This window comes from Amycolatopsis sp. NPDC102522, from assembly GCF_055584485.1.
Map to the genome: position 1 here is coordinate 57672 of NZ_JBVJLY010000030.1, position 56968 is coordinate 114639.

50 protein-coding genes and 1 pseudogene (2 of these 51 only partly in view) are annotated in these 56968 nt (G+C 69.9%); 16 read left to right on the plus strand and 35 right to left on the minus strand.

Annotated elements, in window-relative coordinates; all coding sequences use genetic code 11:
* The 3 genes and pseudogenes from ACZ6YV_RS40260 to ACZ6YV_RS40270 all read left to right on the plus strand — a co-directional run.
* Positions 1–194: the end of a low molecular weight protein-tyrosine-phosphatase gene (locus ACZ6YV_RS40260; RefSeq protein ID WP_465514646.1), read on the plus strand. Its footprint begins 268 nt before the window's first position; 194 of the gene's 462 nt are visible here — the last part of the coding sequence; its start codon lies beyond the left edge, outside the window; it ends in the stop codon at positions 192–194.
* A gap of 23 nt (positions 195–217) precedes the next feature.
* On the plus strand, positions 218–1039 hold the full coding sequence (locus ACZ6YV_RS40265) for an SURF1 family cytochrome oxidase biogenesis protein (protein WP_465514647.1): 822 nt from the start codon (positions 218–220) through the stop codon (positions 1037–1039).
* Between the two features lie 55 nt (positions 1040–1094).
* Positions 1095–1706, plus strand: a pseudogene (locus tag ACZ6YV_RS40270) (FMN-binding negative transcriptional regulator); the annotation flags it as partial.
* Between the two features lie 304 nt (positions 1707–2010).
* Here ACZ6YV_RS40270 and ACZ6YV_RS40275 read toward each other — a convergent pair.
* Positions 2011–2967 (minus strand): cobalamin biosynthesis protein CobD/CbiB, encoded by a 957-nt coding sequence (locus ACZ6YV_RS40275; RefSeq protein WP_465514648.1) that lies wholly within the window; start codon positions 2965–2967, stop codon positions 2011–2013.
* 38 nt (positions 2968–3005) lie between these two features.
* Positions 3006–3677, minus strand: a complete 672-nt coding sequence (locus ACZ6YV_RS40280; RefSeq protein ID WP_465514694.1) for a FadR/GntR family transcriptional regulator — start codon at positions 3675–3677, stop codon at positions 3006–3008.
* A 126-nt stretch (positions 3678–3803) separates the two neighbouring features.
* On the opposite strand from ACZ6YV_RS40280, the gene ACZ6YV_RS40285 reads away from it, so the two are divergent.
* The 4 genes from ACZ6YV_RS40285 to ACZ6YV_RS40300 all read left to right on the plus strand — a co-directional run bounded on the left by ACZ6YV_RS40285 (position 3804) and on the right by ACZ6YV_RS40300 (position 6567).
* Positions 3804–4295 (plus strand): gluconokinase, encoded by a 492-nt coding sequence (locus ACZ6YV_RS40285; protein WP_465514649.1) that lies wholly within the window; start codon positions 3804–3806, stop codon positions 4293–4295.
* The gene (locus ACZ6YV_RS40290) at positions 4295–5662 is read left to right on the plus strand and encodes a GntT/GntP/DsdX family permease (protein WP_465514650.1); all 1368 of its coding nucleotides are present in this window, start codon (positions 4295–4297) and stop codon (positions 5660–5662) included. Before ACZ6YV_RS40285 ends, ACZ6YV_RS40290 begins: the two co-directional genes overlap by 1 nt.
* A gap of 63 nt (positions 5663–5725) precedes the next feature.
* A complete protein-coding gene (locus ACZ6YV_RS40295; protein WP_465514651.1) occupies positions 5726–6061 on the plus strand; it encodes an ArsR/SmtB family transcription factor in 336 nt (111 codons plus the stop codon).
* Positions 6058–6567, plus strand: coding sequence for an SRPBCC family protein (locus ACZ6YV_RS40300; protein WP_465514652.1), 510 nt, complete (start codon positions 6058–6060; stop codon positions 6565–6567). The genes ACZ6YV_RS40295 and ACZ6YV_RS40300 overlap by 4 nt, the downstream gene beginning before the upstream one ends.
* An 86-nt stretch (positions 6568–6653) precedes the next feature.
* Here ACZ6YV_RS40300 and ACZ6YV_RS40305 read toward each other — a convergent pair whose 3' ends face one another.
* The 12 genes from ACZ6YV_RS40305 to ACZ6YV_RS40360 form a co-directional block, all read right to left on the minus strand.
* Complete coding sequence (locus tag ACZ6YV_RS40305; protein ID WP_465514653.1) at positions 6654–7658, minus strand: N-acetylglucosamine kinase; 1005 nt, start codon at positions 7656–7658, stop codon at positions 6654–6656.
* Positions 7643–8908, minus strand: a complete 1266-nt coding sequence (locus ACZ6YV_RS40310) for a 6-phospho-beta-glucosidase (RefSeq protein ID WP_465514654.1) — start codon at positions 8906–8908, stop codon at positions 7643–7645. The genes ACZ6YV_RS40305 and ACZ6YV_RS40310 overlap by 16 nt, the downstream gene beginning before the upstream one ends.
* Entirely contained in the window at positions 8905–9798 is an 894-nt protein-coding gene (locus tag ACZ6YV_RS40315) for a carbohydrate ABC transporter permease (RefSeq protein WP_465514655.1), read from the minus strand. Before ACZ6YV_RS40315 ends, ACZ6YV_RS40310 begins: the two co-directional genes overlap by 4 nt.
* Positions 9795–10784, minus strand: a complete 990-nt coding sequence (locus ACZ6YV_RS40320; RefSeq protein WP_465514656.1) for a carbohydrate ABC transporter permease — start codon at positions 10782–10784, stop codon at positions 9795–9797. The genes ACZ6YV_RS40315 and ACZ6YV_RS40320 overlap by 4 nt, the downstream gene beginning before the upstream one ends.
* A gap of 4 nt (positions 10785–10788) precedes the next feature.
* Complete coding sequence (locus ACZ6YV_RS40325; protein WP_465514657.1) at positions 10789–12171, minus strand: extracellular solute-binding protein; 1383 nt, start codon at positions 12169–12171, stop codon at positions 10789–10791.
* Between the two features lie 10 nt (positions 12172–12181).
* On the minus strand, positions 12182–13432 hold the full coding sequence (locus ACZ6YV_RS40330; protein ID WP_465514695.1) for an ROK family transcriptional regulator: 1251 nt from the start codon (positions 13430–13432) through the stop codon (positions 12182–12184).
* Between the two features lie 233 nt (positions 13433–13665).
* A complete protein-coding gene (locus tag ACZ6YV_RS40335) occupies positions 13666–13911 on the minus strand; it encodes a hypothetical protein (RefSeq protein WP_465514658.1) in 246 nt (81 codons plus the stop codon).
* A gap of 263 nt (positions 13912–14174) precedes the next feature.
* Complete coding sequence (nudC, locus tag ACZ6YV_RS40340) at positions 14175–15188, minus strand: NAD(+) diphosphatase (RefSeq protein ID WP_465514659.1); 1014 nt, start codon at positions 15186–15188, stop codon at positions 14175–14177.
* On the minus strand, positions 15188–16564 hold the full coding sequence (locus ACZ6YV_RS40345; RefSeq protein WP_465514660.1) for a M16 family metallopeptidase: 1377 nt from the start codon (positions 16562–16564) through the stop codon (positions 15188–15190). Before ACZ6YV_RS40345 ends, nudC begins: the two co-directional genes overlap by 1 nt.
* Positions 16561–17865 carry a M16 family metallopeptidase gene (locus tag ACZ6YV_RS40350; protein ID WP_465514661.1) on the minus strand — a complete coding sequence of 435 codons (1305 nt, stop codon included), beginning with the start codon at positions 17863–17865 and terminating at the stop codon, positions 16561–16563. Before ACZ6YV_RS40350 ends, ACZ6YV_RS40345 begins: the two co-directional genes overlap by 4 nt.
* A 21-nt stretch (positions 17866–17886) precedes the next feature.
* Positions 17887–19494 (minus strand): DUF2207 family protein, encoded by a 1608-nt coding sequence (locus ACZ6YV_RS40355; protein WP_465514662.1) that lies wholly within the window; start codon positions 19492–19494, stop codon positions 17887–17889.
* 1 nt (position 19495) lies between these two features.
* Entirely contained in the window at positions 19496–21265 is a 1770-nt protein-coding gene (locus tag ACZ6YV_RS40360; protein WP_465514696.1) for a DUF2207 family protein, read from the minus strand.
* Positions 21266–21536: 271 nt separating this feature from the next.
* Between ACZ6YV_RS40360 and ACZ6YV_RS40365 the strand changes: the two genes are divergently transcribed.
* Positions 21537–22847 (plus strand): neutral zinc metallopeptidase, encoded by a 1311-nt coding sequence (locus ACZ6YV_RS40365; RefSeq protein ID WP_465514663.1) that lies wholly within the window; start codon positions 21537–21539, stop codon positions 22845–22847.
* 188 nt (positions 22848–23035) lie between these two features.
* On the opposite strand, the gene ACZ6YV_RS40370 is transcribed toward ACZ6YV_RS40365, so the two are convergent.
* The gene (locus tag ACZ6YV_RS40370) at positions 23036–23986 is read right to left on the minus strand and encodes an RDD family protein (protein ID WP_465514664.1); all 951 of its coding nucleotides are present in this window, start codon (positions 23984–23986) and stop codon (positions 23036–23038) included.
* 61 nt (positions 23987–24047) lie between these two features.
* Here ACZ6YV_RS40370 and ACZ6YV_RS40375 point away from each other — a divergent pair, with 61 nt between their 5' ends.
* Both ACZ6YV_RS40375 and ACZ6YV_RS40380 read left to right on the plus strand, forming a co-directional pair.
* Positions 24048–25055: a stage II sporulation protein M gene (locus ACZ6YV_RS40375; protein WP_465514665.1), complete on the plus strand. Its 1008-nt coding sequence runs from the start codon at positions 24048–24050 to the stop codon at positions 25053–25055.
* A gap of 17 nt (positions 25056–25072) precedes the next feature.
* Positions 25073–26146, plus strand: a complete 1074-nt coding sequence (locus ACZ6YV_RS40380; protein WP_465514666.1) for a hypothetical protein — start codon at positions 25073–25075, stop codon at positions 26144–26146.
* 266 nt (positions 26147–26412) lie between these two features.
* Here the strand turns inward: ACZ6YV_RS40380 and ACZ6YV_RS40385 are convergent, their stop codons facing one another.
* The 7 genes from ACZ6YV_RS40385 to ACZ6YV_RS40415 all read right to left on the minus strand — a co-directional run bounded on the left by ACZ6YV_RS40385 (position 26413) and on the right by ACZ6YV_RS40415 (position 33141).
* Positions 26413–27195 (minus strand): hypothetical protein, encoded by a 783-nt coding sequence (locus tag ACZ6YV_RS40385; protein ID WP_465514667.1) that lies wholly within the window; start codon positions 27193–27195, stop codon positions 26413–26415.
* Between the two features lie 87 nt (positions 27196–27282).
* Positions 27283–27924: a maleylpyruvate isomerase family mycothiol-dependent enzyme gene (locus ACZ6YV_RS40390; protein WP_465514668.1), complete on the minus strand. Its 642-nt coding sequence runs from the start codon at positions 27922–27924 to the stop codon at positions 27283–27285.
* 58 nt (positions 27925–27982) lie between these two features.
* Positions 27983–29269, minus strand: a complete 1287-nt coding sequence (locus ACZ6YV_RS40395; RefSeq protein WP_465514669.1) for a DUF58 domain-containing protein — start codon at positions 29267–29269, stop codon at positions 27983–27985.
* Positions 29269–30228 (minus strand): AAA family ATPase, encoded by a 960-nt coding sequence (locus ACZ6YV_RS40400; protein ID WP_449224189.1) that lies wholly within the window; start codon positions 30226–30228, stop codon positions 29269–29271. Before ACZ6YV_RS40400 ends, ACZ6YV_RS40395 begins: the two co-directional genes overlap by 1 nt.
* Positions 30229–30263: 35 nt before the next feature.
* Entirely contained in the window at positions 30264–31388 is a 1125-nt protein-coding gene (locus ACZ6YV_RS40405) for a DUF4350 domain-containing protein (protein WP_465514670.1), read from the minus strand.
* A complete protein-coding gene (locus ACZ6YV_RS40410; RefSeq protein WP_465514671.1) occupies positions 31385–32026 on the minus strand; it encodes a DUF4129 domain-containing protein in 642 nt (213 codons plus the stop codon). Before ACZ6YV_RS40410 ends, ACZ6YV_RS40405 begins: the two co-directional genes overlap by 4 nt.
* Complete coding sequence (locus ACZ6YV_RS40415; RefSeq protein WP_465514672.1) at positions 32020–33141, minus strand: DUF7847 domain-containing protein; 1122 nt, start codon at positions 33139–33141, stop codon at positions 32020–32022. Before ACZ6YV_RS40415 ends, ACZ6YV_RS40410 begins: the two co-directional genes overlap by 7 nt.
* A gap of 216 nt (positions 33142–33357) precedes the next feature.
* Here ACZ6YV_RS40415 and ACZ6YV_RS40420 point away from each other — a divergent pair, with 216 nt between their 5' ends.
* Positions 33358–34440 (plus strand): neutral zinc metallopeptidase, encoded by a 1083-nt coding sequence (locus ACZ6YV_RS40420; RefSeq protein WP_465514673.1) that lies wholly within the window; start codon positions 33358–33360, stop codon positions 34438–34440.
* 115 nt (positions 34441–34555) lie between these two features.
* On the opposite strand, the gene ACZ6YV_RS40425 is transcribed toward ACZ6YV_RS40420, so the two are convergent.
* Positions 34556–34963, minus strand: a complete 408-nt coding sequence (locus ACZ6YV_RS40425; RefSeq protein WP_465514697.1) for a hypothetical protein — start codon at positions 34961–34963, stop codon at positions 34556–34558.
* A gap of 135 nt (positions 34964–35098) precedes the next feature.
* Positions 35099–36175 carry a potassium channel family protein gene (locus ACZ6YV_RS40430; RefSeq protein WP_465514674.1) on the minus strand — a complete coding sequence of 359 codons (1077 nt, stop codon included), beginning with the start codon at positions 36173–36175 and terminating at the stop codon, positions 35099–35101.
* 89 nt (positions 36176–36264) lie between these two features.
* Here ACZ6YV_RS40430 and ACZ6YV_RS40435 point away from each other — a divergent pair, with 89 nt between their 5' ends.
* Positions 36265–36651: a DoxX family protein gene (locus tag ACZ6YV_RS40435; RefSeq protein ID WP_465514675.1), complete on the plus strand. Its 387-nt coding sequence runs from the start codon at positions 36265–36267 to the stop codon at positions 36649–36651.
* On the opposite strand, the gene ACZ6YV_RS40440 is transcribed toward ACZ6YV_RS40435, so the two are convergent.
* Positions 36648–39908: an ATP-dependent helicase gene (locus ACZ6YV_RS40440; protein ID WP_465514676.1), complete on the minus strand. Its 3261-nt coding sequence runs from the start codon at positions 39906–39908 to the stop codon at positions 36648–36650. The genes ACZ6YV_RS40435 and ACZ6YV_RS40440 overlap by 4 nt on opposite strands.
* The gene (locus ACZ6YV_RS40445) at positions 39905–43120 is read right to left on the minus strand and encodes an ATP-dependent helicase (protein WP_465514677.1); all 3216 of its coding nucleotides are present in this window, start codon (positions 43118–43120) and stop codon (positions 39905–39907) included. Before ACZ6YV_RS40445 ends, ACZ6YV_RS40440 begins: the two co-directional genes overlap by 4 nt.
* A 54-nt stretch (positions 43121–43174) precedes the next feature.
* On the opposite strand from ACZ6YV_RS40445, the gene ACZ6YV_RS40450 reads away from it, so the two are divergent.
* Positions 43175–43498, plus strand: coding sequence for an MGMT family protein (locus ACZ6YV_RS40450; RefSeq protein ID WP_465514678.1), 324 nt, complete (start codon positions 43175–43177; stop codon positions 43496–43498).
* A gap of 14 nt (positions 43499–43512) precedes the next feature.
* Positions 43513–44346 (plus strand): siderophore-interacting protein, encoded by an 834-nt coding sequence (locus ACZ6YV_RS40455; protein WP_465514679.1) that lies wholly within the window; start codon positions 43513–43515, stop codon positions 44344–44346.
* A 393-nt stretch (positions 44347–44739) separates the two neighbouring features.
* Here ACZ6YV_RS40455 and ACZ6YV_RS40460 read toward each other — a convergent pair whose 3' ends face one another.
* From ACZ6YV_RS40460 to ACZ6YV_RS40470, 3 genes are read right to left on the minus strand one after another with little or no spacing between them, the layout of a single operon-like run.
* Positions 44740–46029: a sensor histidine kinase gene (locus ACZ6YV_RS40460; RefSeq protein ID WP_465514680.1), complete on the minus strand. Its 1290-nt coding sequence runs from the start codon at positions 46027–46029 to the stop codon at positions 44740–44742.
* A 55-nt stretch (positions 46030–46084) separates the two neighbouring features.
* Complete coding sequence (locus ACZ6YV_RS40465; protein ID WP_465514681.1) at positions 46085–46894, minus strand: uroporphyrinogen-III synthase; 810 nt, start codon at positions 46892–46894, stop codon at positions 46085–46087.
* Positions 46887–47855 carry a helix-turn-helix transcriptional regulator gene (locus tag ACZ6YV_RS40470; protein WP_465514682.1) on the minus strand — a complete coding sequence of 323 codons (969 nt, stop codon included), beginning with the start codon at positions 47853–47855 and terminating at the stop codon, positions 46887–46889. The genes ACZ6YV_RS40465 and ACZ6YV_RS40470 overlap by 8 nt, the downstream gene beginning before the upstream one ends.
* 60 nt (positions 47856–47915) lie before the next feature.
* Between ACZ6YV_RS40470 and ACZ6YV_RS40475 the strand changes: the two genes are divergently transcribed.
* Together ACZ6YV_RS40475 and ACZ6YV_RS40480 are read left to right on the plus strand one after the other, a co-directional pair.
* Complete coding sequence (locus ACZ6YV_RS40475; protein WP_465514683.1) at positions 47916–48311, plus strand: DUF3224 domain-containing protein; 396 nt, start codon at positions 47916–47918, stop codon at positions 48309–48311.
* A gap of 9 nt (positions 48312–48320) precedes the next feature.
* Positions 48321–49439 carry a DNA glycosylase AlkZ-like family protein gene (locus tag ACZ6YV_RS40480; RefSeq protein WP_465514684.1) on the plus strand — a complete coding sequence of 373 codons (1119 nt, stop codon included), beginning with the start codon at positions 48321–48323 and terminating at the stop codon, positions 49437–49439.
* 70 nt (positions 49440–49509) lie between these two features.
* Here ACZ6YV_RS40480 and ACZ6YV_RS40485 read toward each other — a convergent pair whose 3' ends face one another.
* The 6 genes in view from ACZ6YV_RS40485 to ACZ6YV_RS40510 are tightly spaced (at most 32 nt apart) and all read right to left on the minus strand, a layout consistent with a single transcriptional unit that may run on beyond the window.
* On the minus strand, positions 49510–50613 hold the full coding sequence (locus tag ACZ6YV_RS40485; protein ID WP_465514685.1) for a uroporphyrinogen-III synthase: 1104 nt from the start codon (positions 50611–50613) through the stop codon (positions 49510–49512).
* Positions 50610–50957 carry a nitrite reductase small subunit NirD gene (gene nirD, locus ACZ6YV_RS40490; RefSeq protein ID WP_465514686.1) on the minus strand — a complete coding sequence of 116 codons (348 nt, stop codon included), beginning with the start codon at positions 50955–50957 and terminating at the stop codon, positions 50610–50612. Before nirD ends, ACZ6YV_RS40485 begins: the two co-directional genes overlap by 4 nt.
* Positions 50954–53458, minus strand: coding sequence for a nitrite reductase large subunit NirB (nirB, locus tag ACZ6YV_RS40495; protein ID WP_465514687.1), 2505 nt, complete (start codon positions 53456–53458; stop codon positions 50954–50956). The genes nirD and nirB overlap by 4 nt, the downstream gene beginning before the upstream one ends.
* The gene (locus tag ACZ6YV_RS40500) at positions 53458–54816 is read right to left on the minus strand and encodes a nitrate/nitrite transporter (protein WP_465514688.1); all 1359 of its coding nucleotides are present in this window, start codon (positions 54814–54816) and stop codon (positions 53458–53460) included. The genes nirB and ACZ6YV_RS40500 overlap by 1 nt, the downstream gene beginning before the upstream one ends.
* Before the next feature lie 32 nt (positions 54817–54848).
* The gene (locus tag ACZ6YV_RS40505) at positions 54849–56276 is read right to left on the minus strand and encodes an FAD-dependent oxidoreductase (RefSeq protein ID WP_465514689.1); all 1428 of its coding nucleotides are present in this window, start codon (positions 56274–56276) and stop codon (positions 54849–54851) included.
* A protein-coding gene (locus ACZ6YV_RS40510) for a molybdopterin oxidoreductase family protein (RefSeq protein ID WP_465514690.1) crosses the window boundary here: on the minus strand, positions 56273–56968 show its 3' end. 1377 nt of this gene lie beyond the right edge of the window; the window shows 696 of its 2073 coding nt (coding positions 1378–2073); its start codon lies beyond the right edge, outside the window; it ends in the stop codon at positions 56273–56275. The genes ACZ6YV_RS40505 and ACZ6YV_RS40510 overlap by 4 nt, the downstream gene beginning before the upstream one ends.

A 56968-nucleotide genomic window follows, 5' to 3' on the forward strand; every position in this document is an offset into this window, starting at 1 on the left:
ACCTGTCGTTCCTCCGGCGCAAGGTTTCGGACCCGGCGAAGGTCCGCCTGCTGCGCGAGTTCGATCCGTCCGCGCCCGAAGGCGCCGAGGTCCCGGACCCGTACTACGGCGAGGACGACGGTTTCGAGGACGTCCTCGGCATGGTCGAGCGGGCCGTTCCGGGTCTGCTCGGCTGGGTGCGCGCACACGCCTGAGGCGGACCGCTTACCGTGGTGGGGTGCGGTTGAAGTTCCTGCTGAAGCCCGGGTGGCTGGCTTTGACGTTGGTGGTGTTCACCTTCGCCGTGTGCTGCTTCACCTTGCTGGCGCCGTGGCAGTTCTCCCGCGACAACGAGCGTGAACACCAGAACGCGGCGCTGCGGGAGTCGTTCTCCGGGCAGCCGCGGTCGCTGGACCAGTTGCTTCCCGGTGGAGCCGCTCCTGACCAGCGCACCGAATGGCACCTGGTCGCGATGAAGGGCACGTACCTGCCCGAGGGCGAGGTCGTGGCCCGTCTTCGCTCCGTACAGGGCGAAGCGGCCTTCGAGGTGCTGACGCCGTTCCGGACCGTCGAAGGCACGGTCGTGCTGGTGGACCGCGGGTACGTCCGCCTCGACGACAAATCGCGCGCGCTCCCCTACGCCGCGCCTCCTGCCGGGATCGTCGACGTCGTCACGCGGGCACGTCACGACGAGCGGGACGGCAAGAACCGCGACGCCTTCGCCGACGAGTCGACAGGCGGGAAGCTGCAGAGCTACGTCGTCGATTCCCAGGTCGTCGCGCGGGCCGCGAAGCTGGACATCCGGCCGGGCTACTTCCAGCTCGACGTGGAACAGCCCGGCGTGCTCGGCGCGCTGCCGCTGCCGCAGACCGACGCGGGGCCGTTCTTCTCCTACGCGCTCCAGTGGATCGCGTTCGGGGCGATGGCGTTGATGGGCTGGCTGTACTTCACCGTCCGGGAGCTGAAGCCGGGCGGCGCGCTGACCACGACACGGCCGCAGCGGCGCAAGAGTGTCGCGGAGATGCTGGCCGAGGACGAACGCTCCGAAGTGGCCACGTGATCTGACCCGAAAATGGCCCTTTCATAGGTCCATTTCGCGGGCTCATACTTCGCCCATGCTGATTCATCCGTGGGATGCCGCCCACGACGACGCCGAATGGCGGGCCTGGCTCTCGGCGCACGACTTCGGTCAGCTGATCGCCGGCGGCGCGGGCCGCGACCTGCCTGTCGTCAACCCGGTGCACTTCGTCTACGACGGCGACCGGACGGTCCTGCTGCACCTCGCGCGCCCCAACCCGGTCTGGCCGCTGCTGGAGGAACACCCGCGCGCGCTGCTCGCGGTGACCGACGACCACACCTACATCCGATCCGACTGGAACACCCCTGCCGACCCTCCGCGCGGCGTCCCGACGTCGTACTACGCCTCCGTCCAGCTCGAATGCGACGTGCGGCTGGTCGACGACGCCGTGGAGAAGGCCGCGCTCCTGGACCGGCAGCTCGCGCACTTCGAACCGGCCGGCGACCGGGTCGCGGTGAGCTCCACCGAGGCGCCGGACAAGCGGCTGTTCCCCGGCATCCGCGGCGTCGAGCTGACCGTGACCGGGGTGCGGGCGAAGTTCAAGTACGGCGGGAACAAGCAGCCCGCCGACCGCTCGCGGATCGACGCCGAGCTGGAGCGGCGCGGTGGCCCGGGAGACGACTCGGCGCGGGCGCAGCTGGCGCGCCGGGAGCGATACCAAAGGTCCCTTGCTCTCTTTTCGCAGGTCAGGGGGTCAGGCGATACCAAAGGTCCCTTGCTCCCTGACCCACATCGAGGCGCGGCCCCGACGGCAGGCCTGTCCGTGAAGGCCCCCTTCGCCCCTTCCCCAAGTACGTGAAGGACTCCTTCATTGCGCTAGGCGCAATGAAGGAGTCCTTCACGTACTCCAGGCACCCAGAGTGCCGAACCGTGCTGGGCCGAAAAGCCTCGTGAGCGGCAAAGAAGGTTAGAACCGTCCTAGCCACTCACGAGAGCGGAAGCGAAAAGGAAGGTCAGCGCCGTCGTCGCCAAAGGCCGACGAGACCCGCCAGCACCACCGAGCTGATCGCGCCCAGCCACCCGACCACCCGCGAAAGCTCCACGGCCCGCGTCACGTGCCCGGCGTCCGGGTTGCGGCCGATGCCGAGCACCGGCAGTTCCTCGACCCCGTGCGGGTACACCGTCCGCCCGCCGACCCGGATCTCCAGCGCCCCGGCGAAAGCGGCCTCGACGCGGCCCGCGTTCGGGCTCGGGTGCGCGACCGTGTCCCGCCGCCACGCCCGCCACGCGCCGCCCGCCGAGCCGCCGACGACCGGTGCCGCGAGCACGGTCAGCCCGGCCGCGACCCGCGTGGGCACGAGATGGACGATTTCGTCCACCCTGGCGACGAACCAGCGGTACCGCTCGGGGCGTCCCCTGCCGAGGCCGCGCAGCAGGCTGATCGCGCGCGAGCCGAGCAGGCCGGGCACCCCGGCCAGCGCTCCCCACACCAAGGGCGCGATGACGACGTCCGCGGTGTTCTCGGCGAGCGTCTCCACCGAAGCGCGCGAAAGGCCGATGACGCCGAGGCCGTCGGCGACGCGGGGGTCCAGTGTGGACAGTGTGCCGCGCGCGGTCTCGAGTTCGCCTTCTTCGAGATCCCGCGCCAGCGAGGTGCCGTGCGCGGCCAGTCCGGCGGCGCCGAGGACGGCCCAGGTGGTCACCGCGGTCGTGGTCGCCTGCAAGACGGGGCTGCGCCGTCCGGCGCGCTCGGCGAGCACGCCCGCCAGCACGGCGGAGCCCGCGAGGCCACCGGTCCACAGCACTCCGGCCGCCGGATGCTTCGAGCGGACCTTCGCGTCCACCGTCGAAGCCGCCCTGGCGAACGCCGTCACCGGACGCCGTGACCGGGGATCCCCGATCGCCCCGTCCGCGGCCACCCCCAACACCAAGCCGATCGCGCGCGCCGCGCTCACCGTCGCCCCCTGCATGCAGTATCCCTCGAAGACCTGCAGAGATTACTCGAAGATCATCCGTCCAGAAGGACGGCCATCTCGTCACGCGCCTGGATGACGATGTCCCGCATCGCGCGTTCGGCCCGGTCAGCGTCACCGGCGTCGATGGCGGCCGCGACCTCGACGTGCAGCGCGACGGCCTCGGGCTGGGGTTCCTCCGGCATCAGCCCGTGCCCGGTGCGCCCGGCGAGCACCTCGGCGACGACAGCCGAAAGCTGCGCGAACATCGGATTCCGCGACGCGGTCAGCAGCAGTTCGTGGAAAGCGACGTCGTGCTCCAGGAAGGTCACGAGGTCCCGCCGGTGCGCCGTCTCCTCCAGTCGCTTCGCCACAGCCCGGAGACGCCCGCCTTCTTCCGGCGTCGCCCGCAGCGCCGCGAACCGGGCCGCGCACGGTTCGACGCCGGAGCGCAACTCGGTCAGCGTGCGCAGCGCGGTCTTCCGCTCGGATCCGTCGAGTTGCCAGCGGAGCAGTCTCGGGTCGTAATGGTTCCAGTCACGCGGCTCGCGCACGGTCATCCCGACGCGGCGTTTGCTGCTGGTCAGGCACATCGTCTCCAGTACGCGCACGACCTCGCGCGCCACCGTGCGCGACGCGCCGAACCGCTCCTGGAGCTCGTCGGAGCGCAGCACCGCACCCGGCGGAATCTCCCCGTTCGCGATCGCGGAGCCGAGCGCGTCGAGCATTTCGGCATGCCTGTCGTTGCCCACCAGGCGACCTTAACGTTCTGACTCGATTAAGTAGTACTTGATGTTGCTTAAGTAGTACTTTTGAGCTGTACTCGTCGGGCTACAGCGACGTGGGAGGTACGGATGACCGTCATCGTGGTGATGGGTGTTTCCGGCTCGGGCAAGACGACCGTCGGTACGGAACTGGCCGAACGTCTCGGCGTCGAATACGCCGAAGCGGACACGTTCCATCCGAAGGCCAACATCGACAAGATGAGCTCCGGCCATCCGTTGAACGACGACGACCGGCAGCCGTGGCTCGAAGCCATCGCCGGCTGGATCCGCGACCACCAGGACTCGGGCGGCGTCGTCACCTCCTCCGCGCTCAAGTACCGGTACCGCGACGTCCTGCGCGGCGGCGGCGACGTCTGGTTCCTGCACCTGCACGGCGACCGCGACCTGCTCGCGAGCCGGATGAAGACGCGCTCCGGACACTTCATGCCGGTGTCCCTTTTGGACTCCCAACTCGCCGACCTCGAACCGTTGCGACCGGACGAATTCGGCCTCGTCGCCGACATCTCCAAGACACCGGACGAGATCGTCGAAACCACCCTTTCCGCCTTCAAGGACCGCTGATGACCACCACTCTCGCCGCCGCCTGGACCGGACACGACACCCGCCTCATCGGCGCGACGGTGCTCGCCATCGCCGTGATCGTCGTGCTGATCACCAAGGCGAAGCAGCATCCGTTCCTGGCCCTCATCCTCGGCTCCGGCGTGCTCGGGCTCGTCGGCGGCATGCCGGTGGACAAGCTGATCAAGAGCTTCAGTTCCGGTGTCGGCTCCACCGTCGCCTCGGTCGGCGTGCTGATCGCGCTCGGCGCGATGCTCGGCAAACTGCTCGCCGATTCCGGCGGCGCGGACCAGATCGTCGACACCATCCTGCGCCGCGCGGGCAACCGCACGCTCCCGTGGGCGATGGCGCTGGTCGCCGCGCTGATCGGGCTGCCGATGTTCTTCGAGATCGGCCTGGTCATGCTGATCCCGGTGATCCTGCTGGTCGCCAAGCGCACCGGGAAACCGTTGCTGATGCTGGGAATCCCCGCGCTCGCCGGGCTTTCGGTACTGCACGGCCTCGTCCCGCCGCACCCCGGCCCGCTCGCCGCCGCGGGCGCGCTGAACGCGAACATCGGCCTCACCCTGGCCTTCGGCCTGCTCGTCGCGATCCCGACGGTGATCATCGCCGGACCGCTGTTCGGCAGGCTGGCCGCGAAGATGGTCCCCGACGCCGTCGCGCCGGAACGGCTCGTCCCCGAGTCCTCGTCCGAAGAAGGTCGCCGCCCCGGCTTCCTCGCGACACTCTCGACGGTCTTGCTGCCTGTCGTGCTGATGATGGGCAAGGCGCTCGCGGACATCCTGCTGGACAAGGAAAACCACGTCCGCCGGGTGCTCGACTTCATCGGCGACCCGCTGGTGGCGCTGCTCGCCGCTGTCCTGCTCGGCATGGTCACCCTGGGCAGGTCCGCGGGCTTCACCCGGGACAAGCTTTCGTCCACCGTGGCCGATTCGCTCCCGCCGATCGCCGGCATCCTGCTCATCGTCGGCGCGGGCGGTGGATTCAAGCAGACCCTCGTCGACGCCGGGGTCGGCAACGTCATCACCGGCCTGGCCACCGGCGCGAACCTCTCGCCGCTGCTGCTCGGCTGGCTGGTCGCGGTCGCGATCCGGCTCGCCACCGGCTCCGCGACTGTCGCGACCGTGTCCGCCGCGGGCATCGTGGCACCGCTCGCGGCGACCATGGACCCGTCGCACAGCGCGCTGCTGGTACTGGCGATCGGCGCCGGTTCGCTGTTCTTCTCGCACGTCAACGACGCCGGCTTCTGGCTGGTCAAGGAGTACTTCGGGCTTTCGGTCGGACAGACGCTGAAGAGCTGGTCGGTCATGGAGACGATCATCTCCGTGACCGCGATCGCGCTGATCCTGCCGCTGGGCGCCCTCCTGTAGCGCTCTCCGAGCGCGTGAAGTCACCGGTTGACATGTGACCTTTTGGTCACCTATTCTTCCTTCGTGCCCGACGACGACCTGGTTTTCAAGGCCCTGGCGGATCCGACCCGCCGGTTCCTGCTCGACCAGCTGTTCGCGCGTGACGGCCGCACGCTGACCGAACTCGAGTCCGAAGTGGACATGAGCCGGTTCGGCGTGATGAAGCACTTGAAACTGCTGGAAGAAGCCGGACTTGTCGTCACGCGCAAGGAGGGCCGGGAAAAGCGGCATTTCCTCAACCCGGTTCCGATCCGGCAGATCCACGACCGGTGGATCGACAAGTTCACCGAGCGCAAAGTGACCGCTTTGCTCGACCTCAAAGCCGAACTCGAAACCCCCGAACACGAGGAGCCGTCATGACCGACACCCAGGTCTACCGCGTCTACATCAAGGCCACCCCGGAGAAGATCTGGGACGCGATCACGAAGCCCGAGTGGTCGCGGAAATACGGCTACACCGGCCTCGTCGACTACGACCTGCGGGTGGGCGGCAAGCACGCCACCCACCCGACGAAGGACTTCATCGACGCCGGTTTCACGACCGACCTCGTCGACGGCGAGGTCCTGGAGGTCGATCCGCCGCGCAAGCTGGTCATGACCTGGAAGCTGCTGATGGACCCGTCCTTCGACAAGGAGCCGTACACCAAGCTCACGTACGAGATCGAAGAGACGAAGTCCGCGGGCACCCGGCTGACCGTCACCCACGACGTCACCGACGCGCCGACGACGGCCGCGCTGGTCAACGGCTCGCAGGAGGACATCAACGCCGGACCGGGCCAGAACGCCGGTGGCGGCTGGAACTGGATCCTCTCGGACCTCAAGTCGCTGCTGGAGACGGACACGCCGCTCGTCCCGGCCGCTTCCTGAGCCGACAGGTCCCGGAAGTGTCATGAAAGGGTCGTTCAGGACGTTTTTTGTCCTGAACGACCCTTTCATGACACACGCCGCGCCGTTCAGACCCGCTTGGTCGCGGCCTTGAGAGAGACCTTCGCGGTGTCAGCCGCACCGATCGTGTCCAGCGCGAACAACGCCGCGCCGACCACAGGGGCGACGTCGACGACCTGCACCGAAGCACGCGGAGCCACCTTCAGGCACCGCCGCTCGATCTCCGCGATCACCGGCGCGCCGACCCCGGTCAGCACTCCCCCGCCGAGGATGACTTCGGGCGCTTCCCCGGTCAGTTCGAGCCGCCGCAGGATGACCGCGACCAGTACGGCGACCTCGTCGACGAACCGGTCGACCACGTCCTGCGCCACCTCGTCACCGCCCGCCGCGACGGCGAACAGCAGCGGGCACAGGCCGTGGATCACATCGGTGTGCAGCTCCTCGAAGTGCAGTCGCTGCACCACTTCCAGCACCGAAGACGCCTTGAAGTGCGCGGCGACCGCCGCCTGTAGGGCCGTGCCGGGGCCCCGGCCGTCCTCGGCGCGGACGGCCCACCACAGCGCCTCCTCGCCCAGCCGGTAGCCGCCGCCCCAGTCGCCGGAGATCTTGCCCAGCGCCGGAAACCGCTGCTCACGACCGTCGGCGCTGACGCCGGCACCGTTGATCCCGGCGCCGCACACCACCGCCACCCCCGTCCCGTCGGAACTGCCCGCGCGCAGCAGCGCGAGCGTGTCGTTGCCGACGATCAGCGAGTCGCTCCAGCCGCGGGCGGCCAGCGCCGCGTGCAGGATCGCTTCCTCCTGCGGGAAATCCAGTCCCGCGAGGTAGGCCGACGTATGTGCCGCGAACGGCCGTTCGTCGGGAAGCCCTGCCCCGCGAAGGGCTTCCAAGACCAGTTCTTCCAGCAGGCGGACGCTGGCTTCGACCCCGATGTTCTGCGGGGACGCGCCCGGCCCCCGCGACTGCCCGAGCACCCGTCCGTCCCGGGAGACGATCAGGACGTCGGTCTTGCTGTTGCCGCCGTCGATAGCGACGACGACGTCTGGTGAGCCGGCCGTCATGCCCCCGCCCACGGCAGGAACTCACGGTTGATCTGCACGAGGGTGTCGGCGAGCTGATCGGCCTTGGTGTACTGCCCGACCAGCGGATGCGCGAGCAGCGCGTCGGCCACCCGGTCCCGGCCGCCCTTGATCGCCGCCTCCAGCGCGAGGTGCTCGTATGCGGTCACCCCGGCGATGAGCCCGGCGAACCGCTGCTCGACCGGCGCCTGCGGGATCGGACGGGGACCATTACCGTCCACAAGGGACGGAACCTCGATGACGGCGTCGTCCGGCAGGAAGTCGAAAGTTCCTTCGTTGCGGACGTTGACGACGTGCTCCTCCGCGGGCCCGCCCGAGGTGAGCGCGTGCACGAGCTGCACAGCGGCCTCGGAATAGTAGGCACCGCCCCGCTTTTCCAGCTGCTCCGGTTTGGTCACCACCTCCGGGTCGAGGTACACCTTGAGCAGTTCCTCCTCGACGTCGCTGACGACGTCCGCGCGCGGCCGCTCGGTGCGCTGCTTGGTGACCTGCTCGTCGTGCCCGTAGTAGTACTTCAGGTAGTACGACGGCACGACGTTCATCCGCCGCATCCACTCGACCGGCGCGGTGACGTGCTCGCCGATGAACTCCGCGTGCTCCCCGAGCAGTTCCGGCAGCCGGTCCACGCCGTTGACGAGCACCTGCCGCTCCCAGCTCAGGTGGTTCAGTCCGGTGTGGACGAGTTTGACGTCGTCGATGCCGGCCCCGAGCAGATGCGCGAACGTGCGCTGGAGGTGGATCGCGACGTTGCACAGCCCGACGGCGCGGTGGCCCTCGTTCAGCAGTGCGCGGGTGACGATGCCGACCGGGTTGGTGAAGTTGACGATCCAGGTGTCGTCACCGGCGGCTTTCCGGACCCTGTCGGCGATGTCGAGCACCACCGGCACGGTGCGCAGCGCCTTCGCGAGGCCGCCCGCGCCCGTGGTCTCCTGTCCGACACAGCCGCAGGCGTGCGGGAACGTCTCGTCCCCGCGCCGCGCGCGCTGCCCGCCGACCCGCAACTGGATCAGCACCGCCGCCGCGCCCTCGACACCCTCTTCGAGGTTGGCGGTGGTGCGGACCCGCGCCGGATGCCCGGCATGGTTCAGCAACCGGTTGCTGAAGTCCCCGACCGCCTCCACCCGGTAGGCGTCCGGATCGATCAGCACGATCTCGTCGACGTCCAAAGTGGACCGCCGCCCGGCGATCCCGTCGATCAGCTCGGGTGTGTAAGTGGAACCGCCACCGACGACTGCCAGTTTCATCCCTTGACCCCTGTGAATGTGACGCCCTTGACGAAGGACTTCTGCGCGAACACGAACAGCACGATCACCGGCAGCATGATCAGCGCGGTGGCCGCCATGGTGAGGTTCCATTCCACGTGGTGCATGCCGCGGAACGACGCGATAGCCAGCGAAAGCGGCCAGCTGTCGCGGGTCTCACCGGTGTAGAGCAGCGGACCGAAATAGTCGTTCCAGGTGAACAGGAAACAGAACATCGCGGTGGCCGCGATCCCCGGCTTCGCCATCGGGATCAGCACCTTGACCATCGCCTGGAACTCGTTGCAGCCGTCGATCTTCGCCGCTTCGAGGTAGTCCTTCGGAATGGTGAGGAAGAACTGCCGCAGCAGGAAGATCGAGAACGCGTCGAAGAAGAAGTACGGCACGATCAGCGGGATCAGCGTCCCGGTGAACCCGAGCCGCACCCACAGGTCGTACAGCGGCACGACGGTGACCTGTGGCGGCAGCATCATCGCGGCCACGGTCAGCATGAAGAACAAGTTCTGCCCGCGGAACTTCAGCTTCGAAAGCGCGTACGCCGCCGGGATCGCCGAAACGAGCGCCCCGAACGTGGCCAGCGTCGAATACAGCATGCTGTTGCCGAAGTACTGCAACAGCGGCGCCTTTTCGAACACCTCGATGAAGTTCTCGAAGTGCCATTCCTTCGGCCAGAAATTGGACGAAAGCGCCTGGTCGCTGGACATCACCGCGGTGAGGAACACGAACAGGATGGGCAGCATGAAGATCACGCCCATCGCGATGCCCAGGCTGTGCGTCGCGATCCAGTACAGCTTCTTGTCCCATTGGCGGCGCATCCGCACCTTCGGCGGTTCGGACGCCGGGGCGGTGTGCCGGGGCTCGGCCAGTGTGGTCATCCGCCCTCCTCCTGATGCTGGGACTTGCGAAGCTGCCGAACGAGAATCCACGTGAACCCGGCCGAAACGATGAACAGCAGGACGGCCATCGCCGCCGCGTAACCCATGTTGAAGTACCGGAAACCCTGGACGTACAGCCAAACCGGGTAGGTCAGCGTCGAGTTCTGTGGTGCGCCGATGAATCTCGTGTTACCCGCGACGTCGGCCGCGCCCGCGGCCGCCGACCCCGCGACGATCGCCTGCGTGAAGAACTGCAACGCGAAGATCATCGAGTTGACGACACCGAACAGCAGCACCGGCGAGATCGACGGGAGTGTGACGTGCCAGAACCGGCGGACCGGGCCCGCGCCGTCGAGCTGAGCGGCTTCGTACTGTTCCTGCGGCACGTCGAGCAGCGCCGCCAGGATGATGATCATCAGCTCGCCCGAACCCCACATCACCAGCAGGGTCAGCGCGGGCTTCGACATCGCCGGGTCGTTGAACCACAGCCCGCCGTCGATGCCGACCGACCGCAGGAACGCGTTGACCGGGCCGTATTCCGGGTTGAACAGGAACACGAACGCCAGCGTCGCCGCGGCGGGCGGGGCCAGCGAAGGCAGGTAGCAGAGCGTCCGGACCAGGCCGACGCCCGACTTGAGCCGGGAGATGATCGACGCCGTGCCGAGGGCGAACACCACGCGGCAGAACGTCAGGACGATCACCAGCCACAGCGTGTTGTACGCGGCGGTGCCGACCAGCGGCTCGCTGGTGAACATCCGGATGTAGTTGTCGAAGCCGACGAACTCCGGCGCGTTGATCAGGTCGTAGCGGGTGAACGAGTAGTACAGCGTGGCGATCAGCGGGTAGCCGAAGAAGATCAGGAACCCGAGCATCGCCGGTGCGATGAAGTAGAAGACGGTGCGACGGCGGCGCGCTGCGTTCCCCTTCCGCGTCCGGGTGGACGCGGAAGGGGAAGCGACCGCCCTGGAATCCAGGGTCGATGTCATGCGATCAGCCGCCGGCGCGTTTCTGGGCCAGCTCGTCGTTGACCTGAGCGTCGACCTGCTTGAGACCCGCGACCATGTCCGGGATGTTGCCCGCCTGCCACTTCTCCGCGAAGTCGTTGACGGCCTTGAGGTGCGCGTCGCCGATCGGGGTCGAGGGGTTCGGCAGCAGCTTCCCGCCGTTGTACAGATCGAGGAACGTCTTGAACTCCGGCGTGACCTCGAGCTTCGGGTCGGTCAGCGCGGCCTTGGTGCTCGGCACGTTCTTGAGCCCGTTCGACAGGCCGACCAAGGTGTCGGTGTCGAGGGTGACCTGCTTGATCAGTTCCCAAGCGGCACCGGGGTTCTTGGCACCCTTGGGGATCGCGATGATCGTGCCCGTGGTGAACGCGCCGCCGTAGCGGTCCGGCTTGCTGTCGAGCACCGGCGGGGCCGCGGTGGCGAACTTCAGTTCCGGCGCCTGGTCCTTGATGAACGCGGTGCGGTATTCGCCGTCGATCATCATCGCGAGCTTGCCGCGCTGGAAACCGTGGTCCGCCGAGTACTCCTCGCCGAGACCGGCCTTGAACTGCTCGACCTTGGCGTGGCCGCCGTAGAAGTCGACAAGCTGCTTCTGGAAGTCGAACATCGCCTTCCACTCGGGGCTGTCGGCCAGGTGCGACTGCCCGTCCGGGCCGAGGTAGGTGGCGCCGAAGTTCGGGGCCCAGTACTGCGCGTAGTTGGCGTAGAACGGCATCGACGGCAGGAAGCCGGCGACCTTGATCGAGCCGTCCGGGTTGAACTCGGTCAGCTTCTTGGTGGCCTCGAACAGTTCCGAGGTCGTCTTCGGCGGCGAGGTGATGCCCTTCGCCGCGAACATGTCCTTGTTGTAGTAGAAGCCGTAGACGTCGGCGAGCAGCGGCATCGCGCAACGCTTGCCCTGGTATTCGGTATAGCTGCGGACAGCGTCCGGGATCTGGCCGAGGTCGATCTTGTCGCGCTCGATGTAGGGCTTGAGATCCTGGAAACTGCCCGTGGAACACCAGGCGCCGAGGTTGTCGGTGAAGAACGAGATCGCCACGTCCGGCGGGTTGCCACCGCGGATGGACTGGGTGATCTTGTCGTCGTCCTGCTGGCCTTCGTGCTTGATCTCGATGTTCGGGAACTTCGCCTTGAGCTTGTTCAGCCCGGCGGTGACCACGTTGTACTCGCGGTCGGTGAACTTGCTGTAGACGGTCAGCGTGAGCTTCGCGTCCGCGGCGGGGGCCGCCGCCGCGTCACCCGCCCCATCCTTCGGGCCGCTTGCGGCACCCGAACAAGCGGACACCAGCGCGGCGACGGTGACCGCGCCGAGCACTATCGAGCCGCGCCAACGGCGGCCACTTCTCCGAACCTGGGTCGTGGAACTCATGACCCTCCTCCTAGTTGGTTGGGGCGGGAGACGGTGGTTCTGTTCGTGAATCCGGGATCGCCACGATCGGATGGGGCTCTCCCGCCCCGGACCGCCCGGGCCCGAGGAGCGAAGGGGTGTTGACGCCGAAGACGTCTCTGCGGACGGTGGCGAGGGCGGACTGAAGCGCTCCCTCGCGCACCGCGTTGCCCTGCACCGACGCGACCCCGACCGGGGTGCGGGGCAGGACCAGCTCGTGCAGCCTTTTCGCGACCAGGGCGGCGAATTCGTCGCCACCGGCCCGGCTGGTGTCACCGGAAAGAAGCACGAGTTCGGGGTCGACGACCGCGATCAGGTTGGCCGCTCCACCCGCGACGCGGCGGGCGAGGTCGTCGAGGAAGGGGCCGTTCCCGGTTTCGCGGGCCTTGGCGACGGCGTCCGCGCCGGTCTCGGCCTCGATGCCGTGCGCGGCGGCCAGTCCGACGACGGCGGGCGACGCGACGAGGTCACCGAAGCGGTCTCCCTCGCGCGGCTTTTCTCTTTGACCGGCGACCGAAGCCGGGTCCGGCACGCGCATCCAGTCGATCTCGCCGCCACCGCCGGTCGCGCCGCGCAGCAACCTGCGGCCGACCACCACCGCGCCGCCGACGCCGTCGCTGAGCCAGATCATCACGAAGTCGTCGAGCCCGACGGCCTGGCCGACGGTCATTTCGACGATCGCGACGAGGTTGACGTCGTTCTCGATGGTGACCTCGACGCCGAGTTCGAGGCTGAGCCTGCGCGGCACGTCGAAGCCGAGCCAGCCGGGGATGTGCGGCGCCGAGGAGAGCAGCCCGGTGCGCGGGTCGAAGGCGCCCTGCGCGCCGATGACGACGTGGCGGAGATCGGTGGCGGCGAGCCCGGCTTCGTTCGCGACGTGGGTGAGGGCCGCGCCGAAAGTGCCGACGACGTCCGCGCCCTCGTGGACCGGCAGCGGGACCTGGTACTCGGCGAGCACCGCGCCGGTGACGTCGGAGACGACGAAGTCGGCCAGGTGCGGCGTCAGATCCACGGCCGCGACGTAGGCGACGCCGCCGTTGACCTCCCAGAGCTGCGCCCTCGGGCCGCGGCCCCCGCCGCGGACGCCCGCCTTGGTGACGACGTCGTCCTGTTCGAGGCGGGTGAGCAGCTGCGCCGTCGCGGGCTTCGACAGGCCGATCGCGACTTCGAGCTCGGAACGCGTCATCGGCCCCTCCTGGAGGAGGACCTCGATGGCCGCGCGATCGTTGATCTCGCGCAGCATTCGCGGACTGCCGGCTCGCACTTGGACTCGCTCCCGACTTCGTTAGGAAACTTTACAGACGGTTTCCGGGGACTGTAGTGAGCCGAACCACAGCCGTCAACGGCGCTGGGAAACAGGGAGGTAACGCTTGGGTGTTCCGCACAGCGGGTATGCGTACCGGTGCGGAGGGTGTATCTGACGACAAAGGGCCGCTCAGGAGTTCCTGAGCGGCCCTTCGGCTATGCGTCGATGGATCAGAAGTTGGGCTGCACGTACAGGTCGTACACCCAGGGGATCGAGGGCGAGGGGTAGCACATCCACCCGTCCCAGTCCCCGGCGATCTGGCCATGGTGGCCGGTGATTCCGCAGTCCTCTTCGGTGTACGAACCGAAGTACTCGTAGTCCGAGGCCTGCGCCGCTCCCGCGGTCGCGGCGCTGATCGAAACGAAGGCCGCGACAGCGACTCCGGCGACGGCGAACCGCCGCAAGGTGTTCTTCATGTTTTCCCCAGTTTTTCGATGCGAAAGTCCCGAAATCGGACGACCGGAGAATATCGGACAGGCCACGGCTTCGCGGGCAAATCACCAACCTTGTGGCGATCTCGCGTGATCAGACGCCGCACACGCGTGATCAGGGGCGGAACTCGCGTGATCAGACACCGCACACGCGAGTTCCGCCTCTGATCACGCGAGATCGGCGTTCAAGCACGCGAGTTCCGCCTCTGATCACGCGAGTCACGCCTTCGGTCTGCGCAATTAGTCGACTAAACGCCGGCCCAGGCCGCCAGCATCACGCGCGCGATGGACGAGTTCCCCGGCAGCACCAGCTGCCGGGTGCCACCGGCGATCGGGGTCGGCACGGCGCCCGCGTTCCGCAGCTGGCTGTTCGCGAACGCCGCCCGCACCTCCGCGCGCGAAACCCAGAACGCCTCTTCGATCTCGCCCTCCGCGGGCACGAGCGTGGCGGAGATGTCGGCCCGCGCGGTGAAGCCGAGCATGATCGACCGCGGGAACGGCCACGGCTGGCTGCCGAGGTAGCGCACGTCGCGCACGTCGACACCGACCTCTTCGCGGATCTCCCGCTCGACACAGCCTTCGAGCGACTCCCCCGCCTCGACGAAACCGGCGAGGATCGAGTACCGGTCCGGCGGCCAGATCGGCTGCCGCGCCAGCAGGACGTGCTCGCCGTTGACACCGGCGTCGTCGTGCACGAGGCAGATCACCGCCGGGTCGGTGCGCGGGTACTCCTCCCGGCCGCAGCCGGTGCACTTGCTCGCCCAGCCCAGCTGGACCAGCTCGGTCGGGCTCCCGCAGCGCGTGCAGAACGTCGCCTGCAGCCGCCAGTTCCGCAGCGCCTGCGCGGTGGTGAACAGCCCTGCCGACGCGTCGTCGAGCAGGTCACCGTAGCCGCGCAGGTCGACCCAGATCTCGCCTTCGTGCCGCGGGACCTCTTCGACGACGCCCCAGCTGCCCGCCATTGCGACGGTCTCGGTCTCCCCGGCGGGGCGGCCGGGCAGCGACCAGTAGTCGGTGCCCCGCCACTCCCCGAGGAAGACCGCGTCGGCGGGCGGCTCGGTGCCGAAGTCCTGCGTCTTGCGGGTCGCGAGCGTGCCGGAACCCTCCACCACGGGGGTGCGCGCGTGCTCGTCGAGCAGCACGACCCGGGCGTCGGGCCAGCGCGTGGCGAGCCTGTCCGGGTTGGTGCGCAAGGATTCCTGACGGTCCGCCATGGAGCGCGAAAGCGTCGGGAGCGCCCCCAACCCGAACGGCGTCTCCATCAAGCAGGCTCCCCGACGGTCACGTCGCCCAGCGCCTTCAGCTTCGGCGCGAGGACGTCGGCGTCGCCGACGACGACCCCGGTGAACCGCTTGGGCGCGAAGAACTCCAGCGCGGCGTTCGCCACGTCCTCGTCAGTGACAGCGGCGAGCCGGGCCGGGTGCTCGGCGAGCCATTCGGCGCCCAGGCCGGTCGCGGCGAGCGCGGCCAGCTGCGCGGCGAGGCCACCCTGCGACGACGCCGACGTGACCAGCGAACCGATCGCGTACTGCCGCACCGACTCGACCTCGTCGGCGGTCGGCGGCACGAGACCGAGCCTGGCCAGCTCGTAGCGCGTCTCCATCAGCGCGGCCGCGGTCGCGTCGGTCGCGGTGTCCGCGTCGACGTTCACCACGGCGGTCTGGTCGGTGAACTCGAACCCGGAGTGCGCGCTGTAGGTGTAACCCTTGTCCTCACGGATGTTCTCGACGAGCCGCGACGAGAAGTACCCGCCGTACGCGAGGTTCGCCAGCTGCAGCGCGGCGTACCTCGGGTCCGTGCGCGACACGGTCTGCGCGGACAGCCGGATCTGCGACTGCACGGCACCGGCCCGCGGCACCAGCAGGATGTTGCCGCCGGTGAGGTCGGGCAGCGCGGGCAGCCGGACGGCGGAGCGGTCCGAAGCCCAGCCGCCGAGCGCCTTCTCCAGGTCGCCGATGACGGTCTGCGGGTCGATGTCGCCGACGAGCACCAGCACGGATCCCCGCGGCAGCACCGAAGCCTGGTGCAGCGCGCGCACCTGCTCCGGCGTCACGACGGCGACGTCCTCGGCCTGCGGGACCTCGCGGACCGCGGGGTGGTCGCCGTAACGGTGCTTCTGCAGTGCCTCGCGGGCGATCGTCCGCGGCTGCGTGCGGGAGACGGCGATCCGCTCGATGAGCCGCTCGCGTTCCCGCTCCACCTCGGCGTCCGCGTAGGACGCGCCCGTGAGCGCGTCGGCGAGGACGTCGAGCATCGTCGGCAGGCCGTCGGCGAGCGAAGTACCGGAGATGGACAGCCGCTCCGGGTCGACGCCGGACCCCAGGTCACCACCGATCAGGGCCAGATCCGCGTCGATCTCGATGCGGTCGCGGCGGGCCGTGCCTGTCAGCAGGGTCTCGGCCAGCACTTCGGCCGTCGCCGGGTGCAGCTTGTCGTCACCGGCGAACGGGATCCACATCCGCAGCTCGACCAGCGGCACGGTGGCCTTGCGGACGGCGAGCACGCGCAGCCCGTTGCTCAGCGTGGTGTCCACATGGGACAGCTCGGCGGCGGCGCGCTGCGTCCCCAGCGACGGGACCGGACGCGGCCCGGCGGCCGTGCGGCCGATCTCTTCAGCGGTGCGGTGCGGTGCGCTCACTGCTCGGTACCTTCCTGCTCGGATTCGGCGCTGCCGGGGCGGACGACGAGCACGGCGCGCGAGTCCGGCCGCAGCGCCTTCGCCGCCGCCGAGACAGCTTCCCCGGTGACCGCCGACATCTTCTCGGCGAGCCGGTACACCAGCGACGCGTCGCCGTACAGCAGCTCGAACGAGCCGAGGGCCAGCGTGCGGGACACCAGCTTGTCGTGCTCGGAGTGCAGGCTCGCGGCCCAGCGCGCGGTGACCTTCTTGAGTTCCTGGTCCTCCGGCGGCGTGGCCGCCAGCTTCTCCAGTTCCTCGTCCAGCGCGGCGAGGACCTGGTCGGTGCTCACCTCGTGCGGGTGGATCGCGGTGATGGTGAACGTGTCCGGGTCGCGCGCCTCGAACGGGCCGAACAGCCCGGCGCCCGCGCCGATGTCGACGACCAGCGGCTCGCGGTGCACCATGCGCTGCTGCAGCCGGGAGCCGTCGCCGTCGGTCAGCACGCCGGCGAGCACGAGGTTCGCCAGGTAGCCGTCGAGGTCGTTGACCGGATCCGGCATGCGGTAGCCGACGCCGATCGCGGGCAGCGGGGCGTGCGGGTCGATCTGCTCGCCGCGCAGCTCCCCCTCCGGGGCCGGCTCGGCGAACGAGGGACGCTCGGGCGCGGGCCGGTGCGGCACGTCGCCGAAGTGCTTCTCGATCAGCTCGCGGGCTTCCTCGACGGTGAAGTCACCGGCGACGGTCAGCACCGCGTTCGCGGGCGCGTAGTAGGTGTCGAAGAAGGCCGCGCAGTCGTCGAGGGTGGCCTGTTCGAGGTCCTCGAAACCGCCGTATCCGTTGTGCGCGTTGGGGAACGTGGAATACAGCACCGGCGGGAGGGTGATCCACGGGAATCCGCCGTACGGCCGGTTCAGCACGTTGAGGCGGATCTCCTCCTTGACCACGTCGATCTGGTTGGCCAGGTTCTCCTGCGTCAGCTTCGGCGCCCGCATCCTGTCCGCTTCGAGGAACAGGGCGCGCTCGAGAGCCGCGGCGGGGAGGACCTCGAAGTAGTCCGTGTAGTCCGGATGAGTGGACCCGTTGAAGCTGCCGCCACTCGACTGGACGTACCGGAAGTGCGCGAGCTTTTCCAGGCTCTCGCTCCCCTGGAACATCAAATGCTCGAAGAGGTGCGCGAAACCGGTGCGCCCTTCGGGCTCGGAACGGAAGCCCACGTCATAGTGGACGCTGACACCCACCACCGGAGCGGTCGCGTCGGGCGCGAGCACCACGCGCAGACCGTTGTCGAGGGTGAATCGGACAAGCTCGGGATCGGCCATGCGCACCACCCTACGGGCTAGTCAGGCCTCCAGGCGACGGCCCTGGCGGGTCGCGGCGAAGGTTCCCACTAGTGCGGCGGTGAAGTCGCTCACCCGCGCGAACTCCACCTCTTCGGCGGTTTCCTTGCCGTACCAGTAGATCTTGGGTCTGCCCTTGAGCGCGGCGAATCCGGCGAGCCACTGTTCTTGTTCGCCGAGAGCGAGCGCGTAGGGCAGCGCCCGCGAAAGAAGCACCTCGCGTTCGAGCTTCGGGACGGCCGAGGCCTTGGTCGCCAGCAGCGCGTCACGGACGCCGAGCAGCCGCCGGTGCAGCGTGACCCCGGCACCTGTGCGCACCGGCAGCCACCGGGCGGCGACGGCGAGTACGGCACCGGCGGCGATGACGATCAGGCCGAGCTGGGCAAAGCCGACCGTCAACGCGAGCAAGACGGTGAGGAACAAACCGTAGAAGCAGATCCGCAGGCCGACGCGCGTGAGTTTGCCGGGCAGCCGCGAGTACCAGCGGCGTTCGACCACGCTGTCGGCCAGCGCGTCCCGCACCGCGTCGATCCCGATTCGCTCGGCCTGGATCTCCGACAGCAGCACCGACTCCCGCTCGTCCGGCAGCAGGACGTCGAACACCGCCCGTTCGAAAGCGGTCAGCTGCTCGTCCGGCGGGTTGCGGCGGACGAGCCGCCAGCCGGTCAGTTCGCCGGGCTCCTCGCTCACCCACAGGTAGTTCCGGACCGCGAGGTCGACGACCGTCGCGGCGAGATCGACGGCGTCGGCGCGACCCGAGAGGACGGTCCCGGCCTGTCCCGGCAGCACGCCGTCGGGTGACGCGAACGCGGCCTTGTCGTCCTTCCCGCTGAGCAGCCGGACCGGGAGCGCGTCGCCAGGGTGCTTGTCCCGCCTTCGCAGCAGAGCCAGCGCCACGGCGGCCGCGATCAGCGCGAGCGCGAAGCCGCCCCAGGCCCAGCCGACGGGGGCGGTGAGCACGAACGCGCCACCGAGGGTCTTCGACGGCTCCAGCCGCGCGTTCGCCGGGACCGTGCCGCCGGGCAGCTCGACCGAGATCTCCATCCGCTGCCCGGCCGCGAGGTTCTGCTGGCTGAACCGGGTCAGCCCGGAATGCGCGATCTGGGCCGTCCCGCAGTGCGCGCGCGAGCCCTCGGGACCGGCGTAGCAGGTGACCGCGTTCGGGATCGACGGCGCGGCGAAGCTCGCCCGCACGAGTTCGAGACGGCTGTCCCAACCGCCCGCGAGCTGCCAGCCGACCCGAGTCAGACCGTCGGCTTCGGTGACGACACCGTCCACTGTGTACCGGACGATCGAGGTGCCGCCCTTGAGCTTGACGGTGAACTCGTCGTCGGTCAGCTCGGAGCTCCCCGCGCCTTCGATGACGACGTCACGGATGCCGATGATCCGGTCGCGGTCGCGCGGGGCCGCCGTGCGGAGCGGGATCCGGCGGGTCATCGTCGCCTCGCTCGGGACGGACACCGCCTCGACGACCGAGAGGGCGCCGTCGCGTTCCACCTTGAGCGAGATCTCCGCGCTGTTCGGCAACGAGGGGAGCTGCGGTTCGCCCTGCGCCCGCGCCGGTGCCGCGCCCAGCACGAGCAGAAGACCGACCACTACCCAGATCTTCACGTCAGGCGGGCACCGGTTCCGGGCGGATCGAGCGCAGGTGACCGGATTCGGCGAGCAGACCGTCCAAAGCGGACAGGAAGGACGGCAGGTGCGCGGCGAACCGGCGCAGATCCCGATCGCCTTCGAGACCGCCGAACCAGTACAGCCCGGCCGAGCCGTCCGCCGACGGGTCGAGCCCCTCGAAGGTCCGCAGCCAGTGTTCGGTGTCGCCGAGCACGATGGCGTACGGCAGCGACCTGGAGAACACCATCTCCCGGTCCGCCAACGGAATGGCGTCGACCTTGACGGTGTGCAGGTATTCGAGCAGCCCGCGCACCTGGCCGACCAGGCGCCTGCCGCGCGAGGTCTTCGGCGGCACCCACGAAGCACCCAGCAGTACGGCGACCCCGGCGAGCGCGACAGCGACGCCGAGCAGTGCGTGCCCGGCGGTGAACGTCAGGACAGCGGTGCCCACGAGGCCGAGCACGACCAGGCCGACACCCGCCCACGTGAGCTTGCTCTTGCCCTTGTCCGGGCGGCGGGAGAACCAGCCCTTGCGGACCACGTCCGCGTACATCGCCTCGCCGGCGACGCGGAGATCGACGGTGCCACGGCCGCGGAGTTCCGAAAGCAGCACGGAATCGGTGCCCTCGGGGAGGATCGCTGTGTAGATCTCGCGCTCGAAGGCGACGAGGTGCTCGTCCGGCGCGTTACGGCGGGCGAGCTGCCAGTCGACCGTGCCGGTGCCCCGGACCTCGGCGATCCACAGGTAGTTGCGGACCGCGAGGTCGACCACCGTGCCGCTGACGTCCACGACGTCGACGGTCTCGTCGATGACCGTGCCGACCTGGCCGGGCAGGACGCCGTCGGGCGAGGCGAAGGAGACCCGATCGCCTTCGCGCATGAGGACGTCGACAGGACCGGTGCCCGCGGTGAGCGCGCCCTTGTCGCGACGGCGCAGCAGCGCGATGGCGAGCGCGCCGAGGATCAGGAACAGCGCCAGTACCCCGAACCCGATCCCGGCGAGAGTGGTGAGGGCGAACGCGCCGCCGACCGAGGCGATCTGCTCGAACCGCGCGTTCGCGGGCACTGTGCCCGCCGGGAGTCCGACGGCGAGGTCGACCCGCTCGCCGGCCGCGAGCTTGTCCTGCTCGATGCGGACGACGCCGCTGTGGTCGGTCTCCGCGAGCGAACACTGCCTGTCCGAACCGAGCGGTCCGGCGAAACAGTCCACTGTGGGCATTTCGCGCGTCGGCGCGCTGAACGAGGCCGAAACCCGGGTCAGCTCGCCGTCCCAGCCGCTCGCGACCTGCCAGCGTACCTGCTGCGCGCCGTTGACGTCCGCGACCGCGCCGTCCACTTTGTACTTGAGGGTGGACGCGCCGCCGTCGAACGTGGCGACCAGCTGCTCGCCGTTCGACTCGGCCTTGCCCGCGCCCTCGACCGAGACGTCACGGACCCCGTAGACGCGGTCCTGTTCTTCACCGGCGGGAACCTTCAACGGGATCCGGCGCACCAGGTGCTGTCCACCCGGGACGGTCACCTGCTCGGTGATCGACACCGAACCGTCGCGTTCCACCTTCACCGCGACGTTCGCGGCCGAACCGCTCGGCGGCTGCAGCAGCCCGAGCTGGCCGCGCGCGCCGAGCGGCGGCGGCTTCGGCAGTTGCGGCGCGTTCGTCAGCGAAGGGCCCGCTTCGGGCGCCTCCGGAACGTTCGTCTCCGACGGCGGCGCCATCAAGGCCGAGCTCGCCGCGACGGCCACGACCGCCGTCCCCCATTTTGTCAACACAGCCACACACTCTAGGGCAGCCGATCTATGCTGACCGCCGAAACGCCGAATCCGCTACCTGGGCGAACGGCGTTGCCGAACCGCATGGGGGATCCACTCGATGAACCACCAGCCGCCCGGCCCGCCTGATCCGCGGCGCCGGCCGACTCCGCCACCACCGGGGCCTCCGGGACCACCTGGACCACCTCGGCCGCCGCAGGGTGGCCGTCCACTCCCGCCGCCGGGGGCGCGCCCGCTGCCGCCACGTGGCGGTCCGCAGGGCAGGCCGCCGGTGCCGCCGCCGAACCGGCCGGGACCGGCCGGCCGTCCTGGGCAGCCGGGTCACCAGCCACCGCCGGGCCCCGGCCGCCCGCCGGTCTCACAGCCGACGCCGATCCCGCCGCCATACCGGCCGGGCCCGCCGAGCGGCGGGATGCCGTTGCCCCCGCCCGGTGCGGTTCCGTTGCCGCCGCCGCAGATCGGCGCGCCGGTCCCGTTCCGGCCCGGTGCCGTCGGGCCGCCGCAGCTTCCTTACGGCCCGCGGTTCGCGCCGCCCGCCTTCGCTCCCTATGGGGGATATCGCGCGAAGAAGTCGAACGGCGGTGTCATCGCCGCGGTCGCGATCGTGGCCGTGATGGCCGTGCTGGGCGGTTTGCTCATGGTGATCACCATCGCGAACGGCCGCTCGAAGCACGTCGCGGACGCCGGATACTCGAGCTATTCGACGTTCCCGACGACTTCGTCCTCTTCGGACTCCACGACGACCACCACGTCCGGCGACACCTCCGCGACGAGCACCCGTTCACGCGATTCGACCGCGTCGCGGGAGACGTCCGCAGGCTCGACCCGGGAGACCTCGGCGAGCCGGGCACCGTCCGGCCCGCAGCCGCAGCACAAGCTGGCGGACAACCCGCTGTGGATGGACAACAAGGTCGGCCTGCCGAACCAGGCGTGCAACCTCTCGCGCTGGGCGACCAACCCGAGCGCGTCGTCGGCGTTCTTCGAAAGCGCGCGGCCCTGTTTGGACAGTGTCTGGCAGCAGGTCATGAGCTACACGAAACTGCCGTTCCGGGTCCCGACCGTGAAGTACCCGTCCGGCAAGAACTGGTCGAGCCCGTGCGGTGACGCCAGCGGCGGCACGGTGGCGGCGTTCTACTGCTCGCAGAACGAGACGCTGTACATGCCGTACGAAGGCCTTCAGCCCGACCAGTACGGCAACCGGCCCGGGGTCTATCTGGCCGTCTTCGCCCACGAGTACGCGCACCACATCCAGGCGCTTTCCGGGATCTCGGAGGCCTACTGGGACGCACGGTACGACGCGGGCACCGACTCGGCGGCAGGCCTGGAGATGTCACGGCGCAACGAGCTTTCGGCGCAGTGTCTGTCCGGGACGTTCCTCGGCTCGACGGTGGGCCGCGGCGGCTCGGTCGACCAGGCGATGTACCGGGACGCCTGGGGCTCGCAGGACCGCGGCGACCACAACGGCGGCCCGCGCGACCACGGCTCCGACGCGCACGCTGTCTCGTGGTGGCAGCACGGCGCGCAGAAGAACCGGATGTTCGAGTGCAACACGTGGGCGGCGAGCTCGGCCAACGTCTCCTGACGCTGGGTCGCTGGGTCGCTCTGGCTGCTGGTCCGTGAAGGCCTCCTTCCCTCGGCTCAGCGAAGGAAACTCGACCTTCACGCACGGCAACGCAGGCTCTCAGTACATGAAGGCCCCCTTCATTGCGTCTAGCGCAATGAAGGGGGCCTTCATGTACTTACTTACCGGCTTCACGGAACGGGTGCAGGTCAGCCTGGCGGCGCGAAGGGGTTTTCCGGTTCCGGCGAAGCCTCCGGCGGGGCGACCGGCTGCGGCGGGGCGACCGGCTGCGTGATCGGCGCGGGAGCGGCCACCTGCGGATACGGCTGCGCGTACTGCCCTTGCGCCCCGGGCTGCGCAGGAGGCGCGTACTGGGCGACAGGCACGGGCGGCGCGTACTGAGGCTGCAACTTCGCCTGGTCCCGCTGCCGTCGCTCCGCCAGCACCGCCGACAGATACGCCCACGACGGCACCCCCGGCGGCACCGGCGCCCCGATCACCCCGGCGACCTGCTGCGCGAGCCCGTGTCCGAGGGCTTCGGCCGCTTCGGGGCGAAGCTCGCTCGTGCGGCTCAAGTACTGACGGCAGGCCAGCGCGAGGTCGTTCGGCAGCCGGGTCAGGTCCAGCTGCGAAGCCCAGTACGCCAGCTGCGGCGGCATCCCGACGTACGGCGTCCGGGAGGCGGGCATGCGTTCCCGGATCACCAGGGTGCCGGCGAGGTAGTCGCCGACGCGGCGGCCGTTGGGCGACAGCAGCGACGTGACCACCGCCACGACGCCGAGCAGGCCCAGCGCCCAGAAGTCGATGAAGAACCCGGCGAGCCCGCGGACCAGCGCGTGCCGGAATCGGACCGGGCCACCGTCGGTGCGGACCACCCGCAGGCCGAGCGCCATCTTCCCGAGGGTGCGGCCGCGGCTCAGTGTCTCGAAGATCACCGGGTAGCCGACCATGATCAGCACGAGGGTCACCAGGAACAGGGTCAGCGCGAGCGCCTCGTCCCCGAACGCGGCGACCTGGCTCAGTACCAGCACCGCCGCGAAGAGCGCGAGCAGCTGGATGGCGACGTCGAGCATCATGGCGAGCCCGCGGCTGGCCAGTTTCGCCGCGCGCACGTCCAGGACGACGGCCTCGCCGGTGACGAGTTCGGACTCTTGTTCCACGCGGCAAGCGTAGTGACGAATAGGCTGGGCGACCAAGGACGATCACCGGGAGGGCTCCGAGTTGGACGTGGACGTGTTCGTCGCCGCGCACCAGGCCGAGTGGAACCGGCTGCGTGAGCTCGTCGGCCGCGCCGGGAAACTCAGCGGTCCGGACGCCGACGAGCTGGTGACGCTGTACCAGCGCGTCGCGACGCATCTTTCGATCATCCGCTCGGTCGCGCCCGATCCCGTGCTCGTCGCGCAGCTGTCCGGGCTGGTCGCGAAGGCCCGTTCGGCGGTCACCGGTTCGCACAGTCCCGCCTGGCGCGAGGTCCGGCTGTTCTTCACCCACCGGTTCCCCGCGGCGCTGTACCTGAGCAGGCGCTGGTGGCTGGCGGCGGCGGCGGCGTCGATCGCGGTGATGGCGATCGCGGCGGTGTGGATCGCCGGCGACCCGCAGGTGCTCGCGTCGCTGGCCTCGCCCGAGGAGTTCAAGGACCTGACGGCGCCGGGCGGAAAGTACGAGACGTACTACTCGTCCGACCCCGCCGGCTCCTTCGCCGCGCGTGTCTGGACCAACAACGCCTGGGTGGCCGCGACCTGTCTGTTCCTCGGCGTGGTGCTGGGGCTCCCGGTGATCTACGCGCTCTGGGCGAACTCGCTGAACCTCGCGATCGGCGCGGCGCTGATGTCCTCGGCCGGGCGGCTCGACGTGTTCTTCGGCCTGATCCTGCCGCACGGCCTGCTGGAGCTGACCGCGGTGTTCGTCGCGGCCGGGACGGGGCTGAAGCTCGGCTGGACGGTCATCGACCCGGGACGCCGCTCCCGGACCGCGGCGCTCGGCGAGCAGGGGCGCTCGGTCGTGGTGATGGCGCTGGGGCTGACCGTGGTCCTGCTGATCTCCGGCGTGATCGAAGGTTTCGTGACGCCGTCGGGCCTGCCGACCTGGGCGAGGATCGGAATCGGAGTAATCGCCGAGGTCGCGTTTTTACTCTATGTGTTCATTGTCGGGCGTCGTGCCGCGAAAGCGGGCGAAGTGGGTGATGTCGACTGGCGATACGCTGGAGATTCTCGACCTGAAGCGGGCTGACCTGGTTAGCTCCTCCCATGGGGAGAAAACGTTTACGCGTATTCGCGATAGTCGTCCTGTCCATTCTCACCTCGACGCTTCTCGTCGGCGCCTCCCAGGCCAAGACCTCGGCCGCGCCTTCGGGTAAACAGAACTGGGTGGTGAGCGTCGGCGGATTCCGGACCGACGCCGACCGCAACTACGTCCGGCTCGGCTATCTCGTGTTCAACCCGGCCGACAACACCGTCGCGCACAATTTCTGGACCTGGAGCCAGGCGGACTTCCCCGCCCCGGTCAACAGCGACGACGTCTATTACTGCGGCAACTGGCCGCCGGGCTCCAATCCCCGCAACAACTGCCCGATCAAGACCGCGCCGGGCTTCACCGGTGAACCGAACGGTCATTTCACCGGCACCTATGCCGAGAACTCCGGACAGGTGGCCATCACCTGGACCAGCAGCACCGTCAACGGCACGACCACACCCGTGAACCTGGCCGAGACGTGGTCGGTTTCGGAGACCCGGCCGGGTCTCGGCCGGATGCAACTGGTCGGCGACAACTACTCGATCAGCAGCGGCATCGCCTACGGCAGCAACGCTTCCCTCGCCCAGACCAGCAAGGCCCCGATGAGCTCGGTCCGCGCGACCCAGCGCTCGTACCTGCTGGAAGGCCAGGGTGTGAATCGCCGCGCGATCACCAACTGGACCAGGGGAAGCAACGGTGCCCTCGGCGTCGGCCCCGGGTGGAACAACTGCGACGACGGCTCGTGTCTCGGATTCGTGCAGTACGACTCCGGCTGCGACCCGTCCTCCTGCTGCCCCGCCGGTCCCGGCCACGCGGCGTGCGCGCAGAAGATCATCGACACCGGCGACAGGCGTTTCTACTACTTGAGCGACGCCTTCGGCGGGCGGCGCAACAGCTACGAGTTCTGGTGCGAATGCCTGTCCTACGACGGTTGCTACCTCGGCAACAGCCACGTCCGGCCGCTGCTGCAGGTGATCGACGACGCGGGGGCGTTCCAGGGCTGGGTCGGCGCCGAGGTCAGCCCCGACCGGAGCGGCACGCGGGATCCGTCGGGCGAGTACTACTCCAGTTTCGCGCTGGTGGCCTAAACAGCAGGTGAGTTCCCGGTCCAGGTGGTCGTGAGTGGTAAGTGTCGTTAGAACCGTCGTAGCCACTCACGAGGCTCTACACCGCACTCCACACGCCGCGCCCGCCTTCGCCGCAACCGACGTTGCGAAAGTGGCTTTCGCAACACCCCGACCACAGCCACGCGGCACTACAGGGCCATCAAAAGGCGCAAGTGAGCACTGGGTCTCGTGAGTGGTAACTGTCGTTAGAACGACACTCACCACTCACGAGACCCAGCCAAAACGGCTCAGCAGCTGCAACTCCCCTCGAAAGCGATGCTGTTCCCGTCCTCCAGACCCGCGCTCCCCGCGAACCGGATCTCGAACTCGCCGGGTTCGGTCAGGACGATCTTCGGGCTCGTCGCCGAACCGTCGGCACCGGTCTTCGCCGTCGCCGTCTCGGCTCCGCCCTCGAAGACGAGCACGTTCTTCGGCCGCGCCGCGCGTACGAAGAAGTTCACCGGGACGTCGGCCGCGGGCTGGCCGTTCTCCCCGATCACGCGCACCACGAACGGCTGCCCCGGCGTCTTCGACGACAGCCGCTGCCCGTTGCCGGACAGGATCGCGAGCGTCCGCACCCCGGCCGCCCAGGTGTTGGCGAGCCCGGGCAGCGAACAGACCTCCTGGTACAGCCGCGCCCCGGCGGTCGGCGCCTCGGCGGTCAGACAGCGCGCGGTCGCCACGTTCGCCAGCAGCACCAGCCCGGGCAGCCCGGCGTTGCGGCGCCACTGCTGGTAGCGGTCCTTGCCGTCGCACGCCACGAGTTTGACGCCGACCCCGTCGACGGGGCTGATCGCCGCCAGGCACTGTCCACTCGGGACATGCTTGTACGAGAGCGCCGCCTTGTCGTACAGCCACCGCGCGCCGGCGTCCTTCGCGTCGGCGAGGACGAGCTTGCCATCGGCCGCGGACAGCGAGACGTTCCCGCCGCCGTCGGCGAGGTAGACCGGGGTCCCGGCGGGTTGCGCGGAAGCGGGTGAAACGAGCAGCACCACCGGGAGCAGTGCGAAGAACAGCACGACCTTGCGCAAGCCGGACCCCAATCGTGGTCGGTCTGGATCTCCTTCCGAGCTAACCGCCCACGACACCCGCAGCCAACCGGCACCACTCCATCGGGTTCAGCCGAACCGCACGTGGGTCTGCCACAGCTTGAACAGTTCAAGATCACCCGTGACGTCGGTGGCGTCCTTGCGCTGGTAAAGCGCCAGCACCAGATCCGTCAGCGAACCTCGGACGGTCACCGCGGCCCCTCGCCGGCCCCGCTCCCAGCTGACCTCAGAGCCGTCGAGGTCGAGGAACCAGGCGTGCTCCCCCGCTTCGAAACCCACGGACCTTCCAGGACCGAGGATCTCCCGCTTCTCCGGCCGGAACTCGAAGTGCAGCGACAGCGCTTCTAGCTCCATCCACTCGTCGACGGCGTCGAGCGCGACTTCGGGCGAGGCATGGAACTCCAGCCCCGCGGCGAGGGTCGCGTCAGCGCGGTGGACCAGCGTCTCGTGCGTGAACCGGCGCGCGTAGAACGACGCGGTCCGGTAGTGGAACGGCACCCAGACCTCGGCGTCGGGTCCCGCTTCCCGCAGCGCCGACGCCAGCCGGGAAGCGCCGTCCACCAGCCAAGACCCGGGGAGCGGGCCGGAGTCGTCACCGTCGACCCGGCGCACCTGGTCGTCGGGCACCGGCGACGTCGCCCGCGTCCGGACGATCTCCGCACAGTGCCGGTCGAAGCAGTGCCGGTCGGAGCGGTGCCGGTCGAAATCCATCGGGTCCTCCTGATGATCGGTTCACCAGGGGGTCGGAGCCGGTTCGCGGCTCTCGACATCACAGCCGTCCGGCCGCCTTCAGCGCGAGGTAGCGGTCGGCCAGCCGCGGGGGCAGGTCCTCGGGCACGGCGTCGACGACCTCGACCCCGTGCCGCGCCAGCCGCGCGGTGACCTGGCGCCGTTCGGCCAGCACCCGCTCGGCCGCGGCCGCGTCGTAGACAGCTTCCGCATCGCCGCGGCCCGCCGCCATCTCGGCGACCCGCGGGTCCGCCACCGAAGCGATCATCAGCTGATGCCGCGAGGTCAGCTTGGACAGGATCGGGAACAGGCCTTCTTCCAGCGGCGCCGCGTCCAGCCCGGTCAGGAGCACGACCAGCGCGCGCCGCCGGGTCCGTCGCAGCACCTCGGCGATCATCCCCCGCGCGTCGGTCTCGACCAGCGACGGTTCGAGCGGCGCCATCGCGTTCACCAAGGCGGGCAACAGATCCGAAGATCCCTGGACCGCGGCGTGGACCTGCCGGTCGTAGGCCAGGAGGTCGACGCGGTCACCCGCCCGCGCCGCGAGCACGGCCAGCAGCAGGGCCGCGTCCATCGCCGCGTCGAGCCGCGGCGCGTCGCCGACCCGGCCCGCCGAAACGCGGCCGGTGTCGAGGACCAGCACCACGTGCCTGTCGCGTTCGGGGCGCCACGTCCGCACCATGACGTCGGACGCGCGCGCCGAGGCCCGCCAGTCGATCGAGCGGACGTCGTCGCCGATCACGTACTCGCGCAGGGAGTCGAATTCCGTGCCCTGGCCCCGGATCAGCACCGCGTTGCGGCCGTCGAGCTGCTGCAGCCGCGCCAGCCGCGACGGCAGATGCTTGCGGCTGTGAAACGGCGGCAGCACCCGCACGGTCCACGGCACGTCGTGCGAACCCTGCCGCGCCGCGAGCCCCAGCGGCCCTGTCGAGCGGACGGTGACCCTGGCCGCTGTCCGGTCTCCGCGCCGCGTCGGCAGGAGCCGGGTGGTCACGACCCGCCTTTCGCCCGCGGGCAGGGAAAGCCGGTGCCTGTCGTCCGCGCCGGCGCTGGGCGGCCAGGCGTCCCGGAGCCGCGCCCGCACGGGACGGCCACCGGGGTTGGCCACGGTCAGCGTGACCTCGCAGGCTTCCCCGAGCCGCACGGACGTCGCGCCGGACCGCGCGAACACCAGCCGCCGCACACTCCCGGCGAGCACGAGATCCAGTACCACCAACAGGAACAGCACCGCCGCGGCCAGCCCGATCCCGGCCAACGAGGGCAGCAGGAAGCCGACCACCGGCGCCGCGAGGAGCGCCAGCAGCCCGAGCCGCCCGGTGACGGCCATCAGCGTGGAACGGGCACGGACGCGAGGACGCGGTCCAGCACACCGTCGGCGGTCGCGCCTTCGAGTTCGGCTTCGGGCCGCAGATCGAGCCGGTGCCGCAAAGACGGCCGTGCCAAGGCTTTGACGTCGTCCGGCGTGGCGTAGTCACGGCCCGCGAGCCACGCCCACGCCCGGGTCGCGGCCAGCAGTGCCGTCGCGCCACGCGGGGAAACGCCGAGGCGCACGGACGGCAGCGCCCGCGTCGCCCGGCAGACGTCGACGATGTAGGCGAGCACTTCGGGACGCACGGTGACCCCGGCGACAGCGCGCCGCGCGGCGTCCAGCTGGGCGATCCCGGCGACCGGCTGGATCCCGGCCGCGGCCAGGTTCCGCGGGTCGAAACCCTGCGCGTGCCGGGAAAGGATGCCGAACTCGTCCTCGCGGGACGGGGTCGGCATGGTCAGCTTCAGCAGGAACCGGTCCAACTGCGCCTCGGGAAGCGGGTACGTGCCTTCGTATTCGACCGGGTTCTGCGTCGCGATGACGATGAACGGGTCGGGCAGCGGCCGCGTCTTGCCGTCACTGGAGACCTGCCGCTCCTCCATCGCCTCCAGCAGCGACGACTGCGTCTTCGGTGGGGTGCGGTTGATCTCGTCCGCCAGCAGGAGGTTCGTGAACACCGGGCCCTCGCGGAAGGAGAACTCGCCGCTGTGCGCGTCGTAGACGATCGAGCCGGTGATGTCGCCCGGCATGAGGTCCGGCGTGAACTGCACCCGGGTCGTCTTCAGGTCCAGTGCCGCGGCCAAGGCCCGCACCAGCAAGGTCTTCGCCACGCCCGGAACGCCTTCGAGCAGCACGTGTCCCCGGCACAGCAACGCGATGATGAGCCCGGTGACGGCCGCGTCGTTGCCCACCACGGCCTTCCCGACCTCGGCGCGCAGGGCGATCAGCGCCGCCCGCGCTTCGGCCGCACCGTCCACACTGGACTGTCCGGGCTGTCCGGCCTGTTCGGTACTCAAGACCGCTCCACCTCTCGTTCCACGACATCGAGTCCGTCCGCCAGCCGCACCAGCGCGGCGTCGTCTGCGGGCGGATCCCCGTACAACAGCGCGCCGACCTCGGCAGGTGCCCGGCCGGTCCGCGCGGCGACGGATTCCACCAGTGCGGCGGGTTCGGCGTCGCGGGTGAGCCCCAGCAACGGCCGAAGCCGCGCGCGGGCCGCCTCACGCAGGGTTTCCCCGGCGTGCGCGGCGGCCTTCGCCTTGCGATACAACCGTGCCCGTCCCTCGGTGGCCTCGGCCGCGCGCACCACGACCGGGATCGGTTCGGTCACCACCGGCCCCAGCCTCCTGGAACGCCACAACGCCAGCAGCACCACCGCGAACCCGGCCTGCAGGGCCGCGTAGGACCAGCCAGCCGGGATCAGTTCGGACAGCGGCTTCTTCTCGTTCTCCAGCGACGGATCGGCGGGCGTCGGCAGGTACCAGACCAGCCTGTCCTGCTTTCCGAGCAGCCGCATCGCGAGCGCAGCGTTGCCTTCGTCGGCCAGCCACTCGTTGGTCAGCGGCTCGGGACCGCCGAGCACGGTCACCGTCCCTTGTGGACCGGGCACTTCGAGGTACGAACCGCCGTAGCATTCCCGTGCCCTGGGCTGCGTGGCCGCGTACTTCAGGCCGCCCATCGTCGCGCTCCCGGCGGCGAGCGCGTCCTCGACCTGACAGTCGGGAGCGCGAGTCTCGGTTTCGAGCTGACCGCTCACCCGCACCCCGGGGAGGACTTCGTCGACCGTGCCCGGACTCGGCCGCACCAGCACGACGTTCTCGGCATCCCGGCGGATCGCGGTGAAGGTGCTCTTGGGCACGTAGGCGGGCTGGGTGATCAGGACGGTCGCGCCCGCCGCGGCGCCCTTGAGCTCGGCGGCCGTGTGCACCGTGGTGATCTTGACGCCTTCCCGCTCCAGCAAAGTCGCCAGCGCACGGCTGCCGCCGGGTTCGTAGGAACCCGGTTCGAGCACGCCGGTGGTCTGCTCGCCCTGGACGAGGACGAGCAGTGTCCCGGTCAGCACGAGCAGGAAGACGACCGCGAGCGGGAGCCGCACCCCGCGCCAGACCCGGCGGGCGTCGGGCGAGACCGAGGTCATCCGGCCGCCAGCGCGACGGGCCTGGCACGGCGGCAGGCTTCGTCCAATTCGGACAGTGACCGGTAGCCGTCCTCGGTGGCCGGGATCCCTCCATAGTGGACATCGTCGAACAACCGGGCACCGGCGCGCAGCGGCGCGGCGACGTCCGGGAGCAGCCGTCCGGCCTCGTTGGCGGCCTCGTCGGCGGTCCGGCCGGATTTCTCGTCCAGCAGCGCCCGTTCCTCCAGCGACCGCACCACGGCGCGGAAGATCTCACGGACGGCATCGTCGAAGTCACCGCGGGAAGCGGCCTCCTCGGCCGCCTTGCGATGTTCGCCGGAAGCCTTGCGCTGCCCCGCGAACACGGCCCGGCCGCTCTTGGCCGACGTCGCCAAGGGACCGGACCGCAGCCTGATCACCACCACCAGCACGATCAGCACGACGATCAGCAGCAGCACGGCGAAGATCCCGCCGGGCACGGCGCTGTTGACGGTGTCGAGGAAGCTCAGCAGCTTTTCCAGCACCCAGTTGAACGCCTCGGACAGCCAGCTCGGTTTCGCGTTCTGGTATGCCGAACCCGAGAGCTCCTCGGCCGCGCGCAGCCGGGCGGTGTCCCGGTCGATGTCGACCGGGACGTCGGTGAGGAAGCGCGTCACCATGCCTGCGGCGGGGGCGGCGTCGCGATCCCGGCCGCACGGGCCAGCTCGATGTCCATGCCCTCGCGGCGCATCCGCTGGTCGATGTAGAGGATCACGGTCACCAGCGCGGTGAACGGCCCGACGATGGTCTGCGCGATCACCGTGCCCACCGACTGCAGGATCAGGTCACCGGTCGAGGGGATGTACATCTGGTCCAGGTTGCCGAAGATCGACAGGAACGCGCTGAAGCTGAACGGCAGCGTGATGATCGACGCCAGGAACGACGAGACCACGTACGCCAGCAACAGGATCCCGAAGACCCGCCAGAACATGCCCGAGACCAGCTTCACCGACCGGCGGAACGCCTCCATCACGGTGCCGCGTTCGAGGATGAACGCCGGGCTGGCCAGCGCCCAGAAGGTGTAGGGGATGATCGCCGGCAGCAGGCAGAAGATCGCCCCGACCAGGATCGCCAGCGTGTAGAGCACGGTCAGCCCGAGCAGCGGCAACAGCCGCGGCGTCGCCTCCTTGACCGCTTCCTTGAAGACGATCGGCTTGCCGAGGACGGCCTTGCCCATCACGACGGTCAGGAATCCGGTGAGGATGGTCGTCCCGAGCAGGGTGGCGACGAGGGTGATGAACGACGTCGCCAGTGATCCGCCCAGGACGCCGAGCAACTGGTTCATCAGTTCCTGATCGGTGGCCGCCGGGCCGAGATCACGCACCTTCGCGAGATCGCCGCTGGTGTCGACCAGCAGCAACCCGACCAGGTTGAGGGCCGCGGTGAGCACGGCGGTCACCGCGGCGGCGCCGAAGACCATCCGCCAGTACCTGCGCATGGCCGTGATCGCGCCGTCGAGGATGTCGGTCAGGTTCAGCGGGCGCAGCGGGATGACCCCGGGCCTGCCGAGACCGACCTTCCAGTTCGCGTACTGCTGCCGCGGCGGCTGATAGGACGGCAGCGGAGGCGGCGGCGTGGCCCCGGACGGGGACTGCCACTGCTGTTCCGGCGCCGGCGGCAGCGGCTCACCCTGCGGCGGCGTCGGTGCGTCCGCCTGCGGCTGTGCCGATTGGTCCGCCTGCGGCTTCGGCGTCTCGGTGCCTTCCGGCCCGGACGGTCCGCCGGTCTCCGTCATGCGACAGCCCCTTACCCGTTCACGTTGCTTACGCACACTCTTCCAGAGGGTCCGACACCCAGCCAGAGCTGGGGGGACGACACTGATGGGTGACCACTCGCCTCACCCTGGATACCCTCTGCAGCCAAGCAGTGGGAGGGGAGGCCGTTAGCTCGTTATGCTGAACATCGGACCGGGTACCCCCGGTTCGCCCCTAGAACCACCGGGACCGACTTGATGACGCAACCGCCCCACGGCCAGTGGCCGCCACGCGGCGCCGTCCAGCCACCGCCGGTGCACGGCCAGCCCCCTGCCCAGTGGCACGGCGCGCCGCACCAGTTCCCGCCGCCGCCGCGCCGGTCCGTCGGCGCGATCGTCGGCATCTGCCTCGGCGCGGTCGCCGTCCTGGTTCTCGGCCTGGTCGCGATCGTTTCACTCAGTCGTGACGGCAACGATCACGTAGCGAACGCGGGCTACAGCACCCTGCCGAATCCGACCTCGGCCGCGGAACTGCCGCCGAGCGGGTCCGCGTCACCCTCGTCCTCGACGAACCCGTTCCCGACGTCGCCGACCAAGGCGCCGTCCTCTTCGAGCGGGCCGCAGAAGGTCCTCAAGCTCGGCGACCACCCGATCCTCCAGGATCCCAACGCCGGACTGCGGAACCGCGTCTGCGCGCTGCCGCAGTGGCAGAGCAGCCAGCAGGCCGCCGAAGCGTTCTTCACCGCGGCGGGCAAATGCCTCGACAACGCGTGGGGCCCGTTCCTCGACGCCTACAAACTGCCGTTCACCCCGCCCGCCCTGCACTTCCCGACCGGCGCCAGCTTCGAAACCGAATGCGGCACGATCCAGGTGGGAATCGCGACGGCGGCGTACTACTGCGAGAACAACCTCTACGTGCCGTTCCGCGGTCTGCAGACCGATCAGTACGGCAACAACCCCGGCGTCTACCTCGCCCTTTTCGCGCACGAGTACGGGCATCACGTGCAGGAGGTCGCCGGGCTGATGGACGCGGCCTGGCAGAAGATCTACGACGCGGGCCAGAACAGCCCCGCCGGGCTGGAGATGTCGCGGCGCAAGGAACTGCAGGCGCAGTGCTTCTCCGGGATGTTCCTCGGCGCGCACGTCGACCAGGGCGGCACGGTCAGCCGCGACATGTACAACAAGGCCTGGAACGACCAGGAGACCCGGGGCGACAACACCTCGCGCAGCCAGGACCACGGGACGAACGCGCATTACGCGTCCTGGTGGCGGGCGGGTGCGAGCAACAACCGGATCGCCGACTGCAACACCTTCTCGGCCCCGGCCAGCGCCGTTTCCTGACTTTTGCGAAGTACGTGAAGGCCCCCTTCATTGCGCTAGGCGCAATGAAGGGGGCCTTCACGTACTTGGGTGGTCGCTCGGCTGGTCACCCTCGGTCGGGGTTCAGGCACGGGGGTCAGGCAGCCACGGGGACGCGCGGTCCGCGCAGCACCAGGAAGACGTACATCCCGCCCGCGAAGCAGCTGAACACCAGCAGGGCCAGCCCCAGCGGCCGCCGCCCGTCGCTGGCGCCCGCCGTCGTGTCGACCGCGTGCACCGCGATCCCGTCCCCCGAAGCACCGTCAGGGACGACGACGTCGATGCGCTCGCCCTTGCCGTGCCCGCAGCCGTTGAGCGACCCCACGACCGGCTTGCCGCCGAATTCGAACTTGACCTTCTCGCTGGCCCCGCCGCCCGTACAGGGCGCGGGCTCGACGACCTCGGCCTGCACGGTCGTCCCCTGAGTGTCGTTCGTGATACCGAACAGGCCCGGCCCGGCGAACCAGGCCAGGAAGATCACCAGCAGGACGGCACCGGCCGCCACGGCCAGGGAGTTCCACCCCGGGGTGAGCCCTCTGGCGGGGTCCGATCGCTTGCGCACGCTCGCCATGCTCCCAGAACCTCGCGGCAAAACACAGGAGCCCTCTGGTTCAGGGAGGGTGATATCAAAGCTCCCCCGCTACCGCTCGATCGTCTCCGCGGCGGTCACCTTCCGGATGTACAGCAGCTTGTCCCCCGGCTCGATCGCGTCGGCCTGCGGAGCGTCCACGCGGTACAGGACGCCGTCGCGGACGACGCCCAGCACGATGTCCGGCAGGTGCCGCGGCGAACCGCCCTCTTCGGACGGTTCAACCGGGCGTTCGGCGATCGCGAGGCCGGACTCGGGGGTGAGCAGGTCCTCGACCATGTCGACCACCAGCGGTGTCGACGTCGCCATGCCGAGCAGGCGTCCGGCGGTCTCGCTCGACACCACGACCTGGTTCGCACCGGACTGCTTGAGCAGGTGGACGTTCTCCGCCTCCCGCACCGACGCCACGATGTGCGACTTCGGCGCCAGTTCGCGCGCGGTCAGCGTGACCAGCACCGCGGTGTCGTCCCGGTTCGGGGCGACGACGACGGCCTTGGCCCGCTGCACGCCGGCGACGCGCAGGACGTCGGCGCGAGTGGCCGAACCGTGCACGGTCACCAGGCCGAGTGACGTCGCCGCTTCCAGTGCCTGCTGGTCGGTGTCGACGACGACGATGTGGTCGGGCTCGACGCTCTCGTCCCCGAGCAGCGCGTTGACCGCCGACCGGCCCTTCGTGCCGAATCCCACGACGACCGTGTGGTCACGCACCTTCGTCCTCCACTTTTGGATCTTGAAAGCCTGCCGGGAGCGCTCGGTGAGCACTTCGAGTGTGGTACCGACCAGGACGATGAGGAACAGCACCCGCAGGGGGGTGATCACCAGGACGTTCACCAGCCGCGCGGACGACGTCGCGGGCGCGATGTCGCCGTAACCCGTGGTCGACAGCGACACGGTCGCGTAATAGAGGCTGTCGAGGAAGCTCAGCCCGTCGCCGTTGGTGTCGCGGTAGCCGTCCCGGTCGAGGTAGACGATCAGGACGGTCGCGAGCAGGGCGAGCATCGCGCCGATGATCCGTTTGAGGATCGACCGCAGCGGGCTGACCGTCAGTTCCGGCATCCGGATCACGCCGACGAGCTCGTGGTCCGGGCGGTCGCTCAGCCGGACCGGGAAACGCTTGAGAACCCTCATGCACAGGCTCCGGCCTGGTCCGCGTCACTCACGGTCGCCGAGGATAGCCGACGAACCTTACGTTCAGCGCGGTATGCGAAGCTCAGGGCATGTCTTCGGATTCCCAGCCGTCTCAGCGGCCCGCTTATTTCCTCGCCGGCCTGCTGGGCGCGGCCGGTGTCCTGCACTTCGTCCAGCCGAAGCCCTTCGACGCGATCATCCCGAAGCAGCTCCCCGGCTCGGCCCGGGCGTGGACCTACGGCTCCGGTGTGGCCGAGCTGGGCGTCGCCGCCGCGGTCGCCGCGCCGAAGACGCGACGTCTCGGCGGGCTCGCGGCCGCGCTGCTGTTCGTCGTGGTCCTGCCGGGGAACGTGAAGATGGCCGTCGACGCCGACCGCCGGAAGGCCCCGAAGCACTGGCGAGCGGCCTTCTGGGCCCGCGTCCCGCTGCAGATCCCGCTGGTGACCTGGGCGCTGAAGGTCCGCGACCGCGCCTAGGGCGTGGGGACGCTCCGCAGGAGGTTCCGCAGGCCTTCGGCGTCCAGTAGATCCGCCGGGCGGACGGTCTTGTCGTGTTTCACGTAGTGGAACGCCGCCCGCACCTTCTCCACGGGGATCTTCTTCAAGGCCGCCCACGCCAGCCGATACGCCGCCAGCTGCACGGCCAGCGACTCGAGCCGGTCCTTGTCCGGGACGCCGCCGGTCTTCCAGTCGACGACGGTCCAGCCACCGTCGGGATCGGCGAACACGGCGTCCATCCGCCCGCGCAGCGTCACACCCACCACGTCGGCCGAGAACGGGATCTCGACGGCGTGCGGCACCCTGTTCGCCCACTCGCTCTTCTCGAACGCGGTCTGCAACGCCTCCAGCTCCGAATCGGGCGCCTCGTCGACGTCCGCCGCCCCCGGCAGATCGTCGATCTCCAGCAGCTGCTCGCCGCCGAACCGCTGCTCCAGCCACCCGTGGAACGCCGTCCCCCGACGCGCGTAAGTGTTGGGGCGCACGGGAAGCGGCCGCCGCAGCCGTTTGGCCAGCGCGGCCGGGTCCGCCGACAGCTCGACCAGCTGACTCACCGAAAGATGCGGCGGCAGCACGACCTGCTGCACCCGGTCCCGCGCCCGCGCCCGCTCCTCCAAGAGCACCTTGGTGTCGGAGATCCAGCCGTCCGGATCGTCCTCTTCCTCGGTGTCTTCCGCGTCTTCGGTGTTTTCCATCGCGCCGAGAACCATGTCGACCCCGTTGGTGACGCCCTCGCGACGCGGCCACAGCGGATCGACCGGCCACCGCGACCGGCGGGAGTCCGCGACCAGCGGATTCTGCCCGTCGGCCTCGGGCTCGTCCGCCCAGTGCTCGATCCGGCCGACCGAGTTCTCCCGCATCACCTCACCGATTTCGAGCAGGAACTCCGACGGCCCCTTCGGCCGTGCGCTGCTCTCGTTCCACCAATGGCCGGAAATCAGCGTCGTGTGCTCGGAGCGGGTCAGCGCGACGTAACAGAGCCGCCGTTCCTCGTCCGCTTCCCGCGCGACGAAGCCCTCTTCGTGCAGCTCCAGCGCTTCCTGGACTTCCTTGCGGTCATAGCCTTCCGCGACCCGCAGCTCCGGCAGGTCCTCCGAGTCCCCGCGCAACGCGGCAGGCAACGAGGTCGACGTCCGCAGCCACGACGACGAGCGCCGCCTGCCGGGGAAGACCTCCTTGACCAGGTGCGGAATCGCGACGATGCGCCATTCCAGCCCCTTGGCCGAATGCACGGTCAGCACCTGGACCCGGTCCGGCACGACTTCCACCTCGCCGGGGGTGAGCCCGTCCTCCGCGTGCGCGGCCGTGTTCAGGTAGTCCACAAAGGACAAAAGAGTGGCCGTCGGCGAAGTCTCGGCGAAATCCGTGACGACGTCAGCGAAAGCGTCCAGATGCGCGCGCCCGGCGGGCCCCGGCCTGGCCAGCGACTCGACGTCGAGCAGCATGGTGCGTTCCACGTCGGCGACCAGTTCCGGCAACGACTGGTCGAGTCGGCGGCGCAACGCCGAAAGCTCGTTGCCGACGCGCCGGATCCGCCGGTAGCCCTCGGGCGAATACCGTTCCGGTGTCCCGGGATCGTCGATCGCGTCGGCGAGCCCGGCCTGTTCGACCCGTTCGGTCACCAGCACCGGTTCGTCCACATCGGACTTTCCCGAAGGCGGCACCGGCGAGGAGAGCTCGCCCGCGCGGCGCCACAACGCCGCGAGGTCTGCCGCCGCGATCCGCCAGCGCGCCCCGGTCAGCAACCGGGCGGCCGCGCTGCCCGCGAGCGGATCGGCGAGCACCCGCAACGTACTGACCAGGTCCGCGACCTCGGGTTCGTCGAGAAGGCCGCCGAGTCCGACGACCTCCACGGGAAGACCGCGTGCCCGCATCTCGGCCGCGATCGGCGCCATGTCCGCGCGACGGCGCACCAGCACCGCGGCCGTCGGTGGTTTTCCGGTCTCCTCCACGGTTTCGAACCAGCGTTTCGCCACCGCGTCGGCCACCCACTCGCGTTCGGCGCGGACGTCCGGCAACAGCGCGGTGGCGATGTCGGCCGTTCCCGCGCCTTCCAGCGCGCGCAGCCGCGCGACACCGAGACCGCGCTCCCGCAACGGTTGTGAGATCGCGTTCGCGAGTTCGAGCACCTCGGGCGGGTTGCGGAAACTGGTCAGCAGCCCGAAATCCAGTGCCGGGACGAGCCGTTCGCCGTTGTCACGGGGGAAGTCCGTGGTGAACCGGGGCAGGTTCGCCGCGCTCGCCCCGCGCCAGCCGTAGATGGCCTGTGCCGGGTCGCCCACCGCCGTCACCGGCATCGGCGGATGTTCGACGCCGCCGAACAGCGACCGCAGCAGGATCCGCTGGGCGTGCCCGGTGTCCTGGTACTCGTCGAGCAGGACGGCGCCGTACCGCTCGCGTTCCCCCGCGACCACCGCCGGATAGTTGTCGGCGAGCTGCGCGGCCAGCGACATCTGGTCGGCGAAGTCGAGCGCGCCTTCGGCCCGTTTGCGCGTGTGATACGCCTCGACAAGCGGCAGGAGGGCGAGCCGGAACCGTTGCGCCGTCATGACTTCGGCCAGTTTCTGCGGCAGGGAAGCGCGCTGCCCCTTGGCCCGCGGCGCCTTCTCGATGACGTCGCACAGCCACGACGTGTACTGCGCCAGCCGTTCGGTCTCGACCAGGTGCTCGCCGAGTTCCCCGGCCAGCGCCAGCAACTGCGCTGTCACCGTGGAGGGCACGCGATCGGTGTCGAGATCGTTGTCCCAAGTGGACACCACGCGATGGGAGAACTGCCACGAAGACGTCTCCGAAAGCAGCCGGACCCCGGGCTGGACAGGCAGCCGCAGACCGTGTTCGGACAGCAGCCGCCCGGCGTACGCGTGATAGGTGAGCACCGTCGGCTCCCCGGCTGTCACCGTCATGCGCAGGTCGCCGGTCGGGTCGATCTTGTCGAGCAGCCCCGATCCGACCAGACGCCGCAGCCGGGTGCGCACGCGTTCCCCGAGCTGGCGGGCGGCCTTGCGGGTGAAGGTCAGGCCGAGGACGCGTTCCGGCGGCACGACGCTGTTGGCCACCAGCCACACGACCCGCGCGGCCATCGTCTCGGTCTTGCCCGCGCCGGCCCCCGCGACGACCAGCGACGGCTCGATGGGGGCGGCGATGACCTCGGCCTGTTCGTCGGTCGGGCTGTGCAGGCCGAGCGCGCGGGCGATCTCGCCTGGTTCGACCTGGCGGCGCTGGAGTTCGGAGATCAAGGACCGGTCACCTGCCTGCCCTCGGGCCGCAGCGGACAGCAACCCCTTGCCGGGCAACGATCACAGTCCGGGTTCTCGGTGACCCCGTACTCCGGGCCCGCGGCGGATCCGGCGGCCGAACGCACCAGTTCGAGCCACTGCTTGCCGCCGTCCTCGTCCAGCGGCGCCTGCTCACGCTGGGTGGATCCGGTCTTGTTGTTGGACTTCGCGACGTAGACCAGCCGCGCGCCACCGGGTTTCGAACCGCCCTCGACCGCGCCGAGCAGCACGGCCAGCTGGTACGCGGCCAGCTGCGGATGCTCCTCGGCGTCGGCGGCGGAGATCGGGACCTTGCCGGTCTTGATGTCGATGACGACGGGGCGGCCGTCCTTGTCCATCTCGACGCGGTCGACCCGGCCGCGCAGGAGCACGCGGACGTCGTCCTCCCCCATGGGCAGCTCGACCTCGATGTCCTGCTCGACCCCGGCCTCGATCAGCTCCCGACGGCTGGATTCCAGCCAGGAGATGAAGTTCCGCAGCATCTGCTCGACCCGGGACCGCTCGCGGCGCGAGAACCACGGCGCCCCCGCGTCGACCCGCACCCACGCCTCGTCGAGGGCCGCGCGGATCTGTTCGTCGCTGCTGCCGCCCGCGACGGCCTGCGCGAGCCCGTGCACCAGGGTCCCGGTGACGGCGGCGAGTTGCGCCGGGTCACTGCCGCCGTGGCGTTCGATCAGCCACCGCAGCGGACATTTGACCAGAACCTCCACAGTGGACGGTGAGATGCGGATGAGGTCACCCGGCCCGTGCACGGGTTCGCTGGTGGAAGGTTCCAGCAGGCCGTACCAGGTGCCCGGATGCGCGCCCGGCACCCCGGCGGCGGCCAGTTTCGCGAGCTGACGCGCCGCCCGCTGCCGTCTTTCCGGCTCACTCGACTCATCACAGACGACCTCGCGCAGCTCGCCGACGAGTTCGGCGAGCACCAGCGAACGCCCCGCCGGCTTCATCCGCGAGTCGAGGCCGCCGTCGTCCGCGCCGTTCTCCTCCAGGTCGTCGATGAACCGCGAAGGCTGCTCATCCTCCCCCGCGACCGCGCTGACCAGCAACGTCTTCCGCGCGCGGCTCGCAGCGAGGTAGAACAGCCGTCGTTCTTCGGCGAGAATCGGGGCGGTGGCGGACACCTTCTCGTCGTCGACGCCGGACATGAGGTCGACCAGCCGTTCCACGCCGAGCACGGAACCGCGCAGCCGCAGATCCGGCCAGCTGCCCTCCTGGACCCCGGCGATCGAAACGACCGTCCACTCGCGACCGGCGGACGCGTGCGCCGTGAGCAGCGAGACACCCTCGCTCTTCATGGCCGCGGGTGCCAGCGTGCCACCGGCGATGTTCTGCGAGGACAGGTAATCCGCGAACGAAGCGACACTCGCCCTCGGCAACCTGTCGACATAGCGACCGGCCGCGTCGAAGAGCGCGACGATCGCGTCGAGATCCCTGTCCGCCTGCGAGCCCAGGGAACCGCCGCGATCGACCAGGCGCAGGAACCGCTGCTCCAGACCGCTGTCCTGCCACAGCTCCCACAGCACCTGCTCGACGCCTTCACCGCGCACCACGGCCTGGTGTGCCGCGTGCAGCAGGCCACCGATCCGGCGCATCGGCAGCGACTCGACCTCGGCGAGCCCGGTGAGGACGTCGTTGGTGCGCAAGGCTTCCACCAGCAACTCGTCACTGGATCGCTGGCCCCCGCCTGCGAGCTCCAGCCTTCGCAGACCACGGCGCAGCCGTCGCAGGGCGAGCGGATCCGCGCCGCCCAGGGGCGAGGACAGCAGCATCTCGGCGAGGTCGACGTCGAGCAGTTCCGGATCGGCGGCGAGCCGCAGCATCGCCAGCAACGGCCGGACGGCGGGTTGTTTCGCGAGCGGCAGTTCCTCGGTGGCCGAACCGATCGGCACCCCGGCCGCCCGCAGCGCACGTTGCAGGACAAGGAAGGTACGGGCAGGCGACCGGACGAGCACCGCCATCTCCGACCACGGCACGCCGTCGACGAGATGCGCGCGGCGAAGCTGATCGGCGATCCAGCTGGCCTCGCCGGCGGGGGTCGGCATCAGGCGGACGCGGACGGCGCCGCCCTCGGCGTCCGGCGCGTCGACGAGCTTGCGCTGCGGCGACGAGCCGGGCAGCCCGGAGCCGAGTTTCGTGACGGCCGTGCGGATCACCGGGGCGAGCCTGTGCGCGGTGGTCAGCAGGACCGTGCGATCGCCGTCTTCGTCCGCGTCGGCGAACAGCCGGGGATCCGCGCCGCGGAAGGAGAACACGGACTGATCGGGGTCGCCCGCGACGACGAACTCGTCGGCCGCGTGCCCGATGAGCCGGATGAGCTGGGTCTGCAACGGGTCGAGATGCTGCGCGTCGTCGACGAACAGGTGCCGGACCCGGCGCTGCTCGCGTTCGCGCAGTTCGGGGTCGTCCTCCAGCGCCAGCAGCGCCGACGTGACGAGTTCCGCCGCGTCCAGCGCGGGCGCGCTCGCGACGCCGAGCGCGTTGCCGCCCGCGCCCTGCAGCAGCGTGACCTCTTCGTACTGGCTCCAGAAGTGCCCCGCGGCGATCCACTCTTCGCGGTCACGCCGCCTGCCCAGCTCGACCAGGTCCTCCGGGCCGAGCCCGCGTTCGGCGGCGCGGAGCAGGAGGTCTCGCAGTTCCTCGGCGAACCCGGGCACGTTCAACGCGGGCCGCAGCTGCTCCGGCCAGTCGAGCGCGCCCGCTTCGAGGTCACCGGCGAGCAGGTCGCGGACGACGACGTCCTGCTCCGCTCCGGCCAGCAGGCGAGGCGGCGGGAGTTCGTCGGCCTGCGCCTCCATGCGCAACAGCGCGTACGCGTACGAATGCACCGTGCGCACGAGCGGCTCGCGGATCGTGCGCGGCAGCGGATCCTCTTCCGGATCGGTGGTGAGCCGGTGGGTGATGTCGGCGCGCAGGACGTCGGCCGCCTTGCGGGACGTGGTCAGGATGAGCACACTCTCCGGGTTCGCGCCCTCCGCGATGCGCCGCGAAGCCGCCGACGCCAGCAAGGCCGTTTTACCCGTGCCCGGACCGCCGAGGACCCTTCGGAAGCCGTCCGGGGCGGCCAGCAGGCGGCGGGCGCCCGCATCCCACTGGAACGACGGCGTGCCGGTGACCGGCGTGCGGACCAGCCGCGCGTCGGTTCCTGCCGCTGTTCGCCGCCCGTTCACGCCCACGATGGAACCACGCCCCGCCGACACAACCTCGCAGCGGCACGGCAAAGTGGTCCCATGGATGACGAACTGCAGGAGCGGGTGCGCGAGGTCATCGCGAGCGTGCCCGCCGGCTCGGTCGCGACTTATGGGGATATAGCGTCGGTTTCGGGAGCCCCGTCACCGCGGTTGATCGGGCGGATCCTCAGCGAGGACGGCCACGACCTGCCTTGGCACCGCATTCTGCGCGCCGACGGCACTCCGGCTCCGCATCTGGTCGACGAGCAGTTGCAACGGCTGCGCGAGGAGGGCGTCATTCCCGACGGCCAGCGCGTCGACCTGCGAAAATACCGGTGGCAGCGTGATCCCGATGACGACGCCGGCCTGGGCGGCCTTTTTTAGGTTAGCCTCGCCTAATGAGCTACATCGAGGCGAAGGTGACCGGCGTCCGGCGGCTCACCCCGCATATGAGCAGGGTGACCTTCTCCGGGGCGTCGCTGGTGGACCAGGCGCCCGACCAGTACCTGAAGGTGTTCTTCCCGCAGCCCGGCCAGGCGGAGCCGGTGCTGCCCGCGCCGCTGGGCGGGGACGAAGTGATGTCCTGGTACAAGACCTACCTCGCGATGCCGGACGACGTCCGGCCGCCGATGCGGACCTACACCGTGCGCGCGCTGCGGCCGTCTGCGCAGGAGATCGACATCGACTTCGTGCTGCACGGCGACGAAGGCCCCGCCTCCGCGTGGGCTTCGGGTGCCTCGGAGGGTGACAAGGTCGCTTTCCTGGGGCCGCACGGGCTCTACGACGTCCCCGAGGGAACGAACTGGCAGCTGCTGATCGGCGACGAGACCGCGATCCCGGCGATCGGCGCGATCGTCGAAGCGCTGCCCGCCGGGACGCGGGCGCTGGTGTACGTCGAGATCAGCGACCGCGAAGACCGGCAGGTCTTCGACACTCGGGGGACGGTGGAGCTGCACTGGGTGGTGCGCGGTTCTGGTTCTGGTGGCTCCGTTGGTGACGCGGTGCTCGAGGCCGTGCGGAAGGCGGATCTGCCGGGCGGGACGCCTTACGCGTGGGTTTCGGGCGAGGCGAACATGGTGAAACTGGTGCGGCGGCATCTCGTGCGGGAGCGCGGGGTCGACAAGCGGGCGATCTGCTTCACGGGGTACTGGCGGCAGGGGCTGAGCGAAGAGGCCGCCGGGCGGGAAGCGATGCGTCAGATCGAGGCCGGCGAGGTCCCCTCCGACGACTGAGGTCCTTTTGCTCGCTGGGACGCCGCGGCTACCGAGGACATGTCCTGAAGGCCCCCTTTGAGACGTTCAACGTCTCAAAGGGGGCCTTCAGGACATCAGCGAGCACTTCGCGTAGGCCGACGTACGCGCCTTCGCACTCTCGACCCCCGCGAAGGCGACCACCTCTCGGCCCGCGAGCCTCCAGATCGCCCCGACACCCCACCTGACCTGCGAAAAGAGAGCAAGGGACCTTTGCTCTCACTTACGTAGCCATGCTAACCAAGCGATAGCAAGGGTCCCTTGCTATCGCTTTCGCCCACAGATGCCGTGAAGGCCTCCTTACCTACCCTGAAGGTAGTGAAGGAGGCCTTCACGGACTGCTGGATCGCCCAGAGGCCTCAGTGCGGCACCCACTCAGTGCGGCACCCAGAGCGTCACCCGGGTCCCCCGCCCCGGATGCGAGTCGATCGTCCCCCGCCCGCCGACCTCCGCCAGCCGCGCCATGATCGACTGGCTGATCCCGAATCCCGGCGGCCGCTCCAGCATGCTGAAGCCGGTCCCCTGGTCCCGCGCGATGACCGCGATGCCGCCGTCGCTCTCTTCGACGCGAAGCACGACCTGCTTCGTCCCGGCGTGCTTCACGGTGTTTCGGAGGGCTTCGCGGACGGCGTCGCGGATGGCGGTCCGGCGCGCGTGCGAGAGGCGGTAGTCCTCTTCGGTCTCGGCCGCGACGAGCTGGGTGCGGAGGCCGTCGCGCGCCATTTCGGTGGCGACTTCGGCGAGGTCCGCGGTGAGGCCGCGCGCCGAGGGCGCGTCCGGGCCGACCAGTTCGCGCCGGAGTTCGATGGCTTGCGCCCGCGCCGTCGCGCGCAACTCCGCGAGCCGGTCCGCGGCGGCGGAATCGTCGTCCGGCGCCTCCAACCCCATCGCTTCCAAGGTCTGGAGCACGGAGTCGTGCATGACCCGTTGAGTCCGCAGGCGTTCGGCGCGCTGCCCGCGGCGCATCCCGATCCCGAGCGCGAACCGGGTCCCGACGCCGAGCAGGATCAGGATCCCGGCCGTGGTCACCATCGCCACGACGAGCGCGACCATGCACCCCACCGAACGGCTCACCGCGAGCGGGTGGTCGATCGGGAGCCCGCCGATCCAGGTCAGGAACGCCCGGAACGGGAAGGCCGCGATCAGCAGCACGAGCGCGGCGGGCAGCCCGAACGAAAGCGTCCACAACGCCACCGTCCCGACCAGCCACGTCCACGCGACGTCGATCGCGAACGGCTGGATCTCGGCGGGCGCGGCCACGGCCACGATCGTCGTGAGCACCATGCCCACCGCGAGATCCGCGTACATCAGCCGCCCGGACGTCTTCGCCCGGATCCCGCGGCCGCGCACCACCCACCAGACCGCGAAGATGTTGAGCAGCACCGCCAGGATCGTCGTGCTCAGTACCGGGACGATCCCCGCCGACCCGTTCGCGACCGCGAAACCGAGGTACACCTTGGGAAACGCGGCGACACGGTAGAAGATCGGGCCGAGCGCGGAGTAGCGGATCGCGCGCATCAGCATCGAGTCCGCGGAGTCTTCGCGGTAGCGCCAGTCCGGCACGGAATCGGGGTCGGGTGCTTCGTCCGCGGGGCTCGCGCCCAGCACCGAAGATCCCTTTCGCAACATCGCGCGCACGAAGGTGACCGATTGAGACTCGGACATCCGCCGCCCTCCCGTGCGTCCGATGTGTCGAGCCTGGCAAAGCGGACTTCCCGCGTCAAGACGGCCGAATGCGCAGTTCCGCGACGAGAAGTTTCACCAAGGCGCCGAGTCGCTGCCGTTCGGGCCGCGAGGTCGGCACTCCGGCGGCTTCCAGCGGCGCCGCGGTCACCGGTCCGACGCACGCGCACAACACCGGACCTCGCAACGCGTCGAGGAGTTCCTCGCGGCGCGAACCCGCCAGCGTGAGCAGATTCGCGGCCGCCGGCGCGGAGGTGAAGGCCATGGCGCGGACCCGCCCGGCGATCACGCTTTCGACGAGCTCGTGCACAGGTCCGACGTCAGCGGGCGAAAGCCAGCGGTACGGCTGCGCTTGGACGACGTCCGCGCCCGCGTCCCGCAGCAGTCCGGTGAGTTCGGGCAGCAGCGTGCCGTGCAGCTGGACGGCGACCCGTTCCCCGCGAACACCGGCGTCGCGCAATCCCTCGAACAGCTCCGCGTTGCTCTCCTCGGGCGCGGAGAACTCCTCGCGCAGCCCCTCGCCGCGCACCGCACCGGCCGCTTTCGGCCCTCGCACGAAGATCCGTGACGCCGCCAGCCGTTCCAGCAGCGCCTCGCGCAGCCCCCAGCCTTCGGCCGCCGAAAGCCAGCCGCGGAACCCGGCGCCGGTCGTGACCGCGGTGAACCCGACAGGTCCGGCCAGCACGGCGTCGGTCGCCGCCCGCAGTTCGGTGTCGTCGGGCAACGGGACGATGCGGATGGTGGGCGCGTGCAGCACTGTCGCGCCGTGCCGCTCGAGTGCGGTGATGAAGTCTTCGGCCCGCCGCTCCGCGGTGATCCCGATGGTGATGCCGGCCAGGTCAGCCATAACGCGCGCCCATCTTCCTGATCTCCTCCGCCAGCCGCTCGCGCAGCTCCGGCGGTTCGAGTACTTCGAGGTTCCCGCCGAACCGCAGCAGTTCGCCGACCGCCGATTCTCCCGGTTCCACGGGCAGGTCCATCGTCAGCCAGCCGTCCTCGTCCGGCTCGGCGCCCGCTTCCCGCAACGCCCGCGCCCCGACGGCCCCGAGGTAGAACGGCAGCAGTATGCGGGCGAACTCGTTCAGCCGGACCACCGCCACCCGCGAGTACATCCGCTTTTCGAACTGCTCCGACCACTCCTTCCAATAACGCGCGAGGTCGAAGTCGGACGGCCGTTCGAAGGTCTCGCCGAGATCTTCGAGGTCCTCGATCCGGGAAACGCGGTAGGTCCTGTCGGTCCCCTCGCACCGCGCCGCGAGGTACCAGTTGCCCGCCTTGAGGATCAGGCCCAGCGGGTCGAGGACGCGCTCGACCTTCCGCTGCCCCCAGCGTTCGTACCGGACCCTGATCCGCTGACCGTGCCAGACCGCGTCGGCCAGTTCGGACAGTCGCGGCAGGCTCTCGATCCCGCGATGCCAGCCCGGGACGTCCAGGTAGAACCGCTCGGAGATCTTGCTCGCCCCGGCGCGCAGCTCGGCGGGCATGGCCGCGTGCAGTTTGAGCTGCGCGGCGGCGAGGACAGTGCCGAGCCCGAGTTCGGAGGCCGCGCCGGGCAAACCCGCCAAGGAAAGCGATTGCGCCTCTTCCTCGGTCAGCCCGGTCAGCCGCGTGCGATAGCCGTCGACCAGCTGATATCCGCCGGTGCGCCCGCGATCGGCGTACACCGGGACACCGGCGGCGGACAGCGCCTCGACGTCGCGGTAGACCGTCCGGACCGACACCTCCAGCTCGGCCGCCAGCGCCTCGGCCGTCATCCGGCCGCGGTTCTGCAGCAGGAGGAGGACCGACAGGAGTCTGCTCGCGCGCATGAATCCAGTATCCCCGAAAACCTGACACAACCTGACAGGTATGGCTGACAGGGTGAACCCATGAACACTTTCGCCGTGAAGAACTGGGAAGAAGCCATCGTCAGCGGCACCGACGGTGGGCCGCGAGTGGCCCACGCGCACGCCACGTTCGGCTACAGCGGGTTGATCGAAGGCGAGTCGATCCTCGACTACCTGCTGTACTACGCGGGTGAGGGCTACGACGGCGGTGGCACGACAGCATCGGGCTTCGAACGTTTCGAGGGCAGTGTGGACGGGCGCAAGGGAAGCTTCGTGATCAAGCACGACTGCGGTTTCGACGCGAAGGGCTTCGCCTCGACGTTCGAGGTCGTCGCGGGCTCCGGAACAGGTGAACTCGCCGGGATCACCGGGACCGGGACCACGACGGGCGCCCTCGGGGAGCCGACGATGTCGTACACGCTCGACTACTCGCTTTAAGGAGGACCAGTGCTCGAGGTCGATCGCGAGCAGGTGCTGGCGTACCGGATCGCCGCGCACGGACTGCGCCGGGACGAGACGGATCCGGCCGCGGCGGCCGTGTTCGACCTCGGGCTGCAGGATTCCGTGCGGGACACCGCCCTGCTGGGTCTCGCCGCCCGGATCGACGGCGACATCACGCCCGGCGTCTGGGACGACGAACGCTTCGTCCTCGCGTGGACGCATCGCGGGGCGCCGCATTTCCACCGCCGCACGGAACTGGACGCGATCCGGGCAGCGCTCGTGCCGCTCGACGAGAAGGACGCGATGGCCAGGATCCTCTGGCAGCGCAAGCAGGTCGAAGCGGCGGGGATGTCCGCGACAGACGCGCTGTTCACCGCGGCGAAGGCGATCCGCAAGGTCGTCACCGGCACGCAGACCAAGGGCACGGTGAGCGGCGCGGTCACGAAACTGATCCCCGACGGGCTGTCGTACGCCTGCCGCGGCTGCGGTGTCGTGCACATCCACGAACAGCTGATGCGGGTCGCGTCGATCCACGCCGGGGCGCGGCTGGAGGCGGGCGCGACCCCGGCGACGTTGGCACCGCTGGAAAAGCGCGGTGCGCTGAAGACGTCGCCGGACGCCGAAGCGGCGACCCGCGTGGTCGAGGGCTACCTGCGGATCAACGGCCCGGCCAGCCCCGGCGACGCCGCCGTCTATGTCGGGACGACCCGCACCGGGGTCGACGCGATGTGGCCGGACGAGCTGGTCGAGGTCCGGGTCGACGGCAAGAAAACGTTCCTGCCGGAAGACCGGGTGGCGCTGCTGGAGAACCCGCCGGAGCCGGACGTGGTGCGCCTGCTGCCGCCGCTGGACCCGTTCGTCCAGGCGCGGGACCGTGCCGTGGTCGTGCCGGACAAGGCCAGGCAGAAGGAGGTCTGGAAGATCCTCGGCAGTCCCGGCGCACTGCTGGCCGACGGCGAGATCGCCGGCGTGTGGCGGGCCAAGGCGAGCGGGAAGAAGCGACTCGACTTCACCGTCACCCCGTTCGACGCGCTCCGCCCGGCCGTGCGGAAGGCGGCCGAGGAGGAGGCCGCTCGCGTCGCCACCGCCCGGGAGTTCCCCGACCACCGCGTCACCTTCTCCTGACTCCCGCGTTTCGTCCTCTGAATGCGGTCCTTGCGCGTGCAACTACCGCCTTCAGAGGACGAAACGCGAGTCACGGGTCGACGGCCAGGCGGTAGCCCCGCTTCACCACCGTCTGGACGAGTTTCGGGGCACCCAAGGAGCTCCGCAGGCGACCGATGGCGGTCTCGACGGCGTGCTCCTCGCCGCCGTCGGGCAACGCCGCGACCAGTTCCCGCCGCGAGAACACCCGCCCCGGCGACTCCGCCAGCGCCCGCAGCATGGCCATCGGCGCGGGCGCGATGTCGCACCACTGCCCGTCGACCAGCGCCGCCTGACCACGCAGTTCGATGCTCCGCCCGCCCGCCGTCAGCCGCGGCGAACGGGCTTCGAGCGCCTCGGACACCGTCCGCGCCAGCGCCCCGATCCGCGACCGCGCGGGCTGGACCGTCGGGATCCCGAGCGCGGCCAGCGGCGCCGCCGTGATCGGGCCGACGCAGGCCGCCACGACCCGCTTTTCCAGTGCGCGAACGATTCCCGGAAGCCGCCCGGTCCGCCTCGCCACCGCCAGCAGGGACGCGGCGGCGGGCGCGCTGGTGAACGGCAGCGCGTCCACCGAGCCGTCGAGGACGGCGTCCAGCAGCCGGTCCAGCGGTCCGGGATCGGCCGGGCCGACCCAGCGGTACACCGGCACCTCGATCACTTCCGCCCCTGCGGCACGCAGACTGTCCACAAAGTACGGAAGCGGCTCGCCGTGCAGCTGCACCGCGATCCGATGACCGTCCACACCGGAATCGAGAAGATGCCGCAGCACCTCGGCATTGCTCTCCGACGCGGGCGAGTAGTCCTCCGAAAGCCCGGCCGCGCGGATAGCGCCCTTGGCCTTCGGGCCGCGCGCGAGCAGCGAAGACTCCCCCAGCCTGTCCAGCAGCTCTTCCCCCAGCCCCCAGCCTTCGGCCGCCTCGACCCAGCCGCGGAAGCCGATCCCGGTCGTCGCGACGACGGCGTCGACCCGGTCTTCGAGCAGGCGCTGGGTGGCCGCCCGCAGTTCGGTGTCGTCGGCGAGCGGCACGATCCGGATCGCCGGGCCGTAGCGCACGGTCGCGCCCTTACGCACGAACAGCGCGCCGAGCTCGTCCGCTCGTCGCGCCGCCGTGATCCCGATGACGAAGCCCGCCAGGGGCAACACTTCTGTCACGGTGAAGCTTCCACCTCCACCACACCCCCGGCGACCCGGACCCCGTACGCCTCGACCGAGACGCCCTCGGCGTCCAGGCATGCACCGGTCCGCAGATCGAACCGTTCCTTGTACACCGGCGAGGCCACCACGGGGACACCGCCGGCGTCGCCGACGATCCCCCGCGAAAGCACCGCGGCGCCGCTCACCGGGTCCAGATTGGACAGTGCGTACCACCTTTCGCCGGGCAGCCGGAAGATCGCCACCTGCACACCATCGTCGAACAGCGCGGCGACGCCGGACCATTCGGGGACGGCGCCCGCCGCACAGACGGCGGTCCAGGTGCGTTCGATCGAGGTCGTCACTGTTTCACCTCCGGGATGCCCAGCAGCACGGGTACCTTCTGGTCGCGTTCTCGACGGAACGAGATCGACGGATCCGGCGTGCCCGGCGCGTTGACGAACGAACTGAACTTCGCCAGCTTCTCCGGATCCTCCAGCACCCCGCGCCATTCGTCGGCGTAGTCGCCGACATGCTTGGCCATCGCCGCGTCGAGGTCCTCGCAGATGCCGAGCTTGTCGTCGACGATCACCGCGCGCAGGTGGTCGAGACCGCCCTCCATCTCCTCGACCCACGGCGCGGTGCGCTGCAGGCGGTCGGCCGTGCGGACGTAGAACATCAGGAACCGGTCGATCGTGCGGATCAGCGTCTCGGTGTCCACTTCGGACACCAGCAGATCCGCGTGCCGCGGGGTCGCGCCGCCGTTCCCGCCGACGTAGAGGTTCCAACCCTTGTCGGTGGCGATGATGCCGAAGTCCTTGCTCCGCGCCTCGGCGCATTCCCGCGCACAGCCCGAAACAGCGGACTTCAGCTTGTGCGGCGAGCGTAGGCCGCGATAGCGCAGTTCCAGCTCGATCGCGAGCCCGACGCTGTCCTGCACGCCGTAGCGGCACCACGTCGACCCGACACAGGATTTGACCGTGCGCAACGACTTCCCGTACGCGTGCCCGGACTCGAACCCGGCGTCGACGAGCCGCCGCCAGATCAGCGGGAGCTGGTCGACGGTCGCGCCGAACAGGTCGATCCGCTGCCCGCCGGTGATCTTGGTGTACAGCCCGAAATCCATCGCCACCTGCGCGATCACCATGAGCTTCTCCGGCGTGACCTCGCCGCCGGGGATCCGCGGCACCACCGAATAGGTGCCGTTGCGCTGGAGGTTCGCGAGGAACTTGTCGTTGGTGTCCTGCAGGGTCGCCTGCTCACCGGCGAGGATGTGCCCGTTGCCCAGCGTCGCCAGGATGGACGCGATCACCGGTTTGCAGATCGCACAGCCCGTTCCAGTGCCGTAGCGATCGATCATCTCGCTGAACGTGCTGATCCGGGTGGCCTGCAGGATCTGGAACAGCTCGGCGCGGGAGTGGCCGAAGTGCTCGCACAGCGCCTTCGACTGCTCGACACCGCAAGCCGTCAGCAGCTTGCCCAGCAGCGGGACGCAGGACCCGCACGCCGTGCCCGCCCGCGTACAGCCCTTGATCTTGGCGACCGAATCGCAGCCCTCATCGGTGATCGCGTGCGTGATCGCGCCCTTGGAAACCGCGTTGCACGAACAGATCTGCGCCGCGTCGGGCAGCGCGTCGACACCGACCGCCGCCCCGCCGCCGGCCGGGGCGAGGATCGCGCCCGGCTCGGCGGGCAGCGGCCTGCCGACCATCGCCCGGAGCGTGTTGAACTCGCTCGCGTCGCCGACCAAGACCCCGCCGAGCAACGTCTTCGAGTCGTCCGAGATCACGAGTTTCTTGTACGTCCCCGCGACGGCGTCGTTGAACGCGACCTCCAGCGCGCCCTCTGTCGCCGCGTGCGCGTCGCCGAAACTGGCGACGTCGACGCCCATGAGCTTGAGTTTCGTCGACATGTCCGGCTCGGGGAACGTGCCCTCGCCGCCGGTCAGTCGCGCCGCGACGATCTCCGCCATCGCGTAGCCGGGCGCGACGATGCCGTACACCTTGCCGCCCACGGCCGCGCATTCGCCGATCGCGTACACCGCCGGATCGGACGTCCGGCACGAGTCGTCGACCAGGATGCCGCCCCGCGCGCCGACTTCCAGCCCGGACGAGCGGGCGAGGTCGTCGCGCGGCCGGATCCCGGCGGAGAACACGACGAGGTCGACGTCGAGTTCGGTCCCGTTGCCCAGCTTCGCGAGGTAGCGAGAGCCGTCCGGCTCGATGGCATCGGTCGACGTTCCCGTGTGGACGGTCACGTCGAGGCCGGTGATCAGCCGCCGGAGCAGACCGCCGCCACCCTCGTCGACCTGCAGCGGCATCAGGCGCGGCGCCATCTCGACGACGTGCGGCGAGAGTCCCATGTCCCGCAACGCCTTCGCCGCTTCCAACCCGAGGAGCCCGCCACCGATGACGACCGCGGAACGCCGTCCGCGGCCGGGGCGCTGCGCGGCTTCCCGGATGGCGTCGAGATCCTCGATCGTCCGATAGACGTAGCAACCCGGCAGATCGTGCCCGGGCACCGGCGGGACGAACGGCCGCGAACCGGTCGCGAGGACGAGCGTGTCGTACGGCTGCTCGTACCCGGCCTCGGTCAGAACGATCTTGCGGTCCCGGTCCACCGAGGCCACCGCGTCACCGAGCCGCAGCTCGACCAGCGGGTCATCCGCGTAGTCCGCACCGTCCAAAGCCAGCGACGCCGGATCCCAGGTGTCCACATAGGACGTCAGGGCGACCCGGTCGTACGCGGGTCGCGCCTCTTCGGCGAGCACCACGACCTGCCAAGCGCCGGTCTTGTCCTCCGCGCGCACCGCCTCCACGAGCCGGTGCGCGACCATGCCGTGGCCGACGACGACGAGTTTCCGCATCAGACCTCCGCCCCGGCGAGCGCCAGACCTCGGGTGCTCGCCACCTCCGTCTGCTGTTTGCGCAGGTACACCGCCCACGTGACGGTGAAGCACAGCCCGTAGAAGACCAGGAAGGCGACGAACGCCGGCACCCCGATCTTCGTGTCCGCGAACGACTGGCGGAAGGCCAGGTTGATGAACAACCCGCCGAGCGCGCCGATCGCCCCCGCCAGCCCGATCAGCGCGCCGGAAAGCTTGCGTGCCTTGAGCATTTCCAGCTTCTCGTCCGCGCCCTCGCTGATCGCGACCTTCGCCTTGGCGCGGAAGATCGCCGGGATCATCTTGTACGTCGAACCGTTGCCGACACCGGTCAGCACGAACAGCACGATGAACGCGACGGTGAACAGCGCCAGCGAGTTCGACGTCGACGCGAGGATCAGCACCACTGTCGCCGCGGCCATTCCGACGAACGTCACGAAGGTGATCTTGCCGCCGCCGATCCGGTCGGCCAGCCAGCCGCCCGTCGGCCGTGAGAACGAGCCGAGCAGCGGGCCGAGGAAGGTGACCGCGGCCGCCTGCAACGGACTGCGGCCGAACTGGTTCTGCAGCACCAGACCGAAGGCGAAGCTGTAGCCGATGAACGAACCGAACGTGCCGACGTAGAGGAACGACATCACCCACGTGTGCGGATCCTTGACGACCTCACGCATCGCCTTGGTGTCGCCCTTCATCGAGGCGAGGTTGTCCATGAAGAAGTACGCGCACGTCGCGGCGAGGACGATCAGCGGGATGTAGATCGCGAGCACCAGGCGGGGCGCGGTCGCGCCGACGGTGCCGATGACCAGCAGGCCGATCAGCTGGATCGCCGCCACGCCGAGGTTCCCGCCGCCCGCGTTGAGCCCGAGCGCCCAGCCCTTGTGCTTCTCCGGGTAGAACGCGTTGATGTTGGTCATCGACGACGCGAAGTTCCCGCCGCCGACCCCGCCGAGCGCGGCGACCAGCAGGAAAGTGCCGAGTGAGGTGCCCGGCTCCATCACGATCGCCGCCAGGACCGTCGGGGCCAGCAGCAGCATCGCGCTGACGATCGTCCAGTTCCGGCCGCCGAACCTCGCGACGGCGAAGGTGTACAGCGGCCGCATGAACGCGCCGATCAGCGTCGGCGTCGAGACGAGCAGGAATTTGTCGGCGGCCGAGAAACCGTACTGCGGCCCCATGAACAGGACCATGACCGACCACAGTGTCCAGACGGAGAAGCCGATGTGTTCGGCCAGGATGGAGAACCAGAGGTTCCGCCGGGCGATCTTCTTCCCGGTCTCCTCCCAGAACCGCTCGTTCTCCGGGTCCCAGTGCTCGATCCAGCGTTTACCGCGAGCGGTCATGCGGTCCTCCTCGGTGGTGAATGCGTTCGGTTTCACTGGGCGGCCAGCCAATGCGCGACCCCGCCGACGGCGTCCTTGCAGCCGCCGCAGCCGGTCGTCGCGCGGGTCGCCCCGGCGAGGGCGGGGACGTCGGTGGCACCGGCACGCCAGGCCTCGACGAGCCGCCCCTTGGTCACCGCGTTGCAGCGGCAGATGACCGCCGACGCGGGCAGATCGGCCGGGCTCGACGCCGACGGCGCGCCCGCGGGCAACGCTCGTCCCAAAAGAACGGCGAGCCGGTCTTCGGGCACCGGCGTGCCCCGGTCGTAGAGCTGGGTGATCGACGCGGCAGCGTCGGGCAGGCCGAGCAGGATCGCGCCCGTCACCCGGTTTTCGCGGACGACGAGCTTGCCGTAGCGGCAACCCGCCGGGTCGCTGAAGGTGAGCACTTCGGCGGTCGGGTCGTCCGCGCCGGTCATCGTCTCGCCGAGCGCGGTGAGGTCGATGCCGCGGGCCTTCAGCCGGGTCACCGCCTGGGTGCCGCGGTAGCGCGACGCGGATTTCGTCCCGGTGACCAGATCCGCGACGACGGTGGCCTGTTCCCAAGCGGGTTGCACGAGCCCGCCGAACGCGCCGGGGTGCTTCGCGCAGTCGCCGATCGCGTGGATCCGGCCGTCGCTGGTGCGCAGCAGATCGTCGACGACGATGCCGCCCTCGACGGTCAGCCCGGCGTCCGCGGCCAGTTTCGTCTCGGGCCGGACACCGGTCGAGACGACGATGAGATCGGCGGGCACGTGCGTGCCGTCGTCGAGTTTGAGCCCGTCGCCACTGACGTAGCGCGCGGCCCCGACACCGAGCCGGAAATCGACGCCGAGTTCTTCGAGCTTCCTGGTCAGTACCCGCGCGGATTCCGCGTCCAGCTGACGTTCCATGATGTGCGGCATCGGATGCACGACGGTGACGAGGTTCCCCCGCCCCGCCAGGCCTCGCGCGGCTTCCAGACCGAGCAGGCCGCCACCGAGCACGGCGACCGGCGCGCCCAGTTTGGCGGCGTCGAGGATGCGGGCGCAGTCGTCGAGGGTGCGGAACGCGACGACGTCCGGACCGGGTTCGAGCCCCTCGACCGGCGGCATCCACGGGTTCGCGCCGGTGGCGAGCACGAGCGCGTCGTAGTCCACAGTGGACCCGTCGTCGAGGTGGATCCGCCGTGAATCCCTGTCGATCGCCGTCGCGGCGACTCCCCGGCGCAGATCGGCGCGGGTGCGGGACGGCCATTCGTCGTCGTGCAGCCGGACCGCGTCGGGCCGCATGGTGCCGGCGACCACCGACGAGAGCAGCACCCGGTTGTAGGCGGTGTGCTTCTCCGCGCCGACGACGGTGAGCCGCACGCGTTCGCCGTCGGGATCGCGGCGCTGGATCTCGTCCGCGAGCCGCGCGCCCGCCATCCCGTATCCGGCGATGACCACCGACCGGGGGCTCACGCGACGACCCCTGCCGGGGCGAGCGCGACCGCGCACACCTTGAACTCGGGCATCCGGCTGGTCGGGTCGAGCGCCGGATTGGTCAGCAGGTTCGCCCTGCCTTCGCCGGGGAAGTGGAACGGCAGGAACACCAGGTCCGGGCGCAGCGACGGCACGCAGCGGACCCGGGCGACGGTCTCCCCGCGCCGGGACCGCACGGCGGCGAGGTCGCCTTCGGCCAGTCCCGCCCGGGCGGCGGTGTCCGGGTGAACTTCCACGAAGGCCTCCGCCACGACGTCGTTGAGCTCTTTGACCAGCCGGGTCTGCGCCCCGGACTGGTAGTGCTGCAGGACCCGGCCCGTGGTGGCCTGCAAGGGGAATTCGGCGTCGGGCGGTTCGGCCGGGCCGACGTGGTCCACCGGCACGAACCGCGCGCGGCCGTCCGGATGGGCGAAGCGGTCGAGGAACATCCGCGGCGTGCCGGGATGCGCTTCCGTCGGAACGGGCCAGTAGAGGGCCTCGCCGTCACGGAGCCTGTCGTAGGTGACGCCCGAGTAGTCGGCGACACCGCCCTTGGACGCCTGGCGGAGTTCGGTGAAGACGGTCTCCGCGTCGGTCGGGAACCGGCCGTCGGGCTGGCCGAACCGGCGGGCGAGCTCGGAAAGCACGTAGAGATCGGTCTTCACGCCGGAGGGCGGGTCGATCGCCTTGCG

What these genes read in the sequence shown, in the direction of transcription:
- ACZ6YV_RS40275 (WP_465514648.1), bottom strand. Translation starts at nt 2,967, where the DNA reads ATGCAGGGGGCGACGGTGAGCGCGGCGCGCGCGATCGGCTTGGTGTTG.
- ACZ6YV_RS40280 (WP_465514694.1), bottom strand. Translation starts at nt 3,677, where the DNA reads ATGCTCGACGCGCTCGGCTCCGCGATCGCGAACGGGGAGATTCCGCCG.
- ACZ6YV_RS40285 (WP_465514649.1), top strand. Translation starts at nt 3,804, where the DNA reads ATGACCGTCATCGTGGTGATGGGTGTTTCCGGCTCGGGCAAGACGACC.
- ACZ6YV_RS40290 (WP_465514650.1), top strand. Translation starts at nt 4,295, where the DNA reads ATGACCACCACTCTCGCCGCCGCCTGGACCGGACACGACACCCGCCTC.
- ACZ6YV_RS40300 (WP_465514652.1), top strand. Translation starts at nt 6,058, where the DNA reads ATGACCGACACCCAGGTCTACCGCGTCTACATCAAGGCCACCCCGGAG.
- ACZ6YV_RS40310 (WP_465514654.1), bottom strand. Translation starts at nt 8,908, where the DNA reads ATGAAACTGGCAGTCGTCGGTGGCGGTTCCACTTACACACCCGAGCTG.
- ACZ6YV_RS40315 (WP_465514655.1), bottom strand. Translation starts at nt 9,798, where the DNA reads ATGACCACACTGGCCGAGCCCCGGCACACCGCCCCGGCGTCCGAACCG.
- ACZ6YV_RS40320 (WP_465514656.1), bottom strand. Translation starts at nt 10,784, where the DNA reads ATGACATCGACCCTGGATTCCAGGGCGGTCGCTTCCCCTTCCGCGTCC.
- ACZ6YV_RS40325 (WP_465514657.1), bottom strand. Translation starts at nt 12,171, where the DNA reads ATGAGTTCCACGACCCAGGTTCGGAGAAGTGGCCGCCGTTGGCGCGGC.
- ACZ6YV_RS40330 (WP_465514695.1), bottom strand. Translation starts at nt 13,432, where the DNA reads ATGCTGCGCGAGATCAACGATCGCGCGGCCATCGAGGTCCTCCTCCAG.
- ACZ6YV_RS40335 (WP_465514658.1), bottom strand. Translation starts at nt 13,911, where the DNA reads ATGAAGAACACCTTGCGGCGGTTCGCCGTCGCCGGAGTCGCTGTCGCG.
- nudC (WP_465514659.1), bottom strand. Translation starts at nt 15,188, where the DNA reads ATGGAGACGCCGTTCGGGTTGGGGGCGCTCCCGACGCTTTCGCGCTCC.
- ACZ6YV_RS40350 (WP_465514661.1), bottom strand. Translation starts at nt 17,865, where the DNA reads ATGGCCGATCCCGAGCTTGTCCGATTCACCCTCGACAACGGTCTGCGC.
- ACZ6YV_RS40380 (WP_465514666.1), top strand. Translation starts at nt 25,073, where the DNA reads ATGGGGAGAAAACGTTTACGCGTATTCGCGATAGTCGTCCTGTCCATT.
- ACZ6YV_RS40390 (WP_465514668.1), bottom strand. Translation starts at nt 27,924, where the DNA reads ATGGATTTCGACCGGCACCGCTCCGACCGGCACTGCTTCGACCGGCAC.
- ACZ6YV_RS40395 (WP_465514669.1), bottom strand. Translation starts at nt 29,269, where the DNA reads ATGGCCGTCACCGGGCGGCTCGGGCTGCTGGCGCTCCTCGCGGCGCCG.
- ACZ6YV_RS40405 (WP_465514670.1), bottom strand. Translation starts at nt 31,388, where the DNA reads ATGACCTCGGTCTCGCCCGACGCCCGCCGGGTCTGGCGCGGGGTGCGG.
- ACZ6YV_RS40410 (WP_465514671.1), bottom strand. Translation starts at nt 32,026, where the DNA reads ATGGTGACGCGCTTCCTCACCGACGTCCCGGTCGACATCGACCGGGAC.
- ACZ6YV_RS40415 (WP_465514672.1), bottom strand. Translation starts at nt 33,141, where the DNA reads ATGACGGAGACCGGCGGACCGTCCGGGCCGGAAGGCACCGAGACGCCG.
- ACZ6YV_RS40420 (WP_465514673.1), top strand. Translation starts at nt 33,358, where the DNA reads ATGACGCAACCGCCCCACGGCCAGTGGCCGCCACGCGGCGCCGTCCAG.
- ACZ6YV_RS40430 (WP_465514674.1), bottom strand. Translation starts at nt 36,175, where the DNA reads ATGAGGGTTCTCAAGCGTTTCCCGGTCCGGCTGAGCGACCGCCCGGAC.
- ACZ6YV_RS40435 (WP_465514675.1), top strand. Translation starts at nt 36,265, where the DNA reads ATGTCTTCGGATTCCCAGCCGTCTCAGCGGCCCGCTTATTTCCTCGCC.
- ACZ6YV_RS40450 (WP_465514678.1), top strand. Translation starts at nt 43,175, where the DNA reads ATGGATGACGAACTGCAGGAGCGGGTGCGCGAGGTCATCGCGAGCGTG.
- ACZ6YV_RS40455 (WP_465514679.1), top strand. Translation starts at nt 43,513, where the DNA reads ATGAGCTACATCGAGGCGAAGGTGACCGGCGTCCGGCGGCTCACCCCG.
- ACZ6YV_RS40460 (WP_465514680.1), bottom strand. Translation starts at nt 46,029, where the DNA reads ATGTCCGAGTCTCAATCGGTCACCTTCGTGCGCGCGATGTTGCGAAAG.
- ACZ6YV_RS40465 (WP_465514681.1), bottom strand. Translation starts at nt 46,894, where the DNA reads ATGGCTGACCTGGCCGGCATCACCATCGGGATCACCGCGGAGCGGCGG.
- ACZ6YV_RS40470 (WP_465514682.1), bottom strand. Translation starts at nt 47,855, where the DNA reads ATGCGCGCGAGCAGACTCCTGTCGGTCCTCCTCCTGCTGCAGAACCGC.
- ACZ6YV_RS40475 (WP_465514683.1), top strand. Translation starts at nt 47,916, where the DNA reads ATGAACACTTTCGCCGTGAAGAACTGGGAAGAAGCCATCGTCAGCGGC.
- nirB (WP_465514687.1), bottom strand. Translation starts at nt 53,458, where the DNA reads ATGCGGAAACTCGTCGTCGTCGGCCACGGCATGGTCGCGCACCGGCTC.
- ACZ6YV_RS40500 (WP_465514688.1), bottom strand. Translation starts at nt 54,816, where the DNA reads ATGACCGCTCGCGGTAAACGCTGGATCGAGCACTGGGACCCGGAGAAC.